The sequence below is a fragment of the Enterobacter cloacae complex sp. SHL021 genome (assembly GCF_049237765.1).
GTDB classification, from domain to species: domain Bacteria; phylum Pseudomonadota; class Gammaproteobacteria; order Enterobacterales; family Enterobacteriaceae; genus Enterobacter; species Enterobacter cloacae.
This window is the reverse complement of record NZ_JBMKJG010000012.1, coordinates 112,556-166,017: the sequence shown is the minus strand read 5'-3', so window position 1 is coordinate 166,017 and position 53,462 is coordinate 112,556. Positions and strand designations below refer to the sequence as shown.

The 53,462-nt window shown below is 55.4% G+C and carries 49 protein-coding genes (1 of these 49 cut by a window edge); 25 read left to right on the top strand and 24 right to left on the bottom strand.

All coding sequences use genetic code 11. The features are described 5' to 3' along the window. Positions 1-109: 109 nt before the first annotated feature. Both ACOTZF_RS14230 and ACOTZF_RS14225 read right to left on the bottom strand, forming a co-directional pair. Positions 110-598 (bottom strand): TIGR00645 family protein, encoded by a 489-nt coding sequence (locus tag ACOTZF_RS14230; RefSeq protein WP_013098707.1) that lies wholly within the window; start codon positions 596-598, stop codon positions 110-112. A gap of 72 nt (positions 599-670) precedes the next feature. After that, positions 671-1,174 (bottom strand): ESA_00282 family adhesion-associated protein, encoded by a 504-nt coding sequence (locus tag ACOTZF_RS14225; RefSeq protein WP_013098708.1) that lies wholly within the window; start codon positions 1,172-1,174, stop codon positions 671-673. A gap of 104 nt (positions 1,175-1,278) precedes the next feature. Here ACOTZF_RS14225 and ACOTZF_RS14220 point away from each other — a divergent pair, with 104 nt between their 5' ends. Both ACOTZF_RS14220 and ACOTZF_RS14215 read left to right on the top strand, forming a co-directional pair. Next, positions 1,279-1,683 (top strand): hypothetical protein, encoded by a 405-nt coding sequence (locus ACOTZF_RS14220; RefSeq protein ID WP_129252117.1) that lies wholly within the window; start codon positions 1,279-1,281, stop codon positions 1,681-1,683. Position 1,684: 1 nt separating this feature from the next. Further along, positions 1,685-2,134, top strand: coding sequence for a cytoplasmic protein (locus tag ACOTZF_RS14215; RefSeq protein ID WP_129252115.1), 450 nt, complete (start codon positions 1,685-1,687; stop codon positions 2,132-2,134). 42 nt (positions 2,135-2,176) lie between these two features. On the opposite strand, the gene exbD is transcribed toward ACOTZF_RS14215, so the two are convergent. After that, on the bottom strand, positions 2,177-2,602 hold the full coding sequence (gene exbD / locus ACOTZF_RS14210; RefSeq protein ID WP_129252113.1) for a TonB system transport protein ExbD: 426 nt from the start codon (positions 2,600-2,602) through the stop codon (positions 2,177-2,179). A 6-nt stretch (positions 2,603-2,608) separates the two neighbouring features. After that, the gene (gene exbB, locus ACOTZF_RS14205) at positions 2,609-3,340 is read right to left on the bottom strand and encodes a tol-pal system-associated acyl-CoA thioesterase (protein WP_013098712.1); all 732 of its coding nucleotides are present in this window, start codon (positions 3,338-3,340) and stop codon (positions 2,609-2,611) included. A 251-nt stretch (positions 3,341-3,591) separates the two neighbouring features. Here exbB and metC point away from each other — a divergent pair, with 251 nt between their 5' ends. Next, the gene (metC, locus tag ACOTZF_RS14200; protein ID WP_013098713.1) at positions 3,592-4,779 is read left to right on the top strand and encodes a cystathionine beta-lyase; all 1,188 of its coding nucleotides are present in this window, start codon (positions 3,592-3,594) and stop codon (positions 4,777-4,779) included. Between the two features lie 142 nt (positions 4,780-4,921). Further along, positions 4,922-5,581, top strand: coding sequence for a DedA family general envelope maintenance protein YghB (yghB, locus tag ACOTZF_RS14195; RefSeq protein WP_013098714.1), 660 nt, complete (start codon positions 4,922-4,924; stop codon positions 5,579-5,581). Positions 5,582-5,626: 45 nt separating this feature from the next. Here yghB and ACOTZF_RS14190 read toward each other — a convergent pair whose 3' ends face one another. Further along, complete coding sequence (locus ACOTZF_RS14190) at positions 5,627-6,526, bottom strand: AraC family transcriptional regulator (protein WP_023619917.1); 900 nt, start codon at positions 6,524-6,526, stop codon at positions 5,627-5,629. Between the two features lie 195 nt (positions 6,527-6,721). On the opposite strand from ACOTZF_RS14190, the gene yqhD reads away from it, so the two are divergent. Beyond that, positions 6,722-7,885 carry an alcohol dehydrogenase gene (yqhD, locus tag ACOTZF_RS14185; protein WP_129252111.1) on the top strand — a complete coding sequence of 388 codons (1,164 nt, stop codon included), beginning with the start codon at positions 6,722-6,724 and terminating at the stop codon, positions 7,883-7,885. Between the two features lie 105 nt (positions 7,886-7,990). Then, positions 7,991-8,818 carry a 2,5-didehydrogluconate reductase DkgA gene (gene dkgA / locus ACOTZF_RS14180; RefSeq protein WP_129318037.1) on the top strand — a complete coding sequence of 276 codons (828 nt, stop codon included), beginning with the start codon at positions 7,991-7,993 and terminating at the stop codon, positions 8,816-8,818. Between the two features lie 85 nt (positions 8,819-8,903). On the opposite strand, the gene ACOTZF_RS14175 is transcribed toward dkgA, so the two are convergent. After that, the gene (locus ACOTZF_RS14175) at positions 8,904-11,078 is read right to left on the bottom strand and encodes a YgiQ family radical SAM protein (RefSeq protein ID WP_038420579.1); all 2,175 of its coding nucleotides are present in this window, start codon (positions 11,076-11,078) and stop codon (positions 8,904-8,906) included. Positions 11,079-11,278: 200 nt separating this feature from the next. Here ACOTZF_RS14175 and ACOTZF_RS14170 point away from each other — a divergent pair, with 200 nt between their 5' ends. Then, the gene (locus ACOTZF_RS14170; RefSeq protein WP_013098720.1) at positions 11,279-12,754 is read left to right on the top strand and encodes a TrkH family potassium uptake protein; all 1,476 of its coding nucleotides are present in this window, start codon (positions 11,279-11,281) and stop codon (positions 12,752-12,754) included. 30 nt (positions 12,755-12,784) lie between these two features. Here the strand turns inward: ACOTZF_RS14170 and ftsP are convergent, their stop codons facing one another. The 4 genes from ftsP to ACOTZF_RS14150 all read right to left on the bottom strand — a co-directional run bounded on the left by ftsP (position 12,785) and on the right by ACOTZF_RS14150 (position 17,937). Continuing rightward, positions 12,785-14,197, bottom strand: a complete 1,413-nt coding sequence (ftsP, locus tag ACOTZF_RS14165; protein ID WP_013098721.1) for a cell division protein FtsP — start codon at positions 14,195-14,197, stop codon at positions 12,785-12,787. Between the two features lie 59 nt (positions 14,198-14,256). Beyond that, positions 14,257-14,994 carry a 1-acylglycerol-3-phosphate O-acyltransferase gene (gene plsC / locus ACOTZF_RS14160; protein WP_013098722.1) on the bottom strand — a complete coding sequence of 246 codons (738 nt, stop codon included), beginning with the start codon at positions 14,992-14,994 and terminating at the stop codon, positions 14,257-14,259. 164 nt (positions 14,995-15,158) lie between these two features. Beyond that, positions 15,159-17,417 (bottom strand): DNA topoisomerase IV subunit A, encoded by a 2,259-nt coding sequence (gene parC, locus ACOTZF_RS14155; protein WP_062676670.1) that lies wholly within the window; start codon positions 17,415-17,417, stop codon positions 15,159-15,161. A 118-nt stretch (positions 17,418-17,535) separates the two neighbouring features. Continuing rightward, positions 17,536-17,937, bottom strand: coding sequence for a YgiW/YdeI family stress tolerance OB fold protein (locus tag ACOTZF_RS14150; RefSeq protein WP_020689494.1), 402 nt, complete (start codon positions 17,935-17,937; stop codon positions 17,536-17,538). A gap of 139 nt (positions 17,938-18,076) precedes the next feature. Here ACOTZF_RS14150 and qseB point away from each other — a divergent pair, with 139 nt between their 5' ends. The 5 genes from qseB (at position 18,077) to lysM (ending at position 21,628) form a co-directional block, all read left to right on the top strand. Beyond that, positions 18,077-18,736: a quorum sensing response regulator transcription factor QseB gene (gene qseB, locus ACOTZF_RS14145; RefSeq protein ID WP_020689493.1), complete on the top strand. Its 660-nt coding sequence runs from the start codon at positions 18,077-18,079 to the stop codon at positions 18,734-18,736. Next, positions 18,733-20,070, top strand: a complete 1,338-nt coding sequence (qseC, locus tag ACOTZF_RS14140) for a quorum sensing histidine kinase QseC (protein ID WP_061771813.1) — start codon at positions 18,733-18,735, stop codon at positions 20,068-20,070. Before qseB ends, qseC begins: the two co-directional genes overlap by 4 nt. A 105-nt stretch (positions 20,071-20,175) precedes the next feature. Then, complete coding sequence (locus tag ACOTZF_RS14135) at positions 20,176-20,757, top strand: NAD(P)H-dependent oxidoreductase (RefSeq protein WP_062934223.1); 582 nt, start codon at positions 20,176-20,178, stop codon at positions 20,755-20,757. Between the two features lie 30 nt (positions 20,758-20,787). After that, positions 20,788-21,102 carry a putative quinol monooxygenase gene (locus ACOTZF_RS14130; RefSeq protein ID WP_013098728.1) on the top strand — a complete coding sequence of 105 codons (315 nt, stop codon included), beginning with the start codon at positions 20,788-20,790 and terminating at the stop codon, positions 21,100-21,102. Positions 21,103-21,187: 85 nt separating this feature from the next. Then, on the top strand, positions 21,188-21,628 hold the full coding sequence (gene lysM / locus ACOTZF_RS14125; protein ID WP_013098729.1) for a peptidoglycan-binding protein LysM: 441 nt from the start codon (positions 21,188-21,190) through the stop codon (positions 21,626-21,628). A gap of 30 nt (positions 21,629-21,658) precedes the next feature. On the opposite strand, the gene ACOTZF_RS14120 is transcribed toward lysM, so the two are convergent. Genes ACOTZF_RS14120 through ACOTZF_RS14110 form a run of 3 tightly spaced genes read right to left on the bottom strand, consistent with a single transcriptional unit; the run spans position 21,659 to position 25,964 of the window. Beyond that, the gene (locus ACOTZF_RS14120) at positions 21,659-22,846 is read right to left on the bottom strand and encodes a glycoside hydrolase family 88 protein (protein ID WP_129252107.1); all 1,188 of its coding nucleotides are present in this window, start codon (positions 22,844-22,846) and stop codon (positions 21,659-21,661) included. Between the two features lie 17 nt (positions 22,847-22,863). Next, positions 22,864-24,129 carry an oligosaccharide MFS transporter gene (locus ACOTZF_RS14115; protein WP_129318036.1) on the bottom strand — a complete coding sequence of 422 codons (1,266 nt, stop codon included), beginning with the start codon at positions 24,127-24,129 and terminating at the stop codon, positions 22,864-22,866. Between the two features lie 32 nt (positions 24,130-24,161). Beyond that, the gene (locus ACOTZF_RS14110; protein WP_114455331.1) at positions 24,162-25,964 is read right to left on the bottom strand and encodes a DUF2264 domain-containing protein; all 1,803 of its coding nucleotides are present in this window, start codon (positions 25,962-25,964) and stop codon (positions 24,162-24,164) included. A gap of 166 nt (positions 25,965-26,130) precedes the next feature. Here ACOTZF_RS14110 and ACOTZF_RS14105 point away from each other — a divergent pair, with 166 nt between their 5' ends. Then, positions 26,131-26,970, top strand: coding sequence for a helix-turn-helix transcriptional regulator (locus ACOTZF_RS14105; protein WP_038420590.1), 840 nt, complete (start codon positions 26,131-26,133; stop codon positions 26,968-26,970). A 23-nt stretch (positions 26,971-26,993) separates the two neighbouring features. Here ACOTZF_RS14105 and ACOTZF_RS14100 read toward each other — a convergent pair whose 3' ends face one another. The 5 genes from ACOTZF_RS14100 to ACOTZF_RS14080 are packed head-to-tail and all read right to left on the bottom strand — an operon-like array spanning position 26,994 to position 31,667. Next, positions 26,994-27,881: a MurR/RpiR family transcriptional regulator gene (locus ACOTZF_RS14100; protein ID WP_013098734.1), complete on the bottom strand. Its 888-nt coding sequence runs from the start codon at positions 27,879-27,881 to the stop codon at positions 26,994-26,996. Further along, on the bottom strand, positions 27,878-28,828 hold the full coding sequence (locus ACOTZF_RS14095) for an iron-siderophore ABC transporter substrate-binding protein (RefSeq protein ID WP_129252119.1): 951 nt from the start codon (positions 28,826-28,828) through the stop codon (positions 27,878-27,880). Before ACOTZF_RS14095 ends, ACOTZF_RS14100 begins: the two co-directional genes overlap by 4 nt. A 9-nt stretch (positions 28,829-28,837) precedes the next feature. Next, entirely contained in the window at positions 28,838-29,878 is a 1,041-nt protein-coding gene (locus tag ACOTZF_RS14090; RefSeq protein ID WP_097534832.1) for a FecCD family ABC transporter permease, read from the bottom strand. Further along, positions 29,875-30,858 carry a FecCD family ABC transporter permease gene (locus ACOTZF_RS14085; protein ID WP_129252099.1) on the bottom strand — a complete coding sequence of 328 codons (984 nt, stop codon included), beginning with the start codon at positions 30,856-30,858 and terminating at the stop codon, positions 29,875-29,877. Before ACOTZF_RS14085 ends, ACOTZF_RS14090 begins: the two co-directional genes overlap by 4 nt. Continuing rightward, positions 30,855-31,667 carry an ABC transporter ATP-binding protein gene (locus ACOTZF_RS14080; RefSeq protein ID WP_129252097.1) on the bottom strand — a complete coding sequence of 271 codons (813 nt, stop codon included), beginning with the start codon at positions 31,665-31,667 and terminating at the stop codon, positions 30,855-30,857. Before ACOTZF_RS14080 ends, ACOTZF_RS14085 begins: the two co-directional genes overlap by 4 nt. Before the next feature lie 382 nt (positions 31,668-32,049). Between ACOTZF_RS14080 and ACOTZF_RS14075 the strand changes: the two genes are divergently transcribed. Then, positions 32,050-34,191 carry a TonB-dependent siderophore receptor gene (locus tag ACOTZF_RS14075; protein ID WP_129252095.1) on the top strand — a complete coding sequence of 714 codons (2,142 nt, stop codon included), beginning with the start codon at positions 32,050-32,052 and terminating at the stop codon, positions 34,189-34,191. A 59-nt stretch (positions 34,192-34,250) separates the two neighbouring features. Here the strand turns inward: ACOTZF_RS14075 and parE are convergent, their stop codons facing one another. From parE to nudF, 5 genes are read right to left on the bottom strand one after another with little or no spacing between them, the layout of a single operon-like run. After that, positions 34,251-36,143, bottom strand: coding sequence for a DNA topoisomerase IV subunit B (parE, locus tag ACOTZF_RS14070; protein ID WP_013098740.1), 1,893 nt, complete (start codon positions 36,141-36,143; stop codon positions 34,251-34,253). A gap of 28 nt (positions 36,144-36,171) precedes the next feature. Then, complete coding sequence (gene yqiA / locus ACOTZF_RS14065) at positions 36,172-36,753, bottom strand: esterase YqiA (RefSeq protein WP_014833291.1); 582 nt, start codon at positions 36,751-36,753, stop codon at positions 36,172-36,174. Then, the gene (cpdA, locus tag ACOTZF_RS14060) at positions 36,753-37,580 is read right to left on the bottom strand and encodes a 3',5'-cyclic-AMP phosphodiesterase (RefSeq protein WP_020689480.1); all 828 of its coding nucleotides are present in this window, start codon (positions 37,578-37,580) and stop codon (positions 36,753-36,755) included. The genes yqiA and cpdA overlap by 1 nt, the downstream gene beginning before the upstream one ends. 27 nt (positions 37,581-37,607) lie before the next feature. Further along, positions 37,608-38,030 carry a DUF1249 family protein gene (locus ACOTZF_RS14055; RefSeq protein WP_003862516.1) on the bottom strand — a complete coding sequence of 141 codons (423 nt, stop codon included), beginning with the start codon at positions 38,028-38,030 and terminating at the stop codon, positions 37,608-37,610. Then, positions 38,027-38,659, bottom strand: a complete 633-nt coding sequence (nudF, locus tag ACOTZF_RS14050) for an ADP-ribose diphosphatase (RefSeq protein WP_129252093.1) — start codon at positions 38,657-38,659, stop codon at positions 38,027-38,029. The genes ACOTZF_RS14055 and nudF overlap by 4 nt, the downstream gene beginning before the upstream one ends. Positions 38,660-38,862: 203 nt before the next feature. Between nudF and tolC the strand changes: the two genes are divergently transcribed. From tolC to ACOTZF_RS14035, 3 genes are all read left to right on the top strand, one after another. Then, positions 38,863-40,329, top strand: coding sequence for an outer membrane channel protein TolC (gene tolC, locus ACOTZF_RS14045; RefSeq protein ID WP_020689478.1), 1,467 nt, complete (start codon positions 38,863-38,865; stop codon positions 40,327-40,329). A 190-nt stretch (positions 40,330-40,519) separates the two neighbouring features. Then, positions 40,520-41,185 carry a DUF1190 family protein gene (locus ACOTZF_RS14040; RefSeq protein ID WP_020689477.1) on the top strand — a complete coding sequence of 222 codons (666 nt, stop codon included), beginning with the start codon at positions 40,520-40,522 and terminating at the stop codon, positions 41,183-41,185. A 2-nt stretch (positions 41,186-41,187) separates the two neighbouring features. Next, on the top strand, positions 41,188-42,348 hold the full coding sequence (locus ACOTZF_RS14035) for a glutathionylspermidine synthase family protein (RefSeq protein ID WP_029883040.1): 1,161 nt from the start codon (positions 41,188-41,190) through the stop codon (positions 42,346-42,348). Between the two features lie 79 nt (positions 42,349-42,427). On the opposite strand, the gene ygiD is transcribed toward ACOTZF_RS14035, so the two are convergent. Next, positions 42,428-43,216: a 4,5-DOPA dioxygenase extradiol gene (ygiD, locus tag ACOTZF_RS14030; protein WP_023620513.1), complete on the bottom strand. Its 789-nt coding sequence runs from the start codon at positions 43,214-43,216 to the stop codon at positions 42,428-42,430. Between the two features lie 196 nt (positions 43,217-43,412). On the opposite strand from ygiD, the gene zupT reads away from it, so the two are divergent. The 8 genes from zupT to ACOTZF_RS13990 all read left to right on the top strand — a co-directional run. Then, on the top strand, positions 43,413-44,186 hold the full coding sequence (zupT, locus tag ACOTZF_RS14025) for a zinc transporter ZupT (RefSeq protein ID WP_013098748.1): 774 nt from the start codon (positions 43,413-43,415) through the stop codon (positions 44,184-44,186). Between the two features lie 424 nt (positions 44,187-44,610). Next, positions 44,611-45,186, top strand: coding sequence for a fimbrial-like protein (locus ACOTZF_RS14020; RefSeq protein ID WP_045293703.1), 576 nt, complete (start codon positions 44,611-44,613; stop codon positions 45,184-45,186). Positions 45,187-45,264: 78 nt separating this feature from the next. Next, entirely contained in the window at positions 45,265-47,787 is a 2,523-nt protein-coding gene (locus ACOTZF_RS14015) for a fimbria/pilus outer membrane usher protein (protein WP_130626679.1), read from the top strand. Between the two features lie 15 nt (positions 47,788-47,802). Continuing rightward, complete coding sequence (locus tag ACOTZF_RS14010) at positions 47,803-48,537, top strand: fimbrial biogenesis chaperone (protein ID WP_058660688.1); 735 nt, start codon at positions 47,803-47,805, stop codon at positions 48,535-48,537. A gap of 2 nt (positions 48,538-48,539) precedes the next feature. Next, positions 48,540-49,601, top strand: coding sequence for a fimbrial protein (locus ACOTZF_RS14005; protein ID WP_095908263.1), 1,062 nt, complete (start codon positions 48,540-48,542; stop codon positions 49,599-49,601). 214 nt (positions 49,602-49,815) lie between these two features. After that, positions 49,816-50,373 carry a fimbrial protein gene (locus tag ACOTZF_RS14000; protein ID WP_129251555.1) on the top strand — a complete coding sequence of 186 codons (558 nt, stop codon included), beginning with the start codon at positions 49,816-49,818 and terminating at the stop codon, positions 50,371-50,373. A gap of 76 nt (positions 50,374-50,449) precedes the next feature. Then, entirely contained in the window at positions 50,450-52,885 is a 2,436-nt protein-coding gene (locus ACOTZF_RS13995; protein WP_164989328.1) for a fimbria/pilus outer membrane usher protein, read from the top strand. A gap of 9 nt (positions 52,886-52,894) precedes the next feature. Further along, positions 52,895-53,462, top strand: the 5' portion of a protein-coding gene (locus ACOTZF_RS13990; RefSeq protein WP_013098755.1) for a fimbrial biogenesis chaperone. It continues 188 nt past the right edge of the window; 568 of the gene's 756 nt are visible here — the first part of the coding sequence; the start codon lies at positions 52,895-52,897; its stop codon lies off the right edge, out of view.

Genomic DNA, 53,462 nt, shown 5'->3' with positions numbered 1-53,462 from the left:
TTAACGAGATGAAAAAGCTGGGAAAAGAGTACAGTAATATGGTCATGGTGGCATGACCATATTACTGGGGATCCCTCAGCCCACAGGGAGAGGGTGGTTAAGAAGGAAATTACTTCTTGCTGATCTTATCCAGATACCCCATCACAAACGCCGAAAGCACAAACGTCAGATGGATAATGACATACCACATTAGTTTGTTGTCCGGGACATTCTTTGCGTCCATGAACACGCGTAACAGGTGGATGGAGGAGATCGCCACAATCGAGGCGGCCACTTTATTCTTCAGCGACGTGGCATCCATTTTGCCCAGCCAGCTCAGCTTTTCTTTACGCGCGTCGATATCAAGCTGGGAGACAAAATTCTCATAGCCAGAGAACATCACCATCACCAGTAAGCCCCCCACCAGCGTCATATCCACCAGTGACAGCAGCACCAGAATCAAATCTGCTTCGGCAATGGAAAAGATGTTCGGCAGAACATGCAAGATTTCCTGGAAGAACTTAATCGTGAGCGCAATCAGCGCCAGCGAAAGGCCAAAATAGACGGGTGCCAGTATCCAGCGCGAGGCGTACATAGCGTTTTCAAAGAAGCGTTCCATAAAGTCCTGTCTGCAAACGAAACCAGCACTCAGTATATCGCAACGGCGCTGACTGTTTGCAACAACTAACCATTACACGTTGTCAGGATCCACCTCAGGGCGCGCATACTCCGGCCAGACCAGCACCACCAGCTCCGGATAGGCTTCCAGGCTGAACTCGCGAAAGCACTGACGCAGGTTTAATACGTCTAAATCGGAATACGAGACCTTCTCACCGTTCAGACAGCGCTTTTTGATATTGTCGTAATATTTATAGACCGCTGAATTCAGGTCACTGCAGCGACGCTGCGCTTCAAACAGGCCCGGCGTGTCATTAATTTCCGACATTTTCATCCGCTTTATTGTCGCGTGCAAAAAGTCGATATATTCATGGTTCACCCGCCAGTACCAAACCGGCGTCACCGAGTTCATCAAAACAGAGAAATGGTCTTCACCTTCCTCTTTAGTCATCAGTTCAGGCTGTGGGGTTTCACTGGTGTCTTTCGACTCTTTCGTTTTATTGAACTCCTGCATCAATAAAAGAACACCAGCGGTCAGTAATAGTAATGTAATGACCGTAAAAAAGATGCTGTTCATGGGTTGGCTCCATTTTTTTTGATTTTAAAATTGCCTCATGATATTGTCAACGAATCTCACGCCTTTATCTTCCCCACCTTGTTGAAATTAAAGGAAATTAAAAAATGTTGCCCGACTATCTCGTCCCGGCTAAGTACCACATCACGCCTGTGGAACAGCAACCGACGGAAGCAGAAAAAGAGGCTAATTTCACTCAGGGAAAAAGAAAGCTCGCTGATTTTGAACCAGACATATTAATTGGTGTTTCCCGTAGCGGCAAATCCCGTAATATGTTGCTGGAAGAGCACGATCGTCATATAAAGGATCGGTTATTTCGCGCTATCAAAATTGAAGCCTTTGTCCACCTGTTGAATGACCTGCAGGCAGAAGGCGAAATAGATGCCCAGAAACTAAGTCAAATAATGGCCGAAAAGACCAAGGAAATAAATGAAGCGGGCAATAAAATTTGGCTTAATCTAATTACGCGAGAAAAAAACAACCCTATTTTTTATAACCTGGGGGAAGATTAATGTGAAAGACGTTAAAGATAACGATGTCTATTTGACTTTAGATGAGAAAAAAAGTGACGAATTTATCTTAAAGCAAAATCTCGAGGCTTTGCGTAACACCAAAAACGCCGAGATGACGCGTATTACCCAGGATCTGGTTTCCATTCCGGCGACGCTGGTGCGCCTGAAATGGCAGAACCGCCGCGAGATTTATCCCTTACAGGTCAAGGAAGAGATTTACGGCGCCGTGATGAATGCCATCATAGAACAACGGCCCGAGCTGAAAGAGAAGCTTCTGGGGCGTCTGGAGGCCAATTATCAGTATCTGCTGGCCAGAGAAACCGCGACCCTGCGCCTGACGCGCAAACTGTCCGACGGCGAGTATCGTACCTCAAACGTCACCAGCGTCGCGCTTGACGAGGAGGCGCTGGCAGCCCTCTCTCCCGCGTCGACGGATAACAAAAACGAATAACCCGACAGGCATAAAAAAAGCCGGCTTTCGCCAGCTTCTTCGTTATTTCGCGGCCGCTTTCTCTTCGCCGACCAGCCCAATCTTCAGATAACCCGCCTGATGCAGCGTATCCATGACCTTCATCATGGTCTCGTAATCAACGGTTTTATCCGCACGGAAGAAGACCGTCGTGTCTTTCTTACCGCCAGTGAGCTGATCCAGCGCCGGGATGACAGAGTCAGCCGTCACCGGGTCGTTGCCGAGGAACATCGATTTATCTGCTTTCACCGACAGATAGATGGGCTTTTCCGGGCGCGGCTGCGGCTGGCTGGACAAGGCCGGCAGGTTTACCTTCACGTCGACCGTCGCCAGCGGCGCAGCAACCATGAAGATAATCAGCAGAACCAGCATAACGTCGATAAACGGCGTCACGTTGATTTCATGCATTTCGCCGTTATCGTCCAGATTTTCATTAAGACGCATTGCCATAATTCATTAACCTACGCGCAGTTTGGACGCCGCGTGCACCGGTTTAGCGGCACTGGCATTCAGATCAAGATCGCGGCTTTGCAGCAGCAGAACCTGCGCGGCGACGTCACCGAGGGTGGCTTTATAGCTGCCAATCATGCGCGCGAAGACGTTATAGATAACCACCGCAGGGATCGCCGCAACCAGACCGATAGCGGTCGCCAGCAGCGCTTCGGCGATACCCGGTGCAACTACCGCCAGGTTCGTCGTTTGGGTTTGCGCAATCCCGATAAAGCTGTTCATGATGCCCCAGACCGTACCGAACAGCCCCACGAACGGCGAGATGGCCCCGATGGTCGCCAGATATCCATTGCCCCGGCCCATATGGCGACCCACGGCGGCGACGCGACGCTCCAGACGGAAGCCGGTACGTTCTTTAATACCTTCGTTATCTTCACTGCCTGCGGAGAGTTCCAGCTCGTTTTGCGCTTCGTTAACTAACAGGGTGGTCAGGCTTTTCGCGTGGAAGGATGAGGTCATATCAGACGCCTGATCCAGAGAGCGGGCTTCAGCCAGCTGCTGTTGCTCACGCTTGAGGCGGCGCTTCTGAGAAATCAGCTCGGCGCTCTTGCCAAAGAAGATAGCCCACGTGATCACGGACGCCAGAATCAGGCCGATCATCACAATCTTAACCACGATGTCAGCATGATGATACATGCCCCAAACGGAGAGATCCGTCTGCATCAAATTATTACCCACTCTGTATCTCCAGGACGCAAATCACAAAATCTGAACGTAATAATATCAAAACATCGTCGAATTGATAGTCGTTCTCATTACTATTTACATAGTGCCGCAATTTTCGCTCATATTCCTTGCGCTTACGCAGTAAAAATTTCTTATGCGGTTTTTTGCTAATATTTTCTGCTTATTCGATAAGCATCCGGGTGCAGATTTTCACATTCGTGGTAGTCTGGACGTCCAGACGTATAAAAACAGGGTTAGCGAACATGACCAAGAAGCATCTTGATACCACGCTGGTACAGGCCGGGCGCAGCAAGAAATATACTCAGGGTTCGGTGAACAGCGTGATCCAACGGGCCTCCTCGCTGGTGTTTGATACCGTAGAGGACAAAAAAATCGCCACGCGTAACCGCGCCAAAGGCGGGCTGTTTTACGGACGTCGTGGCACGCTAACCCACTTCTCACTGCAGGAAGCCATGTGCGAGCTGGAAGGCGGCGCAGGCTGCGCGCTGTTTCCGTGCGGTGCGGCGGCAGTCGCCAACACCATTCTGGCGTTCGTGGAACAAGGCGACCATATTCTGATGACCAACACCGCCTATGAACCGAGCCAGGATTTCTGCACCAAAATCCTCTCCCGACTCGGCGTAACCACGGGCTGGTTCGATCCGCTGATTGGCGAAGGCATCGCAGAGCTTATTCAGCCCAACACGCGCATTGTGTTCCTGGAATCTCCGGGTTCGATCACCATGGAAGTACACGACGTGCCGGCCATTGTGAAAGCCGTGCGCAGCAAAGCACCAGAGGCGATTATCATGATCGACAACACCTGGGCGGCAGGCGTGCTGTTTAAAGCGCTGGAATTCGACATTGATATCTCCATTCAGGCGGCGACCAAATATCTGATTGGCCACTCAGACGGGATGATCGGCACGGCCGTTTCTAACGCCCGCTGCTGGGATCAGCTGCGGGAAAATGCCTACCTGATGGGGCAGATGGTCGATGCCGATACCGCCTACATGACCAGCCGAGGCATCCGCACGCTGGGGGTGCGCCTGCGTCAGCATCACGAAAGCAGCCTGAAGATAGCTGAGTGGCTGGCGCAGCACCCGCAGGTTGAGCGCGTCAACCATCCGGCACTGCCGGGCAGTAAAGGGCATGAATTCTGGCAACGAGACTTTACGGGCAGCAGCGGTTTGTTCTCATTCGTCCTAAAAAAACGGCTGAATAATGACGAGCTGGCAAGCTATCTGGATAATTTTACCCTCTTCAGCATGGCCTACTCCTGGGGCGGGTTTGAATCCCTGATCCTGCCTAATCAGCCGGAGCAGATTGCGGCCCTGCGCCCTGGCGGTGAAGTGGACTTCAGCGGCACCCTGATTCGCCTGCATATCGGTTTAGAAAACGCGGACGATTTAATTGCCGATTTAGCAGCAGGGTTTGCGCGTATCGTGTAGAGTGCTGGCAAACATGTACTCCATGGATGCTTTTGTGGACACCGCCACCAGAAAAGTCTGCATTAGTTGCGCCCGCGATCAACCCCATCGGGCAAATAAGGGAGTACAATAGTGCTATATCTGTTGTTCCACAGGAAAGTCCATGGCTGTTATTCAAGATATTATCGCGGCGCTCTGGCAACACGACTTCGCCGCACTGACCGATCCTCACGTTGTAGGTATCGTCTATTTCGTGATGTTCGCGACCCTGTTTCTGGAAAATGGATTACTGCCAGCCTCATTTTTACCCGGTGATAGCCTCCTTTTGCTTGCGGGGGCGTTAATCGGTAAAGGTGTCATGGACTTCGCGCCGACCATGGTGATCCTCACCTCCGCGGCAAGCCTGGGCTGCTGGCTGAGCTATCTGCAGGGCCGCTGGCTCGGCAACACGCGCGTCGTGAAGGGCTGGCTGGCGCAGCTACCGCATAAATACCATCAGCGTGCGACCTGCATGTTTGACAGGCATGGCCTGCTGGCCTTGCTGGCCGGGCGTTTTCTGGCCTTTGTTCGCACCTTGCTGCCCACCATGGCAGGCATTTCCGGCCTGTCGAACCGCCGCTTCCAGTTCTTCAACTGGCTCAGCGCGTTGTTATGGGTGGGTGTCGTTACCACTCTCGGCTACGCGCTGAACATGATCCCGTTTGTGAAGCACCATGAAGACCAGGTAATGACCTTCCTGATGGTGCTGCCGATGTTCCTGCTGGTGGCTGGACTGGTGGGAACGATTGCGGTGGTGATTAAGAAGAAGTACTGCAGTGCATAAATAAAAGCCGGGTGGCGCTATCGCTTACCCGGCCTACGTTTGCCGTCAGACTCCCTGCATGGTTCGGATGCGTGACGCATCCTCTCCCGGCGTGACGCCGAAGTAGCGCTTAAACTCCCGACTAAACTGCGACGCGCTCTCATACCCGACCCGCATCGCCGCCGCGCTGGCCTTCATGCCGTCGTGGATCATCAGCATCCGCGCCTTATGCAGCCGGTAGGTTTTGAGGTATTGCAGCGGCGAGGTGCTGGTCACCGACTTAAAGTTGTGGTGAAACGCCGAGACGCTCATGTTCGCTTCCGCCGCCAGCTGGTCAACGCTGAGGTTTTCCGTGTACTGGCTTTCGATGCGCTTGAGTACGCGGCTTATCAGGCTGAAGTGGGTCTGCCGACTGACCAGCGCCAGTAGTGCCCCGCCACCCGGCCCCAGCAGCACATGATAAAGAATTTCGCGGATGATTTGCTTACCCAGAATACGCGCATCCAGCGGCCTCTCCATCACGTCCAGCAGACGCTCAATGGCACAGAGGATCTCCTCTGACAGCGTGGCAGAGTTAATGCCGCTCGCCGCCATCGACGGCTGGAAAAGCTCGTCTTCGCCAATGTCCATCAGCAGCTCCTGAAGCTGAAGAATATCGACATTTACGCGGATCCCCGCCAGCGGTACCTCCTCTGTCGCGAAGGTTTCACATTCGAAGGGTAAAGGTACTGTCAGCAGCAGATATTCATTGGTGTCATAACGGAACACGCGTTCATTGATATAACCAATTTTATGGCCGGAAAAGAGAAAAACGATGCCCGGCTGATACATCACCGGCGTCCGCGTTCCCGGCTGCGTCCCGTAGAGCAGGCGAATATCCGGCAGCAGTTCGCCTGGGTTATTTTGCTTATCAATCAGTCTTTTAATCTGCGAAGTGAGCTGAAGACAGATGGCTTCACGGTTCATTTAGCGTTACTCCGGGTACGGTTTGCGACCCTCACAGTCTGCGCATTTTCCTGACGTTTCTCCAGTGCTCTGTAGAAATGGGCAAGACATCGGCAGGAATGTGCATTGAGAGGATATCCCCGGGCAGCCACAATGTGCAGCATCAGGTAGCCATCCGCGCCGCCACGATTTTTCACCCACGATAGGGAACGAGCCATGAATAATTTTAATCTCCACACCCCAACCCGCATCCTGTTTGGTAAAGGCGCTATCGCCGATCTGCGTGCACAGATCCCCGCTGACGCCCGCGTGCTGATCACCTACGGTGGCGGCAGCGTGAAAAAAACCGGCGTGCTGGATCAGGTTTACAGCGCACTGGAAGGTCTGGACGTACGCGAGTTTGGCGGTATCGAGCCAAACCCTTCTTATGAAACGCTGATGAACGCGGTGAAAATCGCCCGCGAAGAAAACATCACCTTCCTGCTGGCTGTCGGCGGGGGCTCCGTGCTGGACGGCACGAAGTTCATCGCCGCGGCAGCACACTACGCCGACGGTATCGACCCATGGCATATCCTGGAAACCCGTGGCAGCGACATTAAAAGCGCGATCCCGATGGGCTCCGTGCTGACCCTGCCAGCCACCGGTTCTGAATCCAACAAAGGCGCGGTGATCTCCCGTAAAACCACCGGAGACAAACAGGCCTTTATGAACGAGCACGTTCAGCCCGTATTCGCGATCCTCGATCCGGTGTACACCTACACCCTGCCCGCGCGTCAGGTCGCGAACGGCGTGGTCGACGCCTTTGTTCACACCGTTGAGCAGTACGTGACCTATCCGGTGGATGCCAAAATTCAGGATCGTTTTGCGGAAGGCATTCTGCTGACGCTGGTCGAAGAGGGTCCGAAGGCGCTGAAAGAGCCAGAAAACTACGACGTGCGTGCCAACGTGATGTGGGCTGCAACGCAGGCGCTGAACGGCCTGATTGGCGCAGGCGTGCCGCAGGACTGGGCAACCCACATGCTGGGCCATGAACTGACGGCGATGCACGGTCTGGATCACGCCCAGACGCTGGCGGTGGTTCTGCCGGCCCTGTGGAACGAAAAACGTGATACCAAACGCGCCAAACTGCTGCAGTACGCGGAACGCGTCTGGAACATCACCGAAGGTTCTGACGACGCGCGTATCGATGCGGCAATCGAAGCGACCCGCAACTTCTTTGAAAGCCTGGGCGTGCCGACGCGTCTGTCCGGCTATGGTCTGGATGGCAGCTCTATCCCTGCCCTGCTGGCTAAACTTGAAGAACACGGCATGACTCAGCTGGGCGAACACGGCGACATTACGCTGGACGTTAGCCGTCGTATCTACGAGGCGGCGCGCTAAGCGTTTTTGGCATCCTGCCTTTCGTTTTTTGACATTTCGTCCAGACTTAATGCACACCCCATCGCCGGAGTCCCCCTCCGGCGATGCGCACCTGAAGGAGGAAAAATGGCAAACCAAACCGTAATCAAGCTGCAGGACGGCAACGTGATGCCCCAGTTGGGGCTAGGTGTATGGAAAGCCGGTAACGACGAGGTCGTCTCCGCCATTCATAAAGCACTGGAAGTCGGCTATCGGTCCATTGATACCGCCGCCGCCTACAAAAACGAGGACGGCGTGGGGAAAGCACTGGCCAGCGCCGGTATGCCCCGCGACGACCTTTTTATCACCACCAAACTGTGGAACGACGACCAAAAGCGCCCACGCGAAGCCCTGCAGGAGAGCCTGGAGAAACTCCAGCTCGATTTCGTCGATCTGTATCTGATGCACTGGCCGGTTCCGGCTATCGACCATTATGTTGATGCCTGGAAAGGGATGATTGAACTGCAAAAAGAGGGGCTGGTGAAAAGCATCGGCGTCTGTAACTTCCAGGTTCATCACCTGCAGCGTCTGATTGACGAAACGGGCGCTGTACCGGTGATTAATCAGATTGAACTGCACCCGCTGATGCAGCAGCGCCAGCTTCACGCCTGGAACGCTACTCACAAAATCCAGACCGAATCCTGGAGCCCGCTGGCTCAGGGCGGTGAAGGGGTGTTCGACCAGAAAATTATCCGCGATCTGGCGGATAAATATGGCAAAACCCCGGCGCAGATTGTCATTCGCTGGCACCTGGACAACGGCCTAGTGGTGATCCCGAAATCGGTCACGCCATCGCGCATCGCCGAGAACTTCGACGTCTGGGATTTCCGCCTGGATAAAGATGAGCTGGGCGAGATTGCGAAACTGGATCAGGGCAAGCGTTTAGGGCCCGATCCGGATCAGTTTGGCGGGTAGTAAAAAGCCGGGTGGCGGCTGCGCCTTACCCGGCCTACGATCTGAGTTGTAGGCCCGGTAAGCGAAGCGCCACCGGGCAATGAGACTAGCCGCTCTTACGTTTCACATTCTTTTTCGTTCCCGCGCTACCGTTCGAACGCTGATGCACAATTGGCGTATGCTTGGTCAGCGCCGGGCGCGTATGGCGGTTCTGGCGACGCGCTTCGCGCATCTCATCCAGCGTTGGTGCCGGCACCAGACAGTCGCGACGCGAGCCAATCAGATGCTTTTTCCCCATCTCTTCCAGCGCCTGGCGGATCAGCGGCCAGTTAGCCGGATCGTGGTAGCGCAGCAGCGCTTTGTGCAGACGACGCTGTTTATCCCCTTTCGGCACCACCACGTCTTCACTCTTGTAACCAATTTTACTCAGCGGGTTTTTGCCGGTGTAGTACATGGTTGTGGAGTTGGCGAGCGGTGACGGATAGAAGTTCTGCACCTGATCCAGACGGAAGCGACGCTGTTTCAGCCACAGCGCCAGGTTCACCATGTCTTCATCGCGCGTACCCGGGTGGGCGGAGATGAAGTACGGGATCAGGTACTGCTCTTTCCCTGCCTGCTTTGAGTAGGTATCGAACAGCTGTTTAAAGCGATCGTAGCTGCCCATCCCCGGCTTCATCATTTTCGACAGCGGGCCTTCTTCGGTGTGCTCCGGCGCAATCTTCAGATAGCCACCGACGTGGTGCGTCGCCAGCTCTTTGATGTAGCGCGGATCTTCCACAGCGATGTCGTAACGTACCCCGGAGGCAATCAGGATTTTCTTGATGCCCTTCAAATCACGCGCGCGGCGATAGAGGTTGATCGTCGGCTCGTGGTTGGTGTCCATATGTTCGCAAATGCTTGGATAGACACAGGAGAGACGGCGGCAGGTTTGCTCCGCGCGCGGCGATTTACAGCGCAGCATGTACATATTGGCCGTTGGGCCGCCGAGGTCGGAGATCACCCCGGTAAAGCCAGGCACGGTATCGCGAATGGCTTCGATCTCGTTGATGATCGAATCTTCAGAACGGCTCTGAATAATGCGCCCCTCGTGCTCGGTAATGGAGCAGAAGGAACAGCCGCCGAAGCAGCCGCGCATGATGTTGATCGAGAAGCGGATCATCTCATACGCCGGGATACGGGCGTTGCCGTACGCCGGGTGCGGCACGCGTTTGTACGGCAGCGCAAAGACGCTGTCCATCTCTTCGGTGGAGAGCGGGATCGCCGGTGGGTTGATCCAGATAAAACGCTCGCCGTGCTTCTGCATCAACGCACGCGCACAGCCGGGGTTGGTTTCATGGTGCAGAATACGGGACGCATGGGCGTAGAGCACCTTATCGGCTTTCACCTTCTCGTAGGACGGCAGCAGCACATAGGTCTTTTCCCACGGTTTCGGACGCGGCGGCTGCACGACGATTGCCTTCGCTTCCGCTTTCTTTGGCTCAACCGGTTTGTTATCGGCGCACGGCAGATCTTCGCCATACGGGTGCGGGATAGGATCGATTTTGCCCGGCATATCGATGATGCGGGAATCCACCCCGCGCCAGCCCGGCAGCGCTTCTTTCACCATGATGGCGGTGTTGCGCACGTCGCGGATGCTGCTCACCGGCTCGCCCTGCGACAGACGGTGCGCCACTTCTACCAGTGGACGCTCGCCGTTACCGTAAATCAGCATGTCGGCTTTGGAGTCCACCAGCACCGAGCGGCGCACGGTATCAGACCAGTAATCATAGTGCGCGGTACGACGCAGGCTCGCCTCGATGCCGCCCAGGATCACCGGCACATCTTTCCAGGCTTCTTTACAGCGCTGGGTGTAGACCAGCGTGGCGCGGTCAGGGCGTTTGCCCGCCACGTTATCCGGTGTGTACGCATCGTCATGGCGCAGCTTACGGTCGGCGGTATAGCGGTTGATCATCGAGTCCATGTTACCGGCGGTCACGCCGAAGAACAGGTTCGGTTTACCCAGACGCATAAAGTCGTCTTTGCTGTTCCAGTCTGGCTGGGAGATGATCCCCACGCGGAAGCCCTGCGCTTCAAGCATGCGGCCGCAGATGGCCATACCGAAGCTCGGGTGGTCAACGTAGGCATCGCCCGTGACCAGAATGATATCGCAGCTATCCCAGCCCAGTTGGTCCATCTCTTCCCGGGACATCGGCAGGAACGGCGCCGGTCCAAAGCAGGCCGCCCAGTACTGGGGCCACGAGAAAAGGTCACGATCCGGCTGGATCAGGGAAATTGCGCTCATAATGCTTCCGAAGAAAAAATAGACAAAAGGAGCCGGATTATACGCTGTTCATCCGCCGGATTTGAAGAAAAGGATGCAAGAGGCAGACAGATATTCATAGAAGTCGTTAAAATACAGCGCCCTGATTATTTTGGCTCATAATATTCACTCTAACTTCCGGTGATTTTCCCCCGGAACAGGTTCTTGCGCGGAGTTCTGTTGTGAAGTTCAACGATTCGTTACATGTCTCCCAGCTGCGGGTTGTGCTTCATCTCTGCGGGTTTCTGGTTCTTCTGTACAGCCTGTCTATGCTGCCGCCGATGGTTATCGCTCTGCTGAATAAAGAGCGAACCTATTTTGCTTTTTTGACCACCTTTTTGACCTTTTTCAGCCTCGGCGGCCTGGCCTGGCGGGCAACCCGTCACGCCGGTATACAGCTACGCACCCGCGACGGATTCGTGATTATCGTCCTGTTCTGGCTGCTGTTCTCATTAATCAGCGCCATGCCGCTCTGGATGGACGATGGCCTGCAACTCTCCTTTGCTGACGCACTTTTTGAAGGCGTTTCCGGGATCACCACCACGGGCGCAACGGTGATCGGCGACGTCAGCGCCCTGCCCAAATCGTACCTCTATTATCGCGCGCAGCTCAATTTCATTGGCGGGCTGGGCGTCATCGTGCTGGCCGTCGCGGTCCTGCCGCTGCTGGGCATCGGTGGTATGAAGCTGTACCAGTCAGAAATGCCCGGCCCGTTTAAAGAGGAGCGTCTGACGCCCCGGCTCGCCGATACCGCACGCACCCTGTGGGTCACCTATCTGGCGCTGGGGATAACCTGCACGCTGGCGTACTGGCTGGCGGGGATGCCCTTTTTTGATGCCGTTTGTCACGGGCTCTCCACCGTATCCCTGGGCGGCTTTTCAACCCGCAGCGAGAGCATCGGTTTTTATGACAGCCACGCGATTGAGCTTGTCGCCGGCACCTTTTCGCTGCTTTCGGCGTTTAACTTTACCCTCTGGTATGTCGCCCTTGTCAGACGCACGCTGAAGCCGATTCGCCGCAGCCCGGAGGTGAGATTCTTTCTGGCCGCTGCCGCGGTGCTTATCGCCATTACCGCCTGGCAGGTCTGGCACGCGGGAATGTATAACCCTCTCGACAGCCTGGTGCACGCCTTCTTCCTGGCAAGCTCAATGATGACCGATAACGGCCTTTCAACGGCCGATTACGCCCACTGGCCTGCCCACACCATATTCCTGCTGCTGAGCGCCAGCTTCTTTGGTGGCTGCGTGGGTTCGACCTGCGGTGGGATTAAGGCCCTGCGTTTTCTGATGATGTTCAAGCAGAGTATTCAGGAGATGAATCAGCTGGCGCATCCGCGGGCGCTGCTGACCATCAAGGTTGGCAACAGCGTGGTGAATGAGCGCGTCCTGCGTTCAGTATGGAGCTTCTTCTTTCTCTACGTGATGATCACAGGCTTTTTCGTCTGGGCGCTCAATCTGATGGGCTATGACCTGTTTACATCATTTGCGACGGTGGCTGCCTGTATCAACAATATGGGGCTGGGCTTTGGCGAAACGGCATCAACCTTCGGGACGTTAAAGGAAGAGGCCAAGCTGTTGATGTGCGCGGCGATGATCTTAGGACGTCTGGAAATTTATCCGGTGTTGATCCTGTGCTCGCGCTTTTTCTGGCGGGCATAACGCATTCCCGGCGCACCGGGAATGCTGTGCTTACGGCGCCGGGTTAACCAGCATTTGCCCTACGGAGCCCCTGTCCATCATCTCCAGCGTCTGGCTGTGGAACAGGAACGGGAAGTGCGGCCAGGAAGGCTGGCCGTAGTAGACAAGCAGTTCAACCTGACCATCCACCCAGACGGTGTCTTTCCAGCCCCTGTCTTCCGGGAATGGCATCGCGCCGTTCACGTTGCGGATCAGGAATGACACACCTTCAATATGGAACGACTGCGGCATGTCGGAGCGAACGGTCCAGCGCTCCCAGGTGCCCTGCTGGGCAGTAATGTCGATACGGTTAACGTCCCACAGCGCGCCGTTGATGCCCGGGTCGTCGCCGAGGCTGATATCACGGCTGCGCACCGGCGAACCGCTCATGATCTCCTGCGGCAGCAGGCGCATGGGCAGGCTGTCGGTCACCAGCGGCAGGAGACCGGTTGGGCGCAGGGTCAGCACCAGCGTGGAGACCAGAATGCTCGACGGCTCAAAGAAGCCACGAATGCGATCCACAATGCTCGCCGCTTCGCCGCAGGTCACCGAGACTTCATCGCCGTTGGTCATATCCACGAGGATTTCACGGCGTTCACCCGGGGCAAGCGCCAGCTGTTTAACGGACACCGGCGCCGGTAAAAAGCCCTGGTCGCCAGAGATCACATGCAGCGGGCGGCCATCGCTCATCTGCAACAGATAGCGGCGCGAGTTAGAGGCGTTCAGCAGACGCAGGCGAACCCAGCCGCGCGAGACTTCGACATACGGACTTTGCGCGCCGTTGACCAGCAGCGTGTCGCCAACAAAGCCACCGCTACCCGGCTCGCTGTATTCCGGTGTGCCAAAGTTATCCAGACGCTTGTCCTGGATAATGACCGGGAAATCATCCACGCCGTAGTGGTTTGGAATGGGCAGAGATTTACTGACCTCGTCTTCTATCAGCCACATCCCGGCCAGGCCGTTATAAACCTGCTGGGCAGTGCGGTTAGGGGTATTAGCGTGATACCACAGCGTCGCCGCGCTCTGACGGATCGGCAGTACGGGAGCCCAGTCGGCGTTAGGCGACATCATGCGCGCGGCCCCGCCAATCAACGGGCCGGGAACCTGCAATCCGCTGATGGTCATCGCCACATTTTCAGGCGTGCGGTTGCTGTAGATGAGCTTCACGTCATCGCCATTCCACACGCGGATGGTCGGCCCAAGGTAGCGCCCGTTAATGCCCCAGACCGGCGCGCGGGTTCCCTGGGTAAACGACCAGTGGCTTCGCTGTAGCGTCAGGAATAGCGGCTGCCCGCGACGGGATTCAATCAACGGCGGAATGGGCAGCGGCTGTTGCTGCCCGGCGGCGCTGGCTGTCAGCGGCATCGCACCCGCACAAAGGGCGATCCCTGAAGCCTGAATAAACTGACGCCGACTGAGTGACATATAAGCTCCATCTGAAACGACTAACAACGCGGGAATTCGTTTTCCCTTTTAACGCCGGATTAGATCTTCCCGGCGGCTTCTCTCTCTGCGACTTCTTTGTCGAGCTGAGCAATATGCTGAACCATCAGTTCACGGCAGTGCGCTGCCAGCTCGCGGACCTGATCTTTACCGTATTTGCTGGTATCGACCGGCGGCAGCATCTCGACAATCACCAGCCCGTTATTCAGGCGGTTAAGATTAATCTTATTCGATGTATTGGAAACACACACGGGAATAATTGGAACGCCCGCCGCAATTGCGGCATGAAACGCCCCGGTTTTAAACGGCAGCAGACCGCGACCGCGGCTGCGCGTGCCTTCCGGGAACATCCAGATAGAAATGCGGCGCTTTTTGAAGTGGTTCACCACTTCCGCAATGGTACCGTGCGCTTTTGCGCGGTTATTACGGTCAATCAGCAGGTTACCCGTCAGCCAGTAGAGCTGGCCGAAAAAGGGGATCCACAGCAGGCTCTTCTTACCCACCGTCACGGTCGGCGGCAGCACGATGTTAGAGGCGGTCACCATATCGTAGTTATTTTGATGGTTTGCGATATAGATGGCGTTACCGAAATTCTCCGCCCCTTCCGGCAGACGCTTTTCAACCTTCAGGCCAAACAGCGGCGCAAGACGACCAAACATGTGGCCGAAGGTGGCGACATGCTTCGGGTTACGCGGGCTGAACAGGCAATAGATGCAGCCGAAAACACAGACCAGAATGCAGTAGATAACGGTAAGAATAAGACGAACAATGTATAGCATAGCGACCTCTGAAGCCCTGACAGCTGACAATTATACTTCACCTGTGGCCAGGTAAGGACTTTATTACGAGCGCGTATTGTTAATCGCAACGCACGAATTAACAACGGTTTTACGGGAAATTTTATTGGATATCCCCCTCCGGAACAGAGGGGGATCGAAACGCGTTACTCTTCGCTGTCGCCCGCGCTGCTGCGTGCAGGAGAATCGATCTCCACGCGGTCGATACGCTGCAGGCCGCGCATCAGCGAACCGCGGCGTCCGCGCTCGCCCACCACCTTCTGCAACTCTTCCGGACGCAGCTTGATTTTACGCTTGCCGACATGAATGGTCAGCGTGCTCTGCGGCGGCAGAATGAAGAGATGCGCCAGGCCATCTTCACCTTTCGCGGCTTCCGCCGACGGGATGTTGATGATCTTATTGCCCTTCCCTTTTGACAACTCCGGCAGGTCGCTGACCGGGAACATCAGCATGCGCCCGGCAGATGTAATGGCCAGCAGCATGTCGCTCTCGTTCTCAACCACCAGCGGCGGCATAACGTGTGCGTTATCCGGCAGGCTGATCATGGCTTTACCGGCACGGTTACGTGACACGAGATCGTTAAAGGTACAGATAAAGCCGTAACCCGCATCAGAGGCCAACAGCAGTTTCTGGTCGTCGGCTTCCATCAGCATGTGGTCAACCGTCGCCCCCGGCGGCAGCGTCAGCTTGCCGGTCAGCGGTTCGCCCTGACCACGCGCGGAAGGCAGCGTGATCGGATCGATGGCGTAACTGCGGCCCGTGGAGTCAATAAACGCCACCGGCTGGTTGCTCTTGCCTTTCACGGCCGCCTTGAAGCTGTCGCCCGCTTTGTAGCTCAGCCCCGGCGCGTCGATATCATGGCCTTTGGCGCTACGCACCCAGCCGCTCTGGGACAGGACGATGGTGACCGGCTCTGAAGGCTGCATGTCATGCTCGTTCATCGCCTTCGCTTCTTCGCGCTCATGCAGCGGAGAACGGCGGTCGTCGCCGAAGGCATCGGCATCGGCCTGCAACTCTTTCTTCAGCAGGGTGTTCATTTTGCGTTCGGACGCAAGGATCGCCTGCAGCTGATCGCGCTCTTTTTCCAGCTCGTTCTGCTCACCGCGGATCTTCATCTCTTCCAGCTTAGCGAGATGGCGCAGCTTCAGTTCGAGGATCGCTTCAGCCTGGGTTTCACTGATACCAAAGCGCGACATTAACGCGGGCTTCGGCTCGTCCTCGGTACGGATGATCTCAATGACTTCATCGATATTGAGGAACGCGACCAGCAAACCTTCGAGGATATGCAGGCGCTTAAGCACTTTCTCCAGACGGTGGTTCAGACGACGGCGCACCGTATCGCGACGGAAGGTCAGCCATTCGGAGAGGATCTCCAGCAGGTTTTTCACCGCCGGGCGTCCGTCCAGACCGATCATGTTCAGGTTGATGCGGTAGCTTTTTTCCAGGTCGGTGGTGGCAAACAGGTGGTTCATCACCTGCTCCATGTCCACGCGGTTAGAGCGCGGCACGATCACCAGACGGGTTGGGTTTTCGTGGTCGGATTCATCGCGCAGGTCGTCCACCATCGGCAGCTTTTTATTGCGCATCTGGGAGGCGATCTGCTCCAGCACCTTGGCACCAGAGACCTGATGCGGCAGCGCGGTGATCACCACGGCGCCGTCCTCTTTGGTCCACACCGCGCGCATGCGCACGGAGCCACGGCCGTTCTGGTAGATTTTGCGGATTTCCGCACGCGAGGTGATGATCTCAGCTTCGGTCGGGAAGTCCGGCCCCTGAACGATATCCAGCAGCTCGTCCAGCGAGGTTTTCGGCTGTTCAATCAGGGTGATGGCGGCTTTCGCCACTTCACGCAGGTTGTGTGGCGGGATGTCCGTCGCCATACCGACCGCGATACCGGTGGTGCCGTTCAGCAGGATATTCGGCAGACGTGCAGGCAGCATTTTCGGCTCCTGCAGCGTGCCGTCGAAGTTTGGCACCCAGTCCACCGTCCCCTGGCCGAGTTCGCCCAGCAGCACTTCGGCATATTTAGACAGACGGGATTCGGTATAACGCATTGCCGCGAAGGATTTCGGATCGTCCGGTGCCCCCCAGTTCCCCTGACCGTCCACCAGCGGGTAACGATAAGAGAACGGCTGGGCCATCAGCACCATCGCTTCATAACAGGCGATGTCGCCGTGCGGATGGTATTTACCCAGTACGTCACCGACGGTACGGGCGGATTTCTTGAACTTGGCGGTGGCGTTCAGCCCCAGCTCGGACATCGCATAGACGATGCGACGCTGAACGGGCTTCAGGCCATCCCCGATAAACGGCAATGCCCTGTCCATGATGACGTACATGGAGTAGTTCAGGTAGGCGTTTTCCGTGAATTCATGTAGCGCGAGGCGCTCTGCCATATCGCTCATTACGTGTGATTCCTCAACTCAGAAACCGATGGGTTTCAGGCAATATTGCCGCAGATACTACCCTATCTGGCGAGTTGAGTCACAAAGAAAAAGGGCCGGATAAGCGGCCCTTTCTGGGTTATTTCGTCAGCTTGATAACCTGCTTCACGTCGATTTCAAATTCGTTCCAGTCTTTATCGACCTTACCCTGCAGCTCAACTTTATCCTGCGGGGACACGGTCACACCGTTCCAGCGCTTATGATCAATCTCAACCACCACCGTGCCGGTCTCGTCGCGGAAGGTGTAGCGGTCATCGGACAGGCGTTCGGTGATGTTCCCGCGCAGCTTCACCCAGGCGTCGTCCTTCAGGTCTTTGACTTTCGCGGCCGTTGTCAGGTTGGCGTTGTTATCAACAAAACCGCCTGCCTGCGTCTGAGTCTGGGGTTGGGTAGCTGATGGGCCCGTAAAACCGCCCTGAGCAGCGAAGACCGGTGCGGTGGTCATCATCATGATAGCAGCCATTGCAGCGAATTTTTTCATATTCATCTCTCCCTTTAATGTGGTGTCGCAATCCATTAAACAGGGTAATCCTTAACAACTTCTTAAGGGGAAAATTTATATTTTTTTACTGTACAGCAGGCGGATCCAGAGGGTTTACTGACGCCATCAAGGAGGGGATATGCGCATATTACTGGTAGAAGACGACAAGCTGATTGGTGATGGCATCAAAGCGGGCTTAAGCAAAATGGGCTTCAGCGTGGACTGGTTCACCGACGGAAAAACCGGCCAGGCGGCGCTCTGTTCTGCCCCTTACGATGCGGTGGTGCTTGACCTGACGCTACCGGAGATCGACGGTCTGGCGATCCTGCGCGCCTGGCGCGAAAGCGGGCGCAGCGAGCCGGTGCTTATCCTGACCGCGCGGGATGCGCTGAATCAGCGCGTCGAGGGGTTACGCCTGGGGGCCGATGATTACCTCTGCAAACCCTTCGCGCTGATCGAAGTGGCCGCCCGCCTTGAGGCGCTGGTGCGTCGCAGCCACGGTCAGACGCGCAGCGAACTGCGTCACGGCAAAGTGACGCTCGACCCGACAAGCCTCGTCGCCACGCTGGAGGGGGAAACGCTGGCCCTCAAGCCCAAAGAGTTCGCCCTGCTGGAGTTACTGATGCGCAATGCGGGCCGCGTCCTGCCGCGTAAAGCGATCGAAGAGAAGCTCTATACGTGGGACGATGACGTCTCCAGTAACGCCGTGGAAGTTCACGTCCATCATCTGCGGCGTAAGCTGGGCAGCGAATTTATCCGCACGGTTCATGGTATCGGCTATACCCTGGGTGACGCATGAAACTGAGCCTGAAACTCCGTCTGACGCTTCTTTTTCTGCTGCTGTCGCTGACGGCCTGGTTTGCCGCAAGCCTTGTCGCCTGGCAGCAGACGACCCACAAGCTCGATAAGCTGTTTGATACCCAGCAGATGCTGTTTGCTAAACGGCTGCTGACGATGGATCTGGATGAGATCCGCGCTCCGGAGCGGATGCGCGAGATCCCCAAAAAAGTGAAGCACGGTCGCCTGGACGACGATGCTCTGGCCTTCGCCATTTACGCTACCGACGGCACGATGATCCTCAATGACGGGGAAAACGGCCGCGACATCCCGTATCACTATCGCCGCGATGGGTTTGATGACGGCAGGCTCAAAGACGACAACGATGACTGGCGTTTCTTATGGCTGACCTCGCCGGACGGGAAGTACCGCGTGGTGGTCGGTCAGGAGTGGGAATACCGGCAGGAGATGGCGCTGGATGTGGTCAGCTCGCAGCTGACGCCGTGGCTGGTGGCGCTACCGGTGATGCTGCTGTTGCTGATTGTCCTGCTGAGCCGGGAGCTTAAGCCATTGAAAAAACTGGCTCAGACGTTGCGCCTGCGCTCGCCGGATGCCACCGACACCCTGCCGACACAGGGCGTGCCATCAGAAGTGCGCCCCCTTCTGGACTCCCTGAACCACCTCTTTACCCGAACCCAGGAGATGATGAGCCGCGAGCGCCGCTTTACCTCCGATGCCGCGCACGAATTACGTAGCCCGCTGGCGGCCCTGAAGGTGCAAACCGACGTGGCGCAACTCTCTCTGGACGACCCGCAGGCGCAGGAAAAAGCGCTCTCGCAGCTCCACGCGGGGATCGACCGGGCATCCCGGCTGGTGGATCAACTCCTCACTCTCTCGCGTCTGGACTCTCTGGAAAATCTCGACGATGTCGAACCGATAAAGATGGCCGATTTGCTGCAATCAGCGGTTCTGGACATCTGGCATCCGGCGCAGCAGGCGGGTATCGACGTTCGCCTGAACATCAACGCCCCGCAGGCTGAACGCACGGGTCAGCCGCTGCTGTTGAGCCTGCTGGTGCGTAACCTGCTGGATAACGCCGTTCGTTACAGCCCGCGCGGTAGCGTGGTTGACGTTACGCTGGACGCCCGTTGCTTCTCCGTACGCGACAACGGACCAGGGATCGCCCCCGAGGCGTTGGCCCGTATTGGCGAGCGTTTTTATCGTCCACCCGGCCAGGATGCCACGGGCAGCGGGCTGGGATTATCGATTGTAAAACGCATTGCTGCCCTGCACGGAATGCGCGTTTCACTGGATAATGCTGCGGAAGGCGGCGTTGATGTGAAGGTGTGCTGGTAAGGGATTATTGCATTTAACGCAAAAGACTTTGCACATTTTGCTCATTTTACCGTATCGCCCTCGCGCGTAGAATACTCGCCATACTCTCATCGACGAGGACAAATAATGAGCAACATTCTGATTATCAACGGTGCGAAAGAATTCGCCCACTCTAAAGGCCGGTTGAATGACACCCTGACCGAGGTCGCGGACGGCTTCCTGCGCGACGCCGGGCATGATGTTAAGGTTGTTCGCGCAGACAGCCATTACGACGTGAAAGCCGAAGTGCAGAACTTCCTGTGGGCTGACGTGGTTATCTGGCAGATGCCGGGCTGGTGGATGGGCGCACCGTGGACCGTGAAAAAATACATGGATGACGTGTTCACTGAGGGCCACGGTTCACTGTATGCCAGCGACGGCCGTACCCGTTCAGACGCGTCTAAAAAATATGGCTCAGGCGGCCTGATTCAGGGCAAGAAATATATGCTCTCCCTGACCTGGAACGCCCCGCTGGACGCGTTCACCGATAAAGATCAGTTCTTTGAAGGCGTAGGGGTAGACGGCGCATACCTGCCGTTCCACAAGGCTAACCAGTTCCTCGGCATGGAGCCGCTGCCGACCTTTATCGTCAACGACGTGATTAAAATGCCTGACGTCCCGCGCTATATCGCAGAATATCGCAAGCATCTGGCTGAAATTTTTGCTTAACTGGTAACCTGGAATTAGAAGGAGTTAATTATGCTTACCGTTATTGCTGAAATCCGTACCCGTCCTGGCCAACATCACCGCCAGGCGGTGCTGGATCAGTTCGCGAAAATTATCCCAACCGTACTGCAAGAAGAAGGCTGCCACGGCTATGCGCCGATGGTTGACGCCGCAACCAACGCCAGCTTCCAGGCCACCGCGCCGGACTCCATCATCATGGTTGAGCAGTGGGAAACCGTGGCGCATCTCGAAGCGCACCTGCAGACCGCACACATGAAAGCGTGGAGCGATGCGGTAAAAGGTGACGTGCTGGAAACCCACATCCGTATTCTGGAGCAAGGGGTGTAAAACCTGCCTTCCCTCTCCTTTCGGAGAGGGAAATCTCTCTGACCTGCTATGCTTATTCTGACTTCATGATTAACAGGAGGAAGGAATGGGACTTTTTAACTTCGTAAAAGAAGCAGGCGAAAAGCTGTGGGACAACCTGACCGATCATAAAGGCCAGAGCGACAAAATCACCGAGCATCTCAAGAAACTCAACATTCCCGGCGCGGATAAAGTGCAGGTCAACGTTACCGACGGTAAAGCCAGCGTAACGGGCGACGGGCTGACCCAAGAGCAGAAAGAAAAAATCCAGGTCGCCGTCGGCAATATTGCGGGCGTCAGCGAGGTGGAAAACAACATCACCGCCACTGATGCCAAAGATGAAGCCACCTACTATACGGTGAAATCAGGCGACACCCTCAGCGCCATCTCCAAAACCGTGTACGGGGATGCCAACCAGTACAACAAGATTTTTGAAGCGAACCGCCCGATGCTCTCCAGCCCGGACAAGATTTATCCCGGCCAGACGCTGCGTATTCCTAAGGCGTAACCCACACGTCGGGGGCACGCCCCCGACCTTTTACCAGTACGGCTTCCAGCTCTGGGTGAACCGCACCAGCGCCTCAACGTAGAAGTAATCGCCCCAGCTCGCACACTCATCCACGCCTTTGTTGCTCGCCAGGTGATAGACAGCGTGCTTAAGCAGCCCGTTCCCCTTCTCATCTTTGCCCATCAGATAGTGCTTTGTCAGCGACGACATAATCCCTTTAGCCCAGTCCAGATAACGTTCACGATCCGGATCCGTGACCGGCAACTGTTTTACCAGCTCCAGCAGCCCGCAGACGGCAATGGCCGCCGAGGAGGAATCCCGCAGTGCATCTGTCCCCAGCAGCGCCAGATCCCAGTGGCAGACATAATCCTCCGGCAGACGATTAAGAAAGTAATTTGCCAGGCGTTTTGACAGCACAATCATCGTCTTATCGCCGGTATAGAGATAGCTCAGCATAAAACCGTAGATCCCCCACGCCTGCCCGCGGGACCAGCAGGAGTCGTCCGCGTATCCTTGCTGCGTGTTGCCGTAACGAGGCGCGCCGGTAACCACATCCATGTAGTAGGTGTGGAACGTCGAGGCATCTTCACGAATCAGGTACGTAGCGGCCTGCATCACGTGGGCTTTTGCGGCGTTAGCAAAGCGCGCGTCGCCGGTTTGTTCCGTCGCCCAGTAGAGCAGCGGCAGATTCATGTTGCAGTCGATAATCATCCGCCCGGCCTGCTCCGGGTCTGACAGATCGCCCCAGGCCTGAATAATTTTCGCCTTCGGGTGAAAGCGCTCCAGCAGGGCTTCAGCCGCCAGCAGGGCGAACCCGCGCGCCTCGCGGTTACCGGTCAGTCGCCAGGTCGCCACGCAGGAGAGCGTATACAGGAACCCCAAATCATGAGTGTTGGTATCATTACGCCCGGCGATGCGCAGGCCAAACGAGCGCACGTGTTTTTCAGCCATCTCGCGGAACGTTGTCTCACCGCTCATCTCCCACGCCAGCCATAGCTGACCGGTCCAGAAGCTGGTGGTCCACTCCACGTTCTCCGTCAGCGGATAAACCCCGTCCTGGCAGGTTTCTGCCGGGAATCGGTCACCGAACGCCGCCAAATGACGGCTAATTAGCTCAAGCACGTGGCTGCGGGCAGAGCTGAGTTCATCACGTAATGTCCGGGATTCAACGGGGACAGGAATAGCCTGCAGGTGTTCCTCTTTGATACGACTTAACATGTTTCGGGTCCTTTAAATTACCGGGATGAGGGTTCTGCTGCGTTCAGCGAGCGGGTACCGCGCCATTTGCTCTGGCAGGCGGATAACGTAAAGGCAGAGATAAACGTAAAGGTCAGCGCCGTGGCTCCCATAATGATATAGGTGTGCTCAAAGCCGATGCGGTCATACAGATAGCCGGCAGGCGAAGAGACAACCACGTTGCCCACGTAGAGCATGGCCTGATAGCCCAGCAGATACATGGTGGCGTTAACGCGTTTATCGAAATGCTCAGCAATATATTTAAAGACCGATACCAGCAGCAGACATATTTCCAGGCCATATAGCGGTTTCAGTACGGAAATTAACAGATGGGAATCACACAGGCCGGAAATAATCAGTCGTGCACCGACCACCAGCCCGACAATTAACAGTCCACGCTTGGCACCAATACTATTCACCAACAGCGGGATCACCATATACATCACAAATTCCATACCCGACTGTACGGTTCCCAGATAACCGAACACCGCGTTACCCTGGTGAATATCATCAAAGAACGTGACGAAATAGCGTGAGAACTGCTGCTCGGCAATAAACATCATCCACGCCACGCCCGCCACATACAGGCAGAACGCCCAGAACTTGCGGTTACGCAGCAGGGCATAGACATCCGCAGGGGCGATTTTCTCTTTGGTCAGCACCTCGCTGGCATGAGCGGTGTTAGTGTTCACTTTCAGGCTCACAAGGACGATCAGCATGATGATGGATGCGACGCTGCCCAGAATAAAGTTATACGCTGGAGAGAGATTAAACAGCAGACCGGAGAACGAGGACGCCACGGCCCAGCCAAGCGATCCCCACATGCGAATTTGCCCGAACTCCATACCGTTTAAACGGCTAAAGCGGTCAGAATAGGATTCACACGCCGCCACGCCCGCGTACCAGGCAAAGCTTAAATAGAGCGCGCCAATGATAATCCCCACCAGAGTATTGGACATCAGCAGCGGCTGATAAACATAAATAAAGAACGGCGCCATCAGTGCGGACATGGCAACCACAAAATAGAGCAGGTATTTACTCATGCCGATCTTATCGAGAATATAGCCGTAGATCGGTTTAAGAATGACTGAGAAGATACCGTTGACCGCAAAGACAGTGCCAATTACCGAGCCGCTGAGATTCGCCTTTTGGCCGAGCCAGATGGCTAATAGCCCAATACTGGCAGACCAGGTAAAGAAATAGAGAAAAATAAAGCTGCTGATTTTGTAATATTCGGTTCTGTTCGTTGTAGATGCACTTTTCATATCATCCTCGCCGACGTGTAGGGTCAGATTTTTTATAATGTGAACGACAGCTTACGTTCGCCTCCGGGTTCGCGGATCGCGACCTGGTCAGGGGTCATCTTCAGTTCAGGTGCCAATGCCGCGGGGGGTTTCTCGCTGGCCACGACGGCGCAACAGAGCCAGCTCTCTCCCTGAGGGAGATCGGTTTTTAACAGCGGAATGGATGCGCATTCCGGGAACATAATGTTGCTGTTCGGCGGCGTGACGATGCTGTCTGGCTCCCGGGCAATGGCCGGGGAGAGATCGACAATCACGCTGCTGCCGTTGCTGGCCGTCAGGTAACAGCCACGCTCATGAATGTGGTGTTCGGTTTTCATCACCGCAAAACCGCCCTCCACTGCCTGAAGGGTGCGAGCGCTGTTAATGCGGTGCAGACGCACGTGCCACTCGCCAAAGGGAATTTGCCAGGTTTCGACATGGACATCATGCCAGGGTGACCAGCGTGAATAGAGGTAGTTCTCATCCACCCGCACCTCCGCGCATTCACGACGCCCGCGGAAGTAGTTATCCCCCTCCGCCAGCAGTAACATCGAGTCGCAGGCGGCATGTTTCAGGCCAAAGCGCCCCCGTTCGAGGGTGAAGCCAAAGCGGCTTGAGTACGCAAATTTGGTGTATTTGGCTTCGGTGTTGACGTAGTTATTCAGCTCAAGCTGACCGGCAGTGAGCATCGTGACGTGCTGTGAGTTATCCGCATGCATCAGGATGTGCTGCGCTGGGTGGATCACACGTTTTTCCGCCAGCGAGGGGAGCGGCTGCTCTTCTGCCTGCCAGAACGGGTGTGACTCCGGCAAGGCCAGAATCAGGTACGTTTTCAGCGCCCAGTACGGTGAGCCGGGGGCGTTATAATCCTCGCACATCACCAGGTTGGGATAAGTAAAACCGAGGGTCAAAATACCGTCGCGATCGGTCATCGGCTGCCGCTGCCACCAGCGAAGATGGCGCAGCACAATGCCCTTCACGATGCCCGGCGAGAAGACATTCAGCCCGGAAAAGGCCACGGCGCTCCAGAAAGCGACCATCGCGAAGCGATAGGTAAGGCTCCGGCCAAACGGTACCGACGCGCCGTCGGCGGCAGACCAGTAAATAAAATCTTCGGCAAACTGACGGGCACGCTCACGTAACACCTCCGCCCTTTTTTCATCACCGCTGAGGGTGGCATAAATCAGGCCGTAGAAGTGGAACGCCATTGAGATGTAGTAATCCTTCGGGCGGCCCGGACCGTCAGAATACCAGCCGTCACCCAGATAATACGCCTCCATCATCGCAAACCGACGGTCGATGGCGTACGGATCATACGGCAGCCCGGCACATTTGAAACCAAGCTGCACCATAATCGCGAAGTAGTTCCAGTTGCTGTCCGGCATCTGCGCATCGGTGATCTGGTTGAGCCACGCGTGCAGGTTCATTACCTCACGTTCACTGAAGCGGCAGGTGAGCTTATCCCCCAGCAGCGCCAGCCCCAGGCCGTAAGCCGCCATCTCCACCAGACGCTGGTCGTACGGGCCGGTTTCCCCCCAATAGCCCGGGCTCTGCGGATCGGTGCCGAGCTTAATGGCGGTAAGGTACTTCTCACTAAACGGCTCGTCCCCGCCGCCCGCCATCAGCGGAAACAACCCCCACAGCGCGCGGGATAGCCCTTCCATCTGCGCAATCTCCGTGGGGTAGTGCGCACAGGTTTCTCCCAGCGAGAACCGTGAACAATCCTGCGGAAAGGACTTATCCAGCGCGCCCAGCAGGTCATGTAACGACGCCACCACCTCCTGGCGCGAAGACAATGGATTTGATTTTTTAGACATACGCTCGCCCTCGTCATCAACTGCGACGAAGGATAGTGAATCCGCAAGGGGGATAAATGTTAGCCACGTCACAGCCGTGAAGGCTAAATAAACCTCCAGTTGAGAAAATTTAAAAAGGTGGTTTATAACGAGAAGATAACGGCAGAAAATTGAGTTTTATTGCACTATGCGCGACACGCCCACCTCCGACCGGCTGGAACTGATCACCTTAAATGACACCGTCGTGTCATTCAGCCGTCTGTTTGCCAATACCGTGCGTTATCATCACTGGCATCAGTGTCTGGAGATTCTGTATGTAGAAGAAGGATTTGGCGTCGCCATTGTCGATAACCGTCACTACACCATGCGCCCCGGGCGGCTGTTTTTCTTTCCGCCGTTTACCCTGCATAAAGTGAGGGTGGATGAGCAGGCAGAAGCTATTTACCGACGTACCATTATTCATCTCGACCCTCACGCGGTGCTTACAGCCCTGCGCGATTTTCCCCACACGCAGCAGCGGCTGCAGAAACTTTCTGCCCGCGGCGCCGGAGCGTGGGTTGCCGATCTGGCGCACTGCCATCACCATGTCGATCATCTGCTCGGCTGTTACCCGTCGCCTTTAACCCGCGAGGGAATAGCCGCGCTGTTGATTGGTTTATTCGCCATGCTCCCGGACGATAATGCCCGTGCGCCGGGCAGTAGCCTTGGGCTCGCCAGCCAGGTGATGTTCTGGCTGGACGAACATTACCAGGAGAAATTTCGCCTGGACGCACTGGCAGAAACGCTGGGGAAATCCCGCAGCTACGTATCGCGAAAATTCCATGCGGAAACGGGCGAGAAGATCCATGAATATCTGAATACGCTAAGGCTGCGCAAGGCCTGCGAACGCCTGCTGCACAGCGAGGCGAGCGTACGCGAGATTGCCACCCAGGTGGGATTTTCCGACGTGACGTGGTTTATCAGCGCGTTTAAGAAGGGAATTGGCGAGACGCCGTTGCAGTACCGGAAGAACCATGCTGACCGATGAACGGCGTGAGCGCCCGGCATGCTTTAACCGCTCTTCTTCCCCGGCTTTAACCCACGATGAAACTCGTTGATGCGCTTCATGGATTTGATGGTGCGCTGCGGCTCGGTGGAGGCGACGGACAAAATAATCATCTCCAGGCACAGCAGCACCGTACCGTGCAGCGGGATTTTGCCCTTTTCTCCGCCGCGCGGCACATGGATCACCACGCTGGCCTCTTTGCTGAAACGTGAGTCCAGGGCGTTGGTCAGCAAAATCGTCGGGATCCCCAGACGTTTGGCTTCCCGCAACGTGGTTTGTCCTTCTCGGTGTGCAGATTTTTGCGCCATCATCACCAGCACATCGCCGCGCTGGAGCGCAATCAACTGTTCGGCAAGGCCTATCCCGGTGCGGTTGAGCGGCATGGCGGGGAGCCCCATCCGGCTGAATAATCTGGCGGTGTACTCGGCCAGAATACCGGAGGCACCAATGCCGAAGATCGCCACCTGCCTGGCCTGTGCCAGCAGCGACACCGCCTGCGCCATCGCATAGCGGTTGTGCGGTTGCGACAAGACCTCACAGGTGTGCTGATGCCCTTCCAGCACAAAATCGATGCTCGCGTTAACGTCGCTGGTGAGCGTGTTGACCGTTGAGGAGATCTTTTCGCTGGATGTCACCACCGGACCAAACCACTGCTCCAGCGTCTGCTTCAGATCGCGCAGCCCGGCAAAACCCAGCGCCTGGATCGCGCGGACCACGGTGGCGTCCGAGGTTTTTAGCAGCGTGGCGATCTCCATTGCCGTCTGCTCCATCACCGCTTCCCGGTTCTCGTTGATGTAGCGCGCCACCTGCAGCAGACGCGGCGTCAGATGATGTGCACGTGCGCGAAAGCGCTCCCCGTAAACATCCACACGCCCTTTCTCTTTACGGATCACGGTGATACCTCCGGCAATGGCCGCCCGGCAATCTGCGACTGTACCTGCGCGGCCATCAGCCCTAAAGAGGCGAAGGAGTTCGAAATGGCCTCTTCGCGTGAAATCAGCACGTAGTGGCCGGTCCGACAGGCGTTCAGGAACTGGCACCAGCCCGGCATCACCGCCTCCATCGCCGCCAGCTCGTCCTGCGGTTTACCCCCGGTGTCGCCGCGCCAGGTGGCAAAGACAAAATCGGCGTCCAGCTCCGGCAGACGTTCGGCGCTGACGTCAATCCGTCCCCCTTCCGGGATACTCTCAATCAGCGGCGGGAAGGTAAATCCGGCGTCACGCAGCACGCGGCCTAAAGAGTGGTAGCTGTGCATGGCATTGATTTTTCCCTGGTTAGCCTGAATCACCGACACGGTGATTTTGCGCGTATCGATGGTCGCCTTCAGCGCCTTGATTTGTTCCTGATAGCGGCGCTCCAGGATTTTCAGCCGCGCCTGCGTACCGGTGAGCTGCGCCAGCTTGCGGTAGATCTCCGGTGCACCGCCGTCGAGATGGTCGATACTCACCGTCGGGGCAATCTTCTCCAGCTGTTCCACCGGCGTGTTGCGGGTCGGCTCGGTGATGATCAGATCGGGTTTGGCGGCGGCAATGGCTTCAATGTCGATATCCGCCGTGCCGATGAATTTGATGTCGGAATTATCGAAATCCACCCCCGTCAGCATGCCGCTGGCGCGCAGAAAATGGCTGCCGTCCGGGCGCGTGCGGCCGTGGCTGGCGACGGGCGGTACGCCAAGCTCAATCAGTGGAATGGTGATATCCAGGTCGTGCAGCGAGACGATCCGCTTCGGGTGAAGCGGCACCTCCACCTTACGCCCGAGATCGTCAGTGAACGTCTGCGTCGGCTCTGCCGCACCCACCGCAAACCCTATCAGCAACAGCATCGAAACAAATACGCGCATCATAGTCCTCTAAAATCTGTCCCGACGCTGCCAGAGCAGCAGCAGGAAAAACGGTCCGCCAATCAGTGAAATCACAATCCCCGCCGGTAACTGCAACGGCAGGAATGCCAGCCGCCCGACGGTATCCGCCAGCAGCACCAGCAGCGCCCCCAGCACGGCACTGCCCATCAACAACGCGGTTTGCCCACCGCGCATCACCAGACGCGCCATATGCGGCGCAATCAGCCCCACAAAACCAATACTCCCCACGCAGGAGACACAGGCCGCCGTTAACACCACCGGCGCGAGAACGCGCAGTAGCGCTAATCGTGCGGTGCGAACCCCGAGCCCCGTTGCGGCGTGGTTACCCAGCAATGCCACGTCAGCCGCGCGGGCAGTAAAGAGCAGCAGCGCAAACGCCGGGGCCGCCCAGGCTGCGGCGATACCGACCAGCGTCCAGTTTGCCGCGTGCAGGCTCCCCGCCAGCCACAGCATCGCCGTCTGCACATCGCGCACGTCGGCGGTGGTCATAAAGATCCCCATTGCCGCAGAGAAAGCCCATGACACGCCAATCCCAATCAGAATAAAACGCGGACGCGAGATATCGCGGGCCAGCGCCACCACCAGCAGCGCGGTAATGAGACCACCGGCCATCCCGACCAGCGGACGCCAGGCCAGCCCCAGCGCAGGGAACTGAAAAATCAGCAGCAGCACCGCCGCGCTGCAGCCCTCTTTCACGCCGATAAGCCCCGGATCGGCCAGGCCATTGCGGGTGATGGACTGCATCGCCGCCCCCGCCATGCCTAGCATCGCGCCGCTTAAAATGGCCATCAGCAACCGTGGCAGGCGGATATCCATCACGATATAACGCGCATCCGCCTCCAGGGGTTGCCCGGAGAACAGCGCGCGCCCGATGGCGGAAGTGGGAATGGGAAGCGAACCGTGCGTCAGGCCAAACCCCAGCAGGAGAATGCCCATTAGAGCGATAAGCGTAACGCGCGCCACTGCCGCCGGGCGTACCTGCCCGGAAAACGGCCCGACACGCCATGCACGCAATCCGGCCCGGCTCATTTGAACATCCTTGATGCCATCAGGATAAAGAGAGGAGCACCCACCAGCGCGGTCATGATCCCGGTCGCCAGCTCATACGGCGTAAACAGCGTACGGGCCGCGATATCCGCCAGCAGTAACACCAGTGCCCCGCACAGGGCAGAAAGCGGCACCATCACGCGTAAGTCCACCGACACCAGACGGCGGATAAGCTGCGGCACGACCAGGCCAATAAAACCAATCGGCCCAGCAATGGAGACGGCTGCGCCGCAAAGCAGCGCAATCGCCAGCAGAGCCAAAAGGCGAGTTTTGAGCAGCGACACGCCCAGCCCCTGCGCCATCCGGTCGCCCAGGGCCAGCATATTGAGCGATGGCGACAGCCAGAGCGCCAGAGCGACCCCCACAGCGGCAACCCAGGATGCGCTGCGAACGATCTCCGCGTTAAGCCCGGCAAGATCTCCCGCCAGCCAGGTGCGCATGGCAAGCAGCGTCTGTTCATCCAGAATCAGCACCGTGGCGGTAATCGACGACGCAAACGCCGACATCGCCACGCCGCATAAGGTAATTTTCATTGGCGTGAGGCCGGTTCGCCCTGAAGAGGAGAACGTCAGCACCAGCATAAACAGCGCGGCGGCACCGACAGCGGCAATCAGCGGGCGACCAAACGGCAAGATAAACCCAAGCGCGCTGGTCAGCACCACGGCCAGCGCCGCCCCCGCGTTAAGCCCCAGAATATGCGGCTCGCCCAGCGGGTTACGGATCACCGACTGTAACAACACGCCCGCCACGCCCAGCGCCGCCCCGGTGACCATGGCGGCAGCCAGCCGTATCAGGCGTAATCTGACAATCACGTTGTGATCGAAATTGCGCGGGTCGAAATGAAGCAAGGCCTGCACCACCGTCTGGGGAGCAATGACACGCGCACCGATACCCAGATGGGCAATCGCGCCCATCACCAGCAGCAAGGCAAACAGCAGGAAAGCCAGTGACGTTCGCATCATGATTTTTCCGCCGCCTGGCGGAATGGCATAAAGAACGGCTTACCGGTCAGGGGATTAACCGACATATGGACATCGACATTAAACACCGCTTTGATGAGTTCCGGCGTGCAGACGTCGCCTTCATGCAATACTCCCTCGACTTTGCCCTGGCGTAAAAAGACCAGGGAATCGCCATAGTTGACGGCGAAGTTGAGATCGTGGAGCACCACCACCACCGTACGGCCATGCTGGCGGGTCAGGGTATGCAGCAGCTCGAGGATCTCCACCTGATAGCGAAGATCGAGAAAGGTTGTCGGTTCATCCAGCAGGATATAGGGCGTTTGCTGCGCCAGGGCCATTGCGATCCAGCAGCGCTGGCGCTGGCCGCCGGAGAGGCTTTCGACGGGCTGATGTGCAAACTCTGCCGTACCGGTCAGGTGCAGAGCCTCTTCAACGGCCTGCTCGTCTTCATCGCTCCACTGGCGCATAAAATTTTGCCAGGGAAAACGGCCGCGTGATACCAGCTCAAACACGGTCAGCCCTTCCGGCAGCAGCGGAGATTGCGGCAGGATCCCCAGCTGGCGGGCTACCGCTCTGGTTGGTTGCTCGTGAATGGCTTTGCCATCAAGCAGCGCGGCCCCGCCAAGCGGTTGCAGCAGACGCGCGATAGTGCTCAGCAGCGTGGATTTTCCACAGCCGTTCGCCCCTACCAGCACGGTCATTTTCTGCCGGGGGATCGCAAGGGAGATATCATCGACGATGATTTTTTTCTGATAGCCCGCGGAGAGGTTCTCAAGAACCAGCCCCGGTTTATGGGTGTTGTGCGCCACGTGAATGCCAACTTAATAAAAAATCGAACAAATAAAAATAAAACTCATTCTCTTTTGAGAGTTTGCCGCTGCGCCATGTAGTAGTCAAGGGGATAAACACCCTGATAAAGCCAGGGTTAAATAACAGGTACTTCAGCGGCGGTGTTATTTTTTATTTAAGATTTTTCAATGAATTATATGGAATCTACTTATATCAGGACGGGAGGTTTCAGGCTGTAGCCGATTTTTGCTTTTTTCCATTTACTACTACATTGCCGCATGATTGAATGATTCTCAATTACATGTTCGATGCCACACGGCTAACGAGCAGACAATTAAGGGCAATGACTCATACATTCTTCCGCGCCCTTCATGCGCGGGATCTTTTGGGAAAACAGATGTAATGGCTACGTTCACACCTTCTCTCTCTGGGGTAAAAGGGCGCGCGCTCTTTTCACTGCTGTTTATGGCACCGCTGGTGCAGGCGGCCGACACCGCAACGGCTAACGACGGCGAAACGCTGACCGTCACCGCCGATCCCCATGCCGTGGCCGAGGCCACAAACGGCTATCAGCCGCTTAACACCTCCACCGCCACGCTAACCAACATGCCGATGCTGGATATTCCGCAGGTGGTGAATACCGTCAGTGATAAAGTGCTGGAAGATCAGCACGCTACTTCGCTTGATGACGCCCTTTATAACGTCAGCAACGTGGTGCAGACCAACACCCTGGGCGGTACGCAGGATGCGTTTGTGCGCCGGGGATTTGGTACGAACCGCGACGGGTCAATAATGACCAACGGCCTGCGCACCGTGCTGCCGCGCAGCTTTAATGCCGCGACCGAGCGCGTGGAGGTGCTGAAAGGGCCGGCCTCAACGCTGTATGGCATTCTCGATCCTGGCGGCCTGATCAACGTGGTTACCACACGCCCGGAAACCCGCTTCGGCGGCTCAATTTCCGCTACCTCCTCAAGCTTTGGCGGCGGCACCGGGCAGATTGATGTCACCGGCCCGATTGACGGCACGCGGCTGGCGTATCGCCTGACGGGCGAGTATCAGGATGAAGATTACTGGCGTAATTTTGGCAACGAGCGCAGCACCTTTATCGCCCCGTCGTTGACCTGGTTTGGTGATGATGCCACCGTGACCGTGCTCTATTCACATCGCGACTATAAGACGCCGTTCGATCGAGGAACCATTTTCGATCTCAGCACCAAACAACCGGTAAACGTAGATCGTAAAACCCGCTTTGACGAGCCGTTTAACGTTACCGACGGGCAGTCCGATCTGGCGCAGCTTAACGCCGAATACCGTCTTAACAGCCAGTGGACCGCGAAGTTTGACTACAGCTTTAGCCAGGATAAATACAGCGATAACCAGGCGCGCGTGATGGCCTATGACGCCAAAACGGGTAACCTGACCCGCCGCGTGGATGCAACCCAGGGCTCGACTCAGCGTATGCACAGTACGCGTGCGGATCTGCAGGGGAACGTGGATATCGCGGGCTTTTATAATGAGATCCTGACCGGTGTGTCGTATGAGAATTATGATCTGCTGCGTACGGACATGATGCGCTGTAAGAACGTTAAAGATTTCAATATCTACCATCCGACCTACGGCAATCTCAGCAAATGCACCACCGTCTCCGCCGCTGATAGCGACCAGACGCTCAAACAGGAAAGCTACTCCGCCTACGCGCAGGACGCCCTGTATCTCACCGATAAGTGGATTGCCGTTGCCGGGCTGCGTTACCAGTATTACACCCAGTATGCGGGCAAGGGCCGCCCGTTCAATGTGAATACCGACAGCCGCGATGAACAGTGGACACCGAAGCTGGGGCTGGTCTACAAGCTCACGCCATCCGTCTCGCTGTTTGCTAACTATTCCCAGACGTTTATGCCGCAATCATCCATTGCGAGCTACATTGGTGACCTGCCGCCGGAAACGTCTAATGCTTACGAAGTGGGGGCTAAATTTGACCTGTTCGATGGCATTACCGCCAACATTGCGCTGTTTGATATTCACAAGCGCAACGTGCTGTACAACGAAAGCGTGGGGGGTGAAACCATCGCCAAAACCGCTGGCCGCGTACGCTCGCAGGGTGTGGAGGTGGATCTTGCCGGATCGCTGACTGAAAATACCAATATTATCGCCAGCTACGGCTACACCGATGCCAAAGTGCTGGAGGATCCAGACTACGCGGGTAAGCCCCTGCCGAACGTGCCGCGTCATACCGGTTCCCTGTTCCTGACTTACGACATTCATAACGCGATCGGCGGGAATACCCTGACGCTTGGCGGCGGTGGGCACGGCGTGAGCCGTCGTTCAGCGACCAACGGTGCGGATTATTATTTGCCGGGATACTTTGTTGCCGATGCCTTTATGGCCTACAAAATGAAGCTGCAGTATCCGGTGACGCTGCAGGTGAACGTGAAGAACCTGTTTGATAAAACCTACTACACCTCGTCCATTGCGACCAACAACCTGGGCAACCAGATTGGCGACCCGCGCGAAGTGCAGTTTACGGTGAAGATGGCGTTTTGATGTAAAAAAGCCCGGTGGCGCTAGCGCTTACCGGGCCTACGATTGCTATGGCTGAGGCATCAGGCCTCAATATCCGCCATATCGCCTTTCTCCTGCAGCCAGTTGCGTCGGTCTTCCGAACGTTTTTTGGCCAGCAGCATATCCATCATGGCGTTGGTTTGCTGTTCGTCTTCATCGCTGATGGTCAACTGAACCAGACGACGAGTGTTAGGATCCAGCGTGGTTTCGCGCAGTTGCATTGGGTTCATCTCGCCCAGCCCTTTAAAGCGCTGAACGTTTGGTTTGCCCTTCTTGCGCTTGAGCTGCTCCAGCACGCCCGCTTTCTCTTCTTCCGTCAGCGCGTAGTACACCTCTTTGCCGAGATCGATACGGTAGAGCGGCGGCAGCGCGACGTAGACGTGGCCGTTTTTCACCAGCGTGCGGAAGTGCTTCACGAAGAGTGCGCACAACAGCGTGGCGATGTGCAGACCATCGGAGTCCGCATCCGCGAGGATACAGATTTTGCCGTAGCGCAGCTGGCTAAGATCTTCGCTGTCCGGATCGATACCGATCGCAACAGAGATATCATGCACTTCCTGCGAGGCCAGCACTTCATCGGACGAGACTTCCCAGGTATTCAGGATTTTACCTTTAAGCGGCATGATCGCCTGGTATTCACGGTCGCGCGCCTGCTTGGCCGATCCGCCTGCCGAGTCCCCTTCCACCAGGAACAGCTCGGTACGGTTAAGATCCTGCGCGGTACAGTCCGCCAGCTTGCCCGGCAACGCAGGACCGCTGGTGAGCTTTTTACGCACCACTTTCTTCGCCGCACGCAGACGACGCTGCGCGCTGGAGATCGCCATTTCCGCCAGCATCTCTGCAGCCTGAACGTTCTGGTTCAGCCACAGGGTGAAGGCATCTTTGACCACGCCGGAAACAAAGGCCGCGCACTGACGCGAGGAGAGACGCTCTTTGGTTTGCCCGGCAAACTGCGGATCCTGCATCTTCACGGAAAGCACGTAGGCGCAGCGATCCCAGATATCTTCCGCCGACAGCTTCACGCCGCGCGGCAGAATGTTGCGGTATTCGCAGAATTCACGCATCGCATCCAGCAGACCCTGACGCAGCCCGTTAACGTGCGTACCGCCGAGCATGGTTGGGATCAGGTTGACGTAACTTTCGGTCAACAGCTCACCGCCTTCCGGCAGCCACAGCAGCGCCCAGTCCACCGCTTCGGTGTCACCGGTGAAATTACCGACGAACGGTTTTTCCGGCAGCGTCGGCAGGCCGTTTACCGCTTCGCACAGGTAGTCGTTCAGACCGTCGGCATAGCACCAGCTCTGCTCGGTATTGTTGACGTTATCTTTAAACGTGATTTCCACGCCAGGGCACAGCACCGCTTTAGCTTTCAGCAGGTGCGTCAGGCGAGAAACGGAGAAACGTGGGCTGTCGAAGAAGCTTTCGTCAGGCCAGAAGTGGACGCTGGTGCCGGTGTTGCGTTTACCGCACGTGCCGACAACCTGCAGATCCTGCACTTTCTCGCCGTTTTCAAACGCGATGTTATACACCTGGCCGTCGCGGCGAACGTTCACTTCCACGCGCTTAGACAGGGCGTTAACCACGGAAATCCCCACACCGTGCAAACCACCGGAGAACTGGTAGTTCTTGTTGGAGAACTTACCGCCCGCATGCAGTCGGCAGAGGATCAGCTCAACGGCCGGTACGCCCTCTTCCGGGTGGATATCCACCGGCATGCCGCGACCGTCGTCGATAACTTCCAGCGACTGATCGGCATGCAGGATAACGTCGACACGTTTGGCATGGCCTGCCAGCGCTTCGTCGACACTGTTATCAATAACTTCCTGGCCCAGATGGTTTGGGCGCGTCGTATCGGTGTACATCCCCGGGCGGCGGCGAACCGGCTCAAGTCCGGTGAGTACCTCAATGGCATCAGCGTTATAGGTTTGCGTCATGATTTAAACTAGCAATTCGCATTGATTGTCAGAGGCTGTGCAGTCCAAGAAAATCGACAATCTGGGTGAAATGATCTTCAAAGCCCGTGAAAGCATGATTTCCGCCCTCTTCTATAGTCTGGCGGCAGGAGGCGTAATACGCCACTGCCTGGCGGTAATCCAGCACTTCATCACCCGTTTGTTGCAGCAGCCAGATCAGGTCCGGTGCTTCAAGCGGGTCGACCTGCATAACTTTGAGATCGTAAATATGGCGTGACTCTAGCACATATTGTTGGCCGGTGTAGGGGTTCTCGTTTTCGCCAAGAAAGTCCCGCAGCAGCTCAAACGGTCGAACCGCCGGGTTAACCACAACGGCGGGCAGCATAAAGCATTGCGAGAGCCATGTGGCGTAATACCCTCCCAGCGAGGAACCCACCACGCCGAAAGATTCGCCGCCGTGTTCCAGAACAATGGATTCCAGCATCTCCGCCGCCTCTGCCGGATAAGGCGGCAGCTGCGGGATAATCATCTCAACGTGCGGATGATGCTCGCTCAGCCACTGGCGTAACTGTGTCGCTTTGGCAGATCGCGGCGAGCTGTTGAACCCATGCAGGTAGAGGAGCGTAGACATCAATAGCCTTCTGAAGCGGTATCGGGGCGGAATTGCGCGCCTGCCAGACGGCAGACTTCCGTGGTCAGTGAACCATCCGCATGCAGTTCCAGCCAGCGCCAGCCCGGCGCGATGGTATCCAGGGTAAAGTTCGCGCAGTGCGGCTTAAACTGAACGCAGGTCGACGGCGTCGCCAGCAGACGGCGGCCATTCCAGTCGAGATCCTGTTCCTGATGAATGTGTCCGCACAGCAGATTCTTCACGCGCGGGAATTTCACCAGCACGCTATCCAGGGCGGCAGAATTGCGCAGGCTGTGTTGATCGAGCCAGCTACAGCCCGCCGGAAGCGGATGATGATGAAGCAAAAGCAGCGTATGTCGCGCCGGTTCGGCGGCCAGTTTGGTCTCCAGCCAGTCGAGCTGAAACTCGCTTAACTCACCGTGCGGGACGCCAAACACCTGGCTGTCGAGCAGCAGGATCTGCCACTGCTCACCGGCAAACACACACTTCGCCGGAGAGATCCCCGCCTCCTGAAGAGAGCTGTACATCGCAGGCTGAAAGTCGTGGTTGCCCGGAAGCCAGACGCACGGCACGCTAAAGCTCGCGATGCCTTCAGCAAAATGCTGGTAGGCCGCGGAGGATTGATCCTGCGCCAGATCGCCCGTTGCAACGATCAGATCGCAGGCACGATTTTCAGCGTGAATAGCGCTAAGTACAGCCTGATAACTCTCCCAGGTGTTCACCCCCAGCAGCGTTTCATGCTTTTCGGCAAAAAGGTGAGTATCGGTGATTTGTAATATCCTGACTGGTGCCCCACCAGCAACAGTCAGGTTCAACAGGCTTTCCAAATGGTGTCCTTAGGTAGGTTTATGACGCTAACAAACCGGAATCGCCATTGCTCCATGTGCTAAACAATATCTTAGCCAGTCGGCTAAAAACTGGTTAATTTGATGCTTTTCGTCGCGTTGATGCAACTTTTTATTCGGGTAATCATACCGCGCTTTAAAACGAAAGATCTGCTGACTTGAACACACTTCAGCGACCATCGCGTCGTGGTAGAGCCGCACCGTCATTGACGGCAGGCTCCAGTAGCTAATGCTGGGTGCCGTTTGTTCGATTTCCACCAGCGTAGTGTAGCGCGTTGATTCTGTTATCGTTAATCGATACTGCGCGTTGCTCACCTGATAGCTTACCGTTTCGCCGGGTGCGTCGTTTCTCGGCAGCAGGCGGCGCAATTGTGCGAAATTGGTTTCGCACAGGCGCATCATTTCTGGGAAGTCAGGTGTATAACGCTTCATTTTTTCCACTCGTTTCGTAATGTCTGATAATGCAGTTGCAGCCATTGCAGGGCGATGACAGACGCTGCGTTGTCGATTTTCCCCTCTTCTACCCACTGGTAAGCCTGCTCCCGACTCACCACATGAACCCGAATATCTTCGTTTTCATCTGCCAGACCGTGGATCCCATCCGCGGTCGTGGCGTCCACTTCGCCCACCATGATGGACAAGCGCTCGCTGGTGCCTCCCGGACTGGCCAGATAGCTGAGCACCGGTTTTGTGCGGCCAACGATCAGCCCCGCCTCTTCCAGCGCCTCGCGGCGGGCAACGTCTTCAACCGACTCGCCCTCTTCGATCATGCCGGCGACCATCTCCAGCAACCACGGGCTTTCACTGACGTCATACGCCGCAATGCGAATCTGCTCAACCAGTACGACTTCATCACGCACTGGGTCAAAGGGTAGCAAGACTGCTGCATGCCCGCGCTCAAAAATTTCGCGCCTGATTTCGCCGCTCATCTCACCGTTAAACAGGCGATGCCTGAAACAGTAAAGTTCCATTGAAAAAAAACCGCTATAAAGCGTTTCTCGTGCAATAATTTCTACATCGTTTTTGGCGAATGTCACGGGCAACTTATCTGGTTTTTGCATGAGTCGAGTCCTGGTAGCAATGGTGATGAAATTATGAATTTCAAGGCTGTTTGGCTGCCGTTTGTAAGGCTATATGGTAGATTGGTGCAAATTAACGCCACATGGCACATTACGCCAACCTTTTGGTGTGGATGATTCTGTTAGAATCGGCAATTATTTTTAATTAGATCAGCGCTAATACTGCTTCACAACAAGGAATGCAAATGAAGAAATTGCTCCCCATCCTTATCGGCCTGAGCCTGACGGGCTTCAGTGCAATGAGCCAGGCGGAAAACCTGTTACAGGTCTACCAGCAGGCACGTCTGGGCAACCCTGATTTACGTAAATCAGCGGCCGATCGTGATGCTGCGTTTGAAAAGATTAACGAAGCGCGTAGCCCACTGCTGCCGCAGTTAGGTTTAGGTGCAGATTATACATACAGCAACGGTTTCCGCGACGCTAACGGCGTTAACTCCAATGCTACCAGCGCCTCACTGCAATTAACACAGACGCTGTTTGATATGTCCAAATGGCGCGCACTGACCCTGCAGGAAAAGAGCGCGGGTATCCAGGATGTGACCTATCAGACCGACCAGCAAACGCTGATCCTGAACACGGCGACTGCGTACTTCAACGTGCTGAGCGCGATTGACTCGCTCTCCTATACTGAAGCGCAGAAACAGGCAATTTACCGTCAGTTAGATCAAACCACCCAGCGTTTCAACGTGGGCCTGGTCGCCATCACTGACGTGCAGAACGCCCGTTCACAGTACGACAGCGTACTGGCCAACGAAGTGACCGCGCGTAACAACCTCGACAACGCGCTGGAATCTCTGCGTCAGGTCACCGGTAATTACTATCCAGAACTGGCTTCCCTGAACGTAGATAACTTCAAGACCGATAAGCCGCAGGCGGTGAATGCCCTGCTGAAAGAAGCGGAAAACCGCAACCTGACCTTACTGCAGGCGCGTCTGAGCCAGGACCTGGCCCGCGAGCAGATTCGTCAGGCGCAGGATGGCCACCTGCCAACCCTGAGCCTGAGCGCCTCCACCGGCGTGTCTGATACCAGCTACAGCGGTTCTAAAACCAACACCGCCCAGTATGACGACAGCAACCAGGGCCAGAACAAAGTCGGCCTGAGCTTCTCACTGCCGCTGTATCAGGGCGGTTTGGTGAATTCTCAGGTGAAACAGGCGCAGTACAACTTCGTTGGCGCAAGCGAGCAGCTGGAAAGCGCCCACCGCAACGTGGTGCAGACCGTGCGCTCTTCGTTCAACAACGTGAACGCTTCTATCAGCAGCATCAACGCGTATAAACAGGCCGTTGTGTCTGCCCAAAGCTCCCTGGATGCAATGGAAGCTGGTTACTCCGTCGGTACCCGTACCATTGTTGACGTGCTGGACGCGACCACCACGCTGTATAACGCGAAACAGCAGCTCTCCAGCGCACGTTACCAGTACCTGATTAACCAGCTGAACATCAAGCAGGCGCTGGGTACGCTGAACGAGCAGGACCTGCTGGCGCTGAACAATGCGCTGGGTAAACCGGTCTCAACCTCGCCGGACAGCGTGGCACCGGAGAACCCGGAGCAGGTTGCTGCGGTTGATAACTTCAACGCTAACAGCAGCGCGCCTGCTGCACAGCCAGCCGCTGCGCGTACCAACACCGGCAGCAATCCGTTCCGTCACTAAGAGTGTCATCAGGCCCACTGCGGCCTGATGCCCTCACCCCTGCCCTCTCCCACAGGGAGAGGGAGCATCTGAATCACATCCGAACGTAAGCCAACGTAAAGATCCCCCTGATTCCGACCCTCTTCGCTTCATTTTCAACCACTCATCCTCTATCCTGAGCGTTATAACCACTGGGTCCTGGAAGACAAATATGAAACGGACAAAATCCATAAATCACGCTTCGTTCCGCAAAAGCTGGAACGCGCGTCACCTCACCCCTGTTGCGCTGGCGGTTACCGCTGTCTTTATGCTGGCAGGCTGTGAGAAAAGCGATGAAACGGTTTCTCTGTATCAAAACGCAGAGGACTGCTCAGCCGCAACCGGTAACGCGGCAGAATGTAAGACCGCCTATAACAACGCCCTGAAAGAAGCGGAACGTACCGCACCGAAATATGCCACACGCGAAGACTGCGTGGCAGAGTTCGGTGAAGGCCAGTGTCAACAGACACCGGCTGAGGCGGGAACGGCGCCAGAAAATCAGGCGCAAGCTCAGTCCAGCGGCAGCTTCTGGATGCCACTGATGGCCGGCTATATGATGGGCCGCCTGATGGGCGGCGGTGCGGGTTACCAGCAGCAGCCGCTGTTTAGCTCGAAAAACCCGGCCAGCCCGGCCTACGGCCAATACACCGATGCCAGCGGCAAAGGCTATGGCGCAGCAACGCCTGGCCGCACCGTGACCGTACCGAAAACGGCGATGGCTCCGAAACCGGCTACCACCAGCACCATCACCCGCGGCGGGTTCGGTGAATCTGTGGCGAAACAGACCAGCATGCAGCGCAGCGCGACGGGTACGTCAACTCGCTCAATGGGCGGCTGATCATGGAACGAGTCAGTATCACCGAGCGCCCGGACTGGCGCGAAAAAGCGACCGAATACGGTTTTAACTTCCACACCATGTATGGCGAGCCGTACTGGTGTGAAGACGCTTACTACAAACTGACGCTCGCCCAGGTGGAAAAACTGGAGGCGGTGACGGCAGAGCTCCATCAGATGTGCCTGAAGGTTGTCGAGAAAGTGATCGACAGCGACGAGCTGATGGCTAAATTCCGCATTCCGAAGCACACCTGGGGCTTTGTGCGCCAGTCGTGGAAAACCAGCCAGCCCTCGCTCTATTCTCGCCTTGATCTGGCGTGGGATGGCGTGGGTGAACCTAAGCTTCTTGAAAATAACGCCGATACACCAACCTCTCTGTATGAAGCGGCCTTCTTCCAGTGGATCTGGCTGGAAGACCAGATGAACGCCGGAAACCTGCCGGAAGAGAGCGACCAGTTCAATAGCCTGCAGGAAAAGTTGATTGAGCGTTTCGCCGAGCTGCGTGAACAGCACGGTTTCAACCTGCTGCATCTCGCCTGCTGCCGTGACACGGAAGAAGATCGTGGAACGGTTCAGTATCTGCAGGATTGTGCTGCCGAAGCGGAAGTCGCCACCGAGTTTCTCTATATAGAGGATATCGGTCTGGGCGAGAAAGGTCAGTTTACTGACCTGCAGGATCAGGTGATCAGCAACCTGTTCAAACTCTACCCGTGGGAATATATGCTGCGTGAGATGTTCTCCACCAAGCTGGAAGACGCTGGCGTGCGCTGGCTGGAACCGGCGTGGAAGAGCATCATCTCCAACAAAGCCCTGCTGCCGATGCTGTGGGAAATGTTCCCGAACCACCCGAACCTGCTGCCGGCATACTTTGCGGAAGATGATTATCCGCAAATGGAAAAATATGTCGTGAAGCCAATCTTCTCCCGCGAGGGGGCAAACGTCTCCATTATCGAAAACGGTAAAACGCTGGAAGCGGTTGAAGGGCCTTACGGCGAAGAAGGAATGATCGTCCAGGCGTTTTATCAGCTGCCGAAATTTGGCGACAGCTATACGCTGATTGGCAGCTGGCTCATCAACGATCAGCCTGCCGGGATTGGCATCCGCGAAGATCGCGCGCTGATCACGCAGGATCTGTCACGGTTCTATCCGCATATTTTTGTTGAGTAGAGTGCGGCCTGATGCCCTCTCCCACGGGAGAGGGTGTAAACACTAAAAACGGCAACCGCAGGTTGCCGCTTTGCTTTTATTACCCCACCTGCACCGACAGCATACTCAAACTCCCCATCTCAATACCGTCGACCGGGATCGTCACCGGTTCCTGGCCATCCCACGCGCCAAGAACGTACAGCAGCGGCAGGAAGTGTTCCGGCGTTGGGTTAGAGAGCGAACCGCCTTCGTGATCCAGATAGTTCACCAGCGGATGCTGCTCAACCGGGCCTTGCCAGGTCAGATTGTCTTTAACGTAATCGTTAAAGGACGTTGCCCATGGGTAAGGCGTATTTTCACCGTGCCAGCGCGCCGTGCGCAGGTTGTGTACCACGTTACCGCTTGCCACCAGCATAATGCCTTCATCACGAAGCGTAGCCAGCTTGCGGCCCATCTCCATGTGCCAGGCTGCCGGTTTAGTGCTGTCGATACTCAACTGCACCATCGGGATGTCGGCGTCCGGGTACATTTTTATCAGCACGCCCCATGAGCCGTGGTCAAAGCCCCATGCCTCTTTATCCAGCGCGACCGGGACAGGTGCCAGCAAATCCACCAGCTTCTGTGCCAGCTCGGGCGAGCCGGGGGCCGGATAATGCGTGTCGTACAACGCCTGCGGGAAACCGCCAAAATCATGGATTGTTTTTGGCGCCTCCATGGCAGTTACGCCAGTGCCACGGGTGAACCAATGTGCAGACACCACCACAATCGCCTTCGGACGCGGCAACGTCTCGCCCAGGTGACGCCATGTGCGGGTGTAGACGTTGTCTTCCAGAACGTTCATTGGGCTACCGTGGCCTAAAAACAGTGCTGGCATACGTGAAGAAGTCATGGTGATATCCTTACAGAAGGTGTCAATTTGATGGTGCTACATTACGCTTAACACGACAAAGATGAACGCAGATAAGCGTGAAGATCATCATCAGGAAATTTGAATGTAAGGAATATGTAAAACAGAGGTTGCCCTCTCGCTTTGGCCAACGTGAATTATTAGTATTAATGAGAATCATTATCACAAGGAGCATTGCATGTCCGTCCCCTTGATCCTGACCATCCTGGCGGGTGCCGCCACCTTTATCGGTGCGATCCTCGGTGTGCTTGGTCAAAAGCCGTCTAACCGCGTGCTGGCCTTTTCACTGGGATTTGCTGCCGGCATTATGCTGCTCATCTCCCTGATGGAGATGCTGCCTGCCGCACTGGGCACAGAAGGCATGTCTCCGGTACTGGGTTATGGCATGTTTGTTTTTGGTCTGCTGGGCTATTTTGCCCTCGACCGCATGCTGCCCCATGCACATCCGCAGGATTTGATGCAAAAAAGCGTCGCGCCGGTGCCGCAAAAGATTAAACGTACTGCCATCCTCCTGACGCTCGGCATCAGCCTGCACAACTTCCCGGAGGGTGTCGCGACCTATGTCACCGCCAGCAGCAATCTGGAGATGGGTCTGGGTATCGCCCTGGCGGTGGCCTTACACAATATTCCTGAAGGGCTAGCCGTTGCCGGGCCGGTTTATGCCGCCACGGGGTCAAAACGCACCGCCGTGTTCTGGGCCGGGATATCGGGCATGGCGGAAATTCTCGGGGGCGTACTGGCGTGGCTGATACTGGGAAGCCTGGTTTCACCGGTGGTGATGGCCGCCATTATGGCCGCAGTTGCGGGGATTATGGTGGCGCTGTCGGTTGATGAACTGATGCCGCTGGCGAAAGAGATCGATCCTAACAACAATCCGAGTTATGGGGTGTTGTGCGGAATGTCTGTAATGGGATTAAGCCTGGTGTTGTTACAAACGGCGGGTATTGGCTGAACGGTTGCGCTTCCTTATTTGAGGGAGCGCAATTTCTTTTAATGTCAGTGAATACCAACTATCAGTATTAATGATATAAAGTCCGGCACCATACTTTCTAATCGCCATAGAATTCACTTAAGAAATATTATTTATAACTATTCCCCGTAAAATAATTACCGCTTCGTGTATTAAAAAAAACTCAAAAGATTGATGTCAATCACTATTTAAACCGAGCATTCTGGCTGTTGAGCAACAGCATTTTTCCCATTTATAATTTCAAATGATTTATTAATAGTCTCTAAATCCCCCATTTAGAAATGCTCACGAGATGAACCATATTGCGACTGGTATATTTCGACCGCTTTAATGAAATAAAAGTGTTGCAATATTAATTCATTAAAATTATTGCGCCATCCACTCTTAGATAAAGGATTATATCTTCATGTTTAACAAGACTATTCTGGCAGTTGCGACAACTGCATTGCTTTCTGGTCTGTCATTTACTGCTATGGCAGCAGATAACCAGGGCTCGGGGAAGATCACGTTCACCGGTGAAGTTATCAGTGCGCCTTGCTCTATCACCCCGGGAGATGAAAATCAGACGATTGAATTAGGAGAAGTCGCGGATAGCGTGCTGAACAGCGGTAAAAACTCGCTGCCGGTTGACGTGAATATCCACCTGCAGGATTGCATTCTCTCTTCTACCACCGGACAAACCACCACCACGATCGACAAAGTGAAGGTCACCTTTGCCTCCGCAAGTACCGATTCAACCGACACCAGCCTGATGAAAAACACGCTTGACGGCAACATCGGCGGTGCAACAGGTGTGGGCGTTCGCTTGCTGGATAGCGGCAGCAATAAAGTCACGCTGGGTACGCCGATTGAAGTGTCATTCCCCACCACAAATGCCTATCAGGAACTGAACTTCAAAGCCCGAATGGAACCGGTATCTGGCAGCCAGGCTACCCCGGGTAACGTTCAGGCCCAGGCGAACTATATCCTTGAATATAAGTAATTTGATTGCCGTCTGAAAACGTAGCCGATGAAGGACTCATCGGCTTTTATGCCTTCTTTTTAAAAGCGAAACGGATTTATGCTAAAACACTCAGCGCATCAACTCTCCCGCCTCTCTGCTTTTATAAAGTATTCGCTGAGTGTCACACTTTACTCAGCTTTATTCGTGTTGCCTGTCTCCGCGGTTGAATTCAACACAGATATGATTGACGTTGAAGACCGAAGTAATATTGATATTTCCCAGTTTGAGAAAAAAGGCCACATCGCGCCGGGTAGCTATCTCGTCCGCATTCAGGTCAATAAAAACACGTTGCCTCAATCCGCAACAATGGAGTGGATCGCAACGGAAAACGAAAGCGGTTCGCAAATTTGCGTGAATGCCGGGCAGTTATCCGCTTTCGGACTAAGCACCGATTTTATTTCGCGACTCCATAAATCTCAGGACGGACGTTGCCTTGATCTTTCGGCTGTTCCTGAGCTGGGCTTTTCCCTTAATAAAGGGACGATGGTGCTTTCCGTCACCGTTCCCCAGGCATGGATGAAATATCAGGCGAAGAACTGGACGCCGCCGGAATATTGGGATGAAGGCATTGCGGGTGTTTTACTTGATTATAATCTCTATGGCAGCCAGTACGATCCCCACGGGGGCGACGACAGCCAGAATATCAGCGCCTACGGCACGCTCGGGTTTAACCTCGGCGCGTGGCGTCTGCGTTCAGATTATCAATATAACCAAAACTTTCGTCACGGTGAGTCTACAGGCAGCGACAGCAGTCTGGCACGGACCTATCTCTACCGCCCTATCCCTTCGCTGTCATCAAAAATGACGCTGGGGCAATATGATTTAAGCTCAGATATTTTTGATACCTTCCACTTTACCGGTGCCTCACTGGAAAGTGATGAAAGTATGCTGCCGCCTGATTTACAGGGTTATGCACCACAAATTAACGGCATCGCGCAGACCAATGCCAAAGTGACCGTCTCCCAGTCTGGCCGCGTTCTTTATCAAACAACCGTCGCGCCGGGGCCGTTCACCATTTCAGACCTGGGTGAAACCTACCAGGGACAGCTGGACGTAGTGGTCGAAGAGGAAGATGGGCGCAAAACCACCTTCCAGGTGGGTTCATCCTCAATTCCCTTCCTGACCCGAAAAGGCCAGGTGCGCTATAAAACATCCATCGGTAAGCCCACCGCTACGGGCCATAACGACATCAATAACCCGCTTTTCTGGACAGGTGAACTCTCGTGGGGCTGGCTGAGTAATGTGTCACTGTATGGCGGCACCCTGCTGACGGCTGATGATTATCAGGCCATGACCACCGGTATCGGCTTCAACCTGGATTCGTTCGGCTCGATCTCTTTTGATGTGACGGGCGCCGAGGCCACGCTCCACCAGGGAAAAAATGAGACACAGCGTGGGTACAGCTATCGCGCCAACTACGCAAAACGTTTTGAGGCGACCGGCAGCCAGATCACCTTCGCAGGTTATCGATTCTCGGATAAAGAATATGTCTCAATGAGTGAATATCTCGCCTCCCGGGACGGAGATACCTCAACGACAAACGAAAAAGAGAGTTACGTTATCTCCTTCAACCAGTACCTTGATTCGCTGGCATTAAATACTTATCTCAACGTCACCCGTAACACCTACTGGGACAACAGCAGCAACACAAACTACTCCTTTTCGCTGAGCCGCAATTTTGATATCGGCAACTTAAGAGGTTTATCCGCATCGCTGGCGCTAAGCCGCGTGCGCTGGGATGACAGCGACGAAAACCAGGTCTATTTCGCCTTCACCCTCCCGCTGGAGCAAAATCGTAGCATTATGTACAGCTACCAGCGTTCAGGCGGCGACAGCGCGTCTCATATGGCTTCTTACTATGACGCCTCCGATCGCAACAATACGTGGAATCTCTCGGCCTCTACGACGGAAGACGATTTGCGCGAAGGCGAACCGTCATTGCGCGGCGGATACCAGCACTATTCTCCTTACGGACGCCTCAATCTTTCAGGAAGCGTTCAGCCCAATCAATACCGTTCGATCAACGCGGGCTGGAACGGCTCAATCACCGCCACGCGACATGGCGTAGCCCTGCATGATTACAGCCCGGCCAATAACGCTCGCATGATGATCGATGCCGATGGTGTTGACGGAATTGAGGTCAACAGTTCGCGCACGCGCACTAACGCATTCGGTATTGCTGTCGTCCCCTCACTCAGCAACTACACCACCTCCACGGTGCGCGTTAACAGCAACACGCTGCCTGATGGCGTGGATATAGCAACCTCCGTTATTCGCACCACGCTGACGGAAGGTGCCATTGGTTACAGCAAGCTGAACGCCACCACGGGCTACCAGATTGTCGGCATTATTCGACAGGAAAACGGTCAGTTCCCTCCTTTGGGCGTCAGTATCGTCGACAGCGCTACGGGTAAAGAGGTCGGTCTGGTTGCCGAAGAAGGGTTTGTTTATCTCAGCGGGATTCAGGAAAACAGTACGTTACGTCTCACCTGGTCTGACAAAGCGTGTGAAATCACGCCGCCGAACCAAAGTAATCTTAACGGTGACGCTATATTTTTACCTTGTAAAACAGTGCATTAATTCAGGATGAATAAAATGAACATCACGATGATTTCAAAAGGACTTATCTGTTTCCTTGGCACGTGCAGCTTTGCCTGGGCCACCGTATCGCCCGACAGAACACGCATCATTTTCAACGCCTCAGCAAAAAGCGTGTCGGTCAGACTGATAAACCAGAGTAAAACCGATCCTTATCTGGCTCAGTCGTGGATTGAGGATAAAGAGGGTAAAAAAACGCGCGAGTTTATCTCTCCTGTTCCGCCATTGTTGCGTATCGAGCCTGACGAACAGGCGCAGGTTCGCCTGATGGCGCAGCAAAACCTCAGCCGACTTCCAGCCGATCGAGAGTCGCTGTTTTATTACAACATGCGGGAGATCCCACCCAAAGCCGAGCAGAAGAACGTGATGCAAATCGCCATGCAAAGCCGGCTTAAACTGTTCTGGCGGCCAAAAGCCATTGAGCTGAAGGAGGGCCAGTTTGTTCCGCTGGATAAAGTGGTTATATCCCGCGCCTCGGGTACGCTGCAGTTTAAAAACAGCAGCCCCTATTACATCACCGTGGGCTATATCGGACTGAACGGTAAAACCTTATTGCCGGGCGCAGAGAGCGTAATGATTGAGCCGTTTGGTCAGGCCAGCCAGTCACTGGCTAAGCTGCCCGCTGAATTTCAAGTCGGGTATATCAGCGATTATGGCGGTCTGGAAATGTTTAAGGTGAGTTGTAACGCGGTGCAACCTGCCTGCCAGAGCAAACCGGTGAATAAGGGATAATGATGAAAAAAATACATCTCGCGGTGATTGCCCTTTTATGTTTGTTCTCATCCTCCGCATGGGCGATGGACTGTTACAAAGATTCATTGGGCGGTCAAAGTCTGGTCACAACAACGCTCCCGACGTTCACGGTCCCAGCCAACGCCCCAGCCGGACAAAAAATTTGGGAAAGCGGCGATTTGCTGGTGACGGTATATTGCGATCACGCCACCCGCGACAGTACAAAACCTGTCTCGCAGGATCCCTGGAGTGAACACGTTTATGCCTATATCCTGGACAGTTTTCATAACACCGATAGCCTGATGACCAACAATCCCTATCTGGCGTTTGGCGTAACCTATAACGGTATTGACTATGACATCCCCGATATCAAAATTGATACGGGAGCCTGCCTTGATAAGCAGGATGATAAGTGGGGTGACTACAAGGAAGCAGCCTGCAATGGCGTCACAATTCAGAAAAACATCACGTTTAGCGTGCGCTTTCGTCTCTACGTGAAGCTAAAAGCGATACCAAAAGAGCAGTTTGACTATACCTTTCCCTCCGTCACCGTACTGACGTTTGACGGTTCAGGCGGAATCAACACGCTTCCAAAAGCAAAAAACTTGCATTACGACATTACCGGGCTGTCAAATATTCACTTCCTGGACTGCGGTGTGGATATCCGGATCTACCCTGAAAATCAGATTGTGAATTTTGGCCAGTTTACGGAGAGCGCAGTCAACGCCAACGCCGTCACCTCACCGTTTAGCATTTCGACAATCCGGGATGCCACTGCTGGCTGTTCAGAACAATTTGACGTGACGACCAGCTTTTACACCACCGATACGCTCTACGATAATACGCATCTGGACATGGGAAATGGTTTACTCATGCGTCTCATTGATAAAACCAATGGCGACGTGACGTACAACCAGTATCTTCCTTTTGCAACCTATCACCCTGATGATACGGAGACGACGCTGACGCATGACTATACGGCGGAGCTAACCCGTAAACCTGGTGAAGCCGTTATTCCTGGACCATTCAGTAAAGACATTATTGTCAAAATAAATTATCAATAATTGATCAAAAAGCAGACCAGCATTTTCTTTTGGTCTGCTTATTTAGCCCCTCGCCCTCTTTTTTCTACGTAAGCCATTCACTTCAATAATTAATAAACGCATACTTAAAGAGTCTTTAATTATTTTTTAATCACGTATTGTTACAATTAGTTTTAGAATACAACCGCCTCAAACATCAATATCTCTTAAATATTATTCATAACAAGGATATTTCATGCGAAATATTTCAAAAACACTTTTGGCGGTTGCTTTAGGCTCTTTTATCTCTGGCAATGCACTGGCAAGCGATCAGGGCTCCGGTAAAATCACCTTTAAGGGCATTATTATTGACGCACCATGCAATATTGCACCAGACAGTATTGATAAAGAGATTGAACTTGGCCAGTTCACCACGGCGGTGATGAATGTGAATAAAAAATCCACGGCGGTACCGGTTGATATCAACCTGGAAAACTGCCAGCTTGACGCTGCAGATGAAACCGCAACACCCGTCACCAAAGTGGACGTAACCTTCAGCAGCACCGCTACCGACGCAACCGATACCAGCCTGATGAGCAATACCTATGCGGGCGGCGCGCAGAACGTGGGCGTTCGTCTGCTGGATAATGCAGAGTCCCCTATCACACTTGGTACGGCTCAAACTGTCGATCTTTCTGCGGGTTCAGCGACCCAGACGCTGCACTTCAAAGCGCAGATGGAAGTGGTCGATGGTAAAACAGCAACGGCAGGCCAGGTCGAATCTACCGCGAATTACGTCCTGTTGTATAAATAAGCCCATACCGTTAATTATATTTCGGCTGGCAATATATTTGCCAGCCATTGCCGTAATTTTATTTGAGAGCTGAATGATGAAATACAGTGCATTTTCGATCATCATTGCTGGCTTTCTTACGCCTCTTCCACTGGCCGCCGTTGAATTTAATATTAACGCTATTGATAAAGATCAGCGCGGCAATGTTGATTTATCCCAGTTCAAAGATAAGAACCACGTTGCGCCGGGTCATTATTTCGTTAACGTTGCAATTAATAATACGTCACTCGCTAGCGGCTGGCAGTTAGCCTGGTATATAAAAGACGATACAACGGAAGTCTGCATTCCGTCCGATCTGGCGGACACTTTTGGTCTGGACGATAAATACCGCAGCATGCTGACGGTTAACGCGGGCTGTGTCGACTTTTCCCCGCTGCCGCAGGTTCGTTTCGAGTTTATTCAGGCGACGCAAACGCTGGAAGTCACCCTACCTCAGGCCTGGCTACAGTACCGTTCCACCAACTGGACGCCGCCCGCGACCTGGGACAACGGTGTCTCAGGCGTGCTGCTGGATTACAATCTGTTTGCCAGCCGCTATCAGCCAGATGAGGGGTCAAGCAGCGATAACGTCAATACCTACGGGACCGCTGGCGCCAACCTGGGCGCCTGGCGACTGCGGGGAGATTATCAGTACGCCCTTAACCGTACGGAAGGGAGGTCGCAGAGCGACGGCCGCCTTTCTCGCGCCTACCTTTTTCGCCCTCTGCCTGCACTTGGCTCAAAGTTCACGCTGGGTGAGTCAGATTTTCAGTCGGATATTTTCGACGGATTTTCCTACACCGGAGCCTCACTTATCAGCGACGAGCGCATGCTCCCCTGGTCTCTGCGCGGCTACGCGCCACAAATTTCTGGTATTGCTCAGACGAATGCCACCGTGACCGTCAGCCAGGCAGACAGGATTATCTATCAAACCAAAGTCCCACCGGGCCCTTTCGTCATACAGGATATCAACCAGTCCGTACAGGGAACGTTGGACGTCACCGTCGCCGAAGAAGACGGTCATACCAGCACCTTTCAGGTTTCTGCTGCCTCTGTGCCTTTCCTGACGCGACAAGGCCAGGTTCGCTATAAGCTGGCGGGCGGTAAACCCCGTCAGGACAGCTCGCATCAGGTCGAAAACGAGGCCTTTTTAAGCAGCGAATTCTCCTGGGGCGTCCTGTCCCGGACCTCCCTGTACGGTGGGATCCTGAACAGCGGTAATGATTACCGCGCGCTGGCGGCAGGTATCGGGCAGAACATGGATATGCTGGGCGCGCTGTCATTTGATGTCACCCAGGCCAGCAGCCAGCACGAGGGGGAAGCAAAGCAGACGGGATACAGTTACCGCATCAACTACAGCAAGCGTTTCGACACCACCGGGAGTCAGCTCACGCTTGCCAGCTACCGCTACTCCGACAGCCGCTTTCTCAGCTATGCCCGCTTTCTTGAAAAAGACCGGGATAACGCGGAAACGGAAAAACAGACGCTAAGCATCACTGCCAGCCAGTACATCCCCGCCCTGTCGCTAAACCTTTACCTTGGTATGCTGCGCCAGACCTGGTGGGACAGAGCCCCCTCCACCACCGGCACACTCACGGCAGGATACAACTTCGACCTTGGTCGCTGGAAAAATCTTGGCGTGACGGCCTCATGGAGCAAAACACATTATCAGGATCAAGGCGATGACACGCAGGTTTACTTCTCTTTAAGCATTCCCCTCGATCCGGATCATCGCCTCAATTACGATCTGAGAAACAGCGACACGACGCGTCAAACGCTCTCCTGGTATGACTCTTCAGACAGTAACAATACCTGGGGGATATCCGCTGGTACCGAGAGCAAAAAAACTGATGCCGGGGCGCAAGTCAGCGCGAATTATCAGCACTATGCCGGGACGGGAGATCTGAACCTGTCCGGAAGCTACAAGGCCCATGACTACCGTTCCGTCAGCGCGAGCTGGAACGGCTCGTTTACCGCAACCGCCCACGGGGCGTCGCTTCATCGCCGGAGCTACGGCAACGAACCGCGCGTGATGGTCAGCACGGAAGGGATCGGCAATATACCGCTGAATATGTCCCGCGATGCCACCAACATGTTTGGTATTGGCGTCCTGCCCGCCTTTTCGAGCTATATGCCCGCCAGCGTACAGGTCAATCTGAATAACCTGCCAGAGGGTGTCGATGTCGATAACCACGTCATTCGCTCCACCTGGACCGAGGGTGCAATCGGTTATCGGCTGATTGCCTCCCGTCAGGGTCAGGATGTTGCCGGGATCGTGCGTACCGCCAGCGGCACGCCGCCTCTCGGCGCCCAGGTGCGCGAGCAGGATTCAGGCAAAGAGGTGGGCATTATCGCCCAGGACGGACATATCTGGCTGGGGGCGGTAAAAGCTGAACAGCACTTTATCGTCACCTGGGGAGACGATCAGCAGTGTCATTTCTCCCTGCCAGCCTCTCTCGACAACACCACGCAGCTGATGCTGCCCTGCCAGTAACTTATCACTATGAAATCATACGTTTATTTAGCAGCACTCCTGTTTTGTGGCTCCGGCGTCTCGCAGGCGGCAATTAACCTGGACAGGACGCGCATCGTCTTTGCCGAAAGCGATAAAGCCAGCAGCCTGACCATTGAAAACCAGAGCAAATCGCTTCCCTACCTTGCCCTCGCCTGGGTGGAGGATCGGGACGGGCGCAAAGAGGACACCCATTTTATGGTCCTGCCGCCTATTCAGCGCATTGAACCCGGCGCCTCGTCACAGGTGCGGATCGTGAAACAGGCCGCGACGCAACAGCTGCCGGAGGATCGGGAAACGCTGTTTTATTTCAATCTGCGTGAAGTGCCGCCCAAAAGCGGGAGCCTGAAAGAGGAGCGCAGCGTCATGCAGGTGGCTATGCAGAGCCGCATAAAGTTGTTCTGGCGGCCGGAAAGCATTCGTAAAAAAGCAGGTGAAGAGACGGAGATGCAGCTGTCGGTGACGCTGTCGGGCAAAACCATGCGCCTGAAAAACCCAACGCCCTATTTCATTACGCTGGCATGGCTGAGCAATAACGGAAAAACCATGATGCCAGGCT

Bases quoted from the DNA above. Each gene is read 5' to 3' on its own strand.
- ACOTZF_RS14230 (WP_013098707.1), bottom strand. From the start codon at position 598: ATGGAACGCTTCTTTGAAAACGCTATGTACGCCTCGCGCTGGATACTG.
- ACOTZF_RS14225 (WP_013098708.1), bottom strand. From the start codon at position 1,174: ATGAACAGCATCTTTTTTACGGTCATTACATTACTATTACTGACCGCT.
- ACOTZF_RS14220 (WP_129252117.1), top strand. From the start codon at position 1,279: ATGTTGCCCGACTATCTCGTCCCGGCTAAGTACCACATCACGCCTGTG.
- exbD (WP_129252113.1), bottom strand. From the start codon at position 2,602: ATGGCAATGCGTCTTAATGAAAATCTGGACGATAACGGCGAAATGCAT.
- metC (WP_013098713.1), top strand. From the start codon at position 3,592: ATGACCAAGAAGCATCTTGATACCACGCTGGTACAGGCCGGGCGCAGC.
- yghB (WP_013098714.1), top strand. From the start codon at position 4,922: ATGGCTGTTATTCAAGATATTATCGCGGCGCTCTGGCAACACGACTTC.
- ACOTZF_RS14190 (WP_023619917.1), bottom strand. From the start codon at position 6,526: ATGAACCGTGAAGCCATCTGTCTTCAGCTCACTTCGCAGATTAAAAGA.
- yqhD (WP_129252111.1), top strand. From the start codon at position 6,722: ATGAATAATTTTAATCTCCACACCCCAACCCGCATCCTGTTTGGTAAA.
- dkgA (WP_129318037.1), top strand. From the start codon at position 7,991: ATGGCAAACCAAACCGTAATCAAGCTGCAGGACGGCAACGTGATGCCC.
- ACOTZF_RS14175 (WP_038420579.1), bottom strand. From the start codon at position 11,078: ATGAGCGCAATTTCCCTGATCCAGCCGGATCGTGACCTTTTCTCGTGG.
- ftsP (WP_013098721.1), bottom strand. From the start codon at position 14,197: ATGTCACTCAGTCGGCGTCAGTTTATTCAGGCTTCAGGGATCGCCCTT.
- plsC (WP_013098722.1), bottom strand. From the start codon at position 14,994: ATGCTATACATTGTTCGTCTTATTCTTACCGTTATCTACTGCATTCTG.
- parC (WP_062676670.1), bottom strand. From the start codon at position 17,417: ATGAGCGATATGGCAGAGCGCCTCGCGCTACATGAATTCACGGAAAAC.
- ACOTZF_RS14150 (WP_020689494.1), bottom strand. From the start codon at position 17,937: ATGAAAAAATTCGCTGCAATGGCTGCTATCATGATGATGACCACCGCA.
- qseB (WP_020689493.1), top strand. From the start codon at position 18,077: ATGCGCATATTACTGGTAGAAGACGACAAGCTGATTGGTGATGGCATC.
- qseC (WP_061771813.1), top strand. From the start codon at position 18,733: ATGAAACTGAGCCTGAAACTCCGTCTGACGCTTCTTTTTCTGCTGCTG.
- ACOTZF_RS14135 (WP_062934223.1), top strand. From the start codon at position 20,176: ATGAGCAACATTCTGATTATCAACGGTGCGAAAGAATTCGCCCACTCT.
- ACOTZF_RS14130 (WP_013098728.1), top strand. From the start codon at position 20,788: ATGCTTACCGTTATTGCTGAAATCCGTACCCGTCCTGGCCAACATCAC.
- lysM (WP_013098729.1), top strand. From the start codon at position 21,188: ATGGGACTTTTTAACTTCGTAAAAGAAGCAGGCGAAAAGCTGTGGGAC.
- ACOTZF_RS14120 (WP_129252107.1), bottom strand. From the start codon at position 22,846: ATGTTAAGTCGTATCAAAGAGGAACACCTGCAGGCTATTCCTGTCCCC.
- ACOTZF_RS14115 (WP_129318036.1), bottom strand. From the start codon at position 24,129: ATGAAAAGTGCATCTACAACGAACAGAACCGAATATTACAAAATCAGC.
- ACOTZF_RS14110 (WP_114455331.1), bottom strand. From the start codon at position 25,964: ATGTCTAAAAAATCAAATCCATTGTCTTCGCGCCAGGAGGTGGTGGCG.
- ACOTZF_RS14105 (WP_038420590.1), top strand. From the start codon at position 26,131: ATGCGCGACACGCCCACCTCCGACCGGCTGGAACTGATCACCTTAAAT.
- ACOTZF_RS14095 (WP_129252119.1), bottom strand. From the start codon at position 28,828: ATGCGCGTATTTGTTTCGATGCTGTTGCTGATAGGGTTTGCGGTGGGT.
- ACOTZF_RS14090 (WP_097534832.1), bottom strand. From the start codon at position 29,878: ATGAGCCGGGCCGGATTGCGTGCATGGCGTGTCGGGCCGTTTTCCGGG.
- ACOTZF_RS14085 (WP_129252099.1), bottom strand. From the start codon at position 30,858: ATGATGCGAACGTCACTGGCTTTCCTGCTGTTTGCCTTGCTGCTGGTG.
- ACOTZF_RS14075 (WP_129252095.1), top strand. From the start codon at position 32,050: ATGGCTACGTTCACACCTTCTCTCTCTGGGGTAAAAGGGCGCGCGCTC.
- parE (WP_013098740.1), bottom strand. From the start codon at position 36,143: ATGACGCAAACCTATAACGCTGATGCCATTGAGGTACTCACCGGACTT.
- yqiA (WP_014833291.1), bottom strand. From the start codon at position 36,753: ATGTCTACGCTCCTCTACCTGCATGGGTTCAACAGCTCGCCGCGATCT.
- ACOTZF_RS14055 (WP_003862516.1), bottom strand. From the start codon at position 38,030: ATGAAGCGTTATACACCTGACTTCCCAGAAATGATGCGCCTGTGCGAA.
- nudF (WP_129252093.1), bottom strand. From the start codon at position 38,659: ATGCAAAAACCAGATAAGTTGCCCGTGACATTCGCCAAAAACGATGTA.
- tolC (WP_020689478.1), top strand. From the start codon at position 38,863: ATGAAGAAATTGCTCCCCATCCTTATCGGCCTGAGCCTGACGGGCTTC.
- ACOTZF_RS14040 (WP_020689477.1), top strand. From the start codon at position 40,520: ATGAAACGGACAAAATCCATAAATCACGCTTCGTTCCGCAAAAGCTGG.
- ACOTZF_RS14035 (WP_029883040.1), top strand. From the start codon at position 41,188: ATGGAACGAGTCAGTATCACCGAGCGCCCGGACTGGCGCGAAAAAGCG.
- ygiD (WP_023620513.1), bottom strand. From the start codon at position 43,216: ATGACTTCTTCACGTATGCCAGCACTGTTTTTAGGCCACGGTAGCCCA.
- zupT (WP_013098748.1), top strand. From the start codon at position 43,413: ATGTCCGTCCCCTTGATCCTGACCATCCTGGCGGGTGCCGCCACCTTT.
- ACOTZF_RS14020 (WP_045293703.1), top strand. From the start codon at position 44,611: ATGTTTAACAAGACTATTCTGGCAGTTGCGACAACTGCATTGCTTTCT.
- ACOTZF_RS14015 (WP_130626679.1), top strand. From the start codon at position 45,265: ATGCTAAAACACTCAGCGCATCAACTCTCCCGCCTCTCTGCTTTTATA.
- ACOTZF_RS14010 (WP_058660688.1), top strand. From the start codon at position 47,803: ATGAACATCACGATGATTTCAAAAGGACTTATCTGTTTCCTTGGCACG.
- ACOTZF_RS14005 (WP_095908263.1), top strand. From the start codon at position 48,540: ATGAAAAAAATACATCTCGCGGTGATTGCCCTTTTATGTTTGTTCTCA.
- ACOTZF_RS14000 (WP_129251555.1), top strand. From the start codon at position 49,816: ATGCGAAATATTTCAAAAACACTTTTGGCGGTTGCTTTAGGCTCTTTT.
- ACOTZF_RS13995 (WP_164989328.1), top strand. From the start codon at position 50,450: ATGAAATACAGTGCATTTTCGATCATCATTGCTGGCTTTCTTACGCCT.